We start from the raw sequence: 57671 nt of genomic DNA on the forward strand, positions 1-57671 counted from the left end.
CGTAATCGGCCAAGGCGGCCGTGTACTGCCTCGCCTGCAGGTAGGCAAAGGCCCGTTGGGGTAACACCAGTGTGTCTTTGTACGGCATGAGTTCCAGGGCTTTTGTGAAATCCGGCACCGCTGTTTCGGGGTTCAGCTTCAGTTTGGTAAGTCCCCGGTTGTAATAGGTGTCGCCCTGGGTGCTGTCCAGCCGCAGAGCCTGGTTGTACATATCGATTGCTTTCCGGGGCTCTCCTTTGAGTCCGTATACATTTCCCAAACCTTCGAACACGCGGTAGCGGTTGGTGCCGTCTGCCAGCGCAGCCGTAAAATGCAGTTCGGCCTTGTCGAGCTGGTTTTCTTTGCCGTAGTACGTTGCCAGCCGTTCGTGAATCTGGTCATCATTGGGGTAGTACCGGAGGGCATTGAGCCATAGCGTCTCCGTCGTGCGCCAGACCTGTACCTGCTGCGTAGTGCCGTAAAAACAGATCAGCGCAAACAGGCTGACGCCCACTCGCCAGGCCATGCGGTTGGTCTGGTTGGACCGGCTGCTGCGTTCAAAACCCGAAACAATCGGATACAGCAGGCCAACGTAGGCAAGATAGCTGTAGCGGTCGGCCATCAGCGCCGTACCAACGGTCATAAACTGCAGCACCAGCAGAATCGTCACCAGGAAAAACGCCAAACCGAATGCCACCACCCGGCGGTTGTGCCGGAACGCCCAGCCCATCACCCCCAGATAGCTCAGAAACGCAAGGGGGCCAAGCCAGTAGTGGGTGGGTATCTGCGTCACATCGGGCGGGTAGGGGTACAGCGCTGACAAACCGAAGGGAATCAGCAGCCTGACCAGATACATCAGAAACCCAAAAGAGCCGTATACCAGCCACCGAAAGGCAAAGGGCTCATGCCCCAGGGCTTCTTTTGGGCGACCGGCGACCGTAAGCAGCCCGTAGAAATCTCCTCCGCCCTGAATAGTCACAGCCATCCAGCCGACACAGAGAGCTACGAGCAGAAACGGCACTTTCTCCATCAGGTGTTTACGGCTCAGGGGGGGGCGGCCCTGAACATAGTCGATCAGGACCAGCACCACCGGCAGCACCACCGCCATCGCTTTCGACAGACAGGCCAGCACAAACAGGCCAAAGGTGGTGACCAGCCAGGCCGTTTTATGCGTACTCTGATACCGCAGATAGCTCAGGCAGGCCAGCAGAAAAAAAAAGGTGTACAGCACATCTTTCCGCTCCGAAACCCAGATCACCGACTCCACATGCATCGGGTGCAGTCCCCACAGCAGGGCGGTAAAAAAGCCAACCCACGGATTTTTCCGGCTGAGCCGGTATGCCAGCGCAAAGACCAGCAGCGTATTCAGCACATGGAGCAGCACATTGGTGACAATAAACGGCGTGGGACGAGCACCCGAAAGGGCTGCGTTGGCCGCCAGACTCATCATGGTTACCGGATGGTAATTCAGGGCAACGGGCATCTGCCAAAGGGCTTTCAGGCTGGCGGCTGTTGGGTGCAGCACAGACGCGTTTTCTGCCACATACTCCATATCATCCCAGTCGACAAAGCTATTGCCGAAGCCAAACGAAAAGGCAAACAAAACGCCAAGGGCCGCCAGGCCTATCAGCCCGTACCACATGGCCGGCTGTGGCTTTTTTGCCGGGAGTGCGGCCGAAACCGGCTTTGACGTCGACGGGGAAGAGATGGACAGAATGGGAACACTGGCTTTTCGGGGGGTAGGTTTGGCAGGCTTTGGTTTGGCCATATAACGGGTTTGGTTAAGGGCTGTGCTGAACAAAGCTACCCGATCTGCCTCATATTGTCAAATTGAAACAACCTGCCCCCGGTAATCTGAAAATCCGATCAGATATAGCCCTGGATGCTATAAATTATACGTTTAAGCAACTGCCGGTCAGACGCTGAAATGATGCCACTGGTAAAAATCCAGGTAGGCGTACGCGTCAATCGGGTCGAATCGCATATCTTCGGGCAACGGACACCAAAGACAAATTTTATTCACGTTGGAGCTGGCCATTGGCATTGATTTAGGCGGTACACGCATCAAAGGCGTGTTGCTCAACCGGGCAACAGGCGACATACTTCAGCAGCAATTGGTACCCACGAACGACAGCGGGCGGGGAGACTGGAAAACAGTGGTTGCCGCTATGGCAGCATACCTGAGCAACCTGGCTCCAGAGCCCGTTGGGGGTGTTGGGCTGGCGGCACCGGGGCTGCCCTCACCCGATAACCAGACTATTGCCTGTATGCCCGGCCGTTTACAGGGCCTGGAAGGTTTCGACTGGTCGGCCTGGCTTGGTCAGCCGGTTCGGGTCCTCAACGATGCTCATGCGGCATTGATGGCGGAGGTTCGCTACGGGGCGGCTAAATCGGTGCGTCACGCCCTCATGCTCACGCTGGGTACGGGCGTTGGGGGAGGACTGCTGATTGATGGTCGCCTGTATCAGGGTTTTTACCAGATGGCGGGCCATATTGGCCATATCACCGTGGATGCCGATAGCGAATGGCTCGACGTCACTCAGACGCCGGGAAGCCTGGAAGACGCTATTGGCAATGCCACCGTGAGCCGGCGCTCATACGGCCGGTATACTACTACGAGCGAACTGGTAGCCGGTTATCTGCAGAACGAGCCGCTGGCATCGCTGGTCTGGCTGACTTCCGTGCGCCGGCTGGCGGTTGCCCTGGCGTCGATGGCCAATCTGTTTTCGCCGGAAGTTATCATTCTCGGTGGTGGTATTATCCAGGCGGGGGAGAGCCTGTTTGGACCGCTTCAAACGTTTCTCGATCTGTTTGAATGGCGACCCGCCGGCAAGAAAACAGCCATTGTTCAGGCGCACTTTCAGGACTGGGCCGGGGCTATTGGAGCTGCCGCCGGTCTGACCGATAATCCTAACTAACATGGACGTAATACACGATTACCTGCAGCGCACGCAGGCAATGCTGACCACCGTTGAGCAACAGGCACCGGCCATACGGCAGGCGGCCCTGTGGTTTAGCCAGACCATTCTGGCGGGCCGGATGGTGCATCTGTTCGGCAGTGGCCACAGCCGGATTATGGTTGAAGAGATGTGGCCGCGCTACGGCTCGTTTCCCGGCTTCAACCCAATTGTTGAGTTGTCGCTTTCGTTTCACAACCTGGTGGTGGGGGCCAACGGGCAGCGGCAGGCAATGTTCCTGGAAAATGTGCCCGGCCTTGCCGACCGCATTCTGCGCAACTACGATCTGTCGGAACAGGATTCGGCCCTGGTTATCTCATCGAGCGGCTGCAATGTGGTTCCCATCGAAATGGCCGAGATCTTCCGCAAACACGGCGTCCGGGTGGTGGCCCTCATTACCAGACACCATGCGGAGCAAAGCGTCAGCAAACGGCAGGATGGTCGGAAACTGAGCGACTTTGCGGATCTGGTCCTCGACACGGGCGCTCCCGTCGGCGATGCCATGGTGACCGTACCGGGGCTGGATACGCCCGTTGCGCCCGGCTCTACGGTAGGTGGCGCGGTGGTGGTGAACTGCCTTAAAGCCGAAGTGGCCCGGCTGCTGACCCAGGCCGGACAGCCGCCCAGGGTGCTGTCGGCGGCCAATGTGGTTGGGGCTGAGCGCGCGGTAAGCCTGTTTGAGAGTGCATATGATGAGCACGCTCACCGCCTGGCTAAACTGTACCAGCAGGTGGGCATTCCTTCGGTCGTGAGCGAACCGCCGGCCCGTGTGCCGCAGCAGTCGTAACCATCGGGCAACAGAAAACCTTCCGGTGTATAGCGGTGCCGGAGGCCGGAACACACGATAGCCGGAAGGTTTTTGGGATGCGTTTTCCGCCCTGGCGGAGCCCAAGCTGAAACGGTCAGGTGCCGTTAGCTTTTGTTCTGGCCGGCGGCTTTTTCTGCCTGTGCTTTCTCGGATGCCGGTCGACGGGTGTTGCCGAAGCTGCCGCGCCAGATTTTGCCACGCTTTGATTTACGATCGCCTTTTCCCATAATAAAAGTCTGGTTTTGGAATAAGAAAGGGCGCAAAATAGCGAATAGCCCCCAACCTGTCAACCCGCTGGTTAATTCACCGCTCCGCTTTTCAGGTTCTTGTCCAGAAAATCGGTGTACTGCTGGTAAAGCAGCAGATAGCTGACGCTATTATACGCCACGCCATGGGCACCCGGCGGGTAAATGCGCAGCTCGTGGTCTTTGCCGTTGTCGATGAGGTTTTTCACGAGCTGCATCGTATTGCGCAGGTGAACGTTTTCATCCATGGCCGAGTGAGCGATAAACATTTTCCCTTTCAGGTTTTTGGCGTAGGTGGTAACGGCGCTCTGGCGGTACTTTTCGTCGTTCTCAGGCAGCAGGCCCATATAGCGCTCGGTATAGATGCTGTCGTACAGCCGCCAGTCGGTTACGGGTGCGCCCACAATGGAAACGCGGAATACATCCGGATAAGTCAGCATGGTGTAGCTGCTCATGTAACCGCCGTAGCTGTGCCCCCGGATACCTACCCGGGCACCATCGACCCACGGCTGGGTAGCCAGGTATTTGGCGGTTTCGGCAAAGTCTTTGCTTTCGTACTGCCCCAGCTTTTCGTAGACGATCTTTTCAAAAGTACGGCCGTAGCCGCTACTGCCCCGGTTGTTTACACTCACGATAACATACCCCTGCTGCGCCAGGTACTGATGCCAGGCCGACGAGGAAAAATCGTTGTAGACCGACTGCGCCCCCGGTCCGCCGTAAATATCGATCAGCACCGGATACTTCCGGGTAGTCGTAAAATCCACCGGACGGATCATGGAAATGTCAATTTTCTGACCATCCGAGGTGGTAAAACTTGTCAGTTCCTTGGGCGCATAGGCGAGGGTATTCATCAGTTCCCGGGCCCGGCTGTTGTCTTCCAGCGTGCGGATTTTCTGGCCCTTTGTATCCCACAGTTCTACCTGCGTGGGCGTCGATACGTTGGAGTAGCGATCGATATAGTACTGGCCGTTCGGCGAAAAATCAATGGTATGCCGGCCGGCTGCCTGCGTGAGTCTGCGCTTATTTTTACCGTCGAAGTCAATGACGTACAACTGTCGCTCCAGGGGCGATTGCTCCGTGGAGGAAAAGTACACCTTCTTGTTTTTAGCGTCGACGTTATGCACGTAAGTTACCTCCCAGTTGCCCTTGGTGACCTGGTTCAGCAGTTTGCCGGAATAGTCGTAGCGGTAGATATGGGCAAAGCCGTCGCGCTCCGATACCCAGAAGAAATCCTGCGAACCGGTCGGGAAATAGAAGTAATGCATGATGCCGGCGAAGAAATCATAGATATCGATCCAGGCGTCTGATTTCTCTTCCATCACCAGGCGGGTGTCGCCGGTGCGGGCGTTGGTAAAGAAAAGTTTCAGGGCGTTCTGCTTACGGTTGAGGTGAACCACCGCCAGTTGCCCTTCCTGCGAAGTCCAGTAGATACGCGGAATATAGCCGCCGGCCAGATCGACCTTCATCCACTGCTTCTGACCCGTGTTTACATCCAGCACGCCGATCCGGACAATTGGGTTGGTGTCGCCCACACGGGGGTAGGGGACCGAATCGTAATTTTCGTCGAAGCCGGAGAAATCGGTTAGACGATAGATAGGCACCTGCCGCTCGTCTGACTGCCAGAAGGCAATGTATTTGCTGTCGGGCGACCATTCCCAGGCCTGGGCCAGGCCGAATTCTTCTTCGTAGACCCAGCCGAATCGGCCGTTGTAATAGAACCGGGCGGCATCATTGGTAAGTTGGGTTTCTTTCTGGGTCGCAAAATCGTACACAAACAGATTGCCGCCCCGCTCGTAGCCGACTTTCCGGCCGTCGGGGGAGAGTTCGGCGGTTTGGGCGTCTTTGGCTACCAGCTTCAGGCTTTTGTCGGCCAGTGAATACACGTAATAGTCGGAAATACCCGACCGGCGCCAGACCGGCCGGAAGTTACTCTGGAAAACCAGGTTTCGGGCGTCTTTCGACCACTGAAACGAAGAATAACTGAACCGCTGCGTACCCGGAAGCGATAGCTTGGTGGCATCAAAAACGATTTCTTCCCGCTGGTCTTTGGGTGAATAGGATTTAATGAGAGTGGGTCCGTCGATAAACGAAAACCGGTTACCATCGTCAATCCAGTTGATGCTTCTTGGCCCCTGCGAACCGGCCAGTTGACTGCCGGTACTGAGCGCCTGCGCCAGATCGGTAAATCGCTGCTTCTGCTGCGCCTGAGTTGCAGGACCAACGAGCAGGAAAAGTATAATGAAGTGTAAATACGAAACGGACTTCTGCATACGGTATAAATACAAGGCTAAATTGTCTTCAAACATAACGAAAAACAGGCTCGGTTAGCTAACAATAAATGCAGACTGGCTGCTTCGCAGGAGCGAGAATAAAAAAATCCCGGTTGCAGACCTGTCGCTGAACCGGGACTTTTTTATAGACATCCGCTTATTTTTGGCCGCCCGAAACGGCAATTGGGCGATTGAGAAGTTCCTGAACGGCCCGCTCCAATTGCTGATCGCGGCCTTTGGCAATCTCTTCGGGATCGTTCCTGACCAGCACATCCGGCTCCAGTTGCGTATTTTCCATGTATTTGCCGTCGTTGGTAACCATGCCCACCTGCGGAATGCCAAACACCAGCGTCGGGTCAATCTGGCTTTCCCACCAGACGGCCGTTCCGGTACCCGGCACCGGCATCCCGATCAGCTTCCCGATCTTGTGGTTTTTGTAGGTGTAGGGGAACATGTGGGCGTCGGAGTAGTTGCTTTCGCTCATCAGCACCGCCGAGGGTTTGATCCATTTGCGCATCGGTTCGTGACCGCCTTTCTGACCCCGGGGAACCATCTCAATGTATTTCTCCCCTTTCAGGAACGTGGACAGATCGTCGTGCAACCAGCCCCCTCCGTTGAAGCGGGTATCAACGATTACGGCATCCTTGCCGGCGCATTTACCCAACACTTCTTCGTATACAGTGCGGTAGCTGGGGTCATTCATGCCTCGTACGTGAACATAACCAACTTTCCCGTCCGATAACCGGTCGACTTCCTTCCGTCGGGTTTCCACCCACCGGCGGTAGCGCAGTTCGTTTTCTTCCCCTTGCGTCACCGGCTTCAGCGACTCTTCCCAGCGGGTATTGCTGGTGGGGTTGTACAGCGACAGCAGGGTGTTTTTGCCGGCCTTGCGGTTGAGCAACTGGTTGTAATCCATGTCTGCCGTGATGGCTACGCCGTCGATCTGCTCGATAATGACGCCTGGTTTTACTTTGGACGTAGCGTTGTCGAGCGGACTCCGGGCAATTACCTCCGTTACTTTCAGCCCGTTGCCGGTGTGCGTCTGGTCGTAAAAGAGACCCAGGGAGGCTGTGGCATCCATATGTTGCTGCGGGTGGGCGTAGCGGCCACCGGTGTGCGAGGCATTCAGCTCGCCCAGCATTTCGCTCAGCAGCTCGGCAAAATCGCGGTTGTTGGTGATGTAGGGCAGAAACTTTTTATACTCGTTGTAGTAAAAGGTCCAGTCTACCCCGTGCAGGTCTTTAACATAAAACTTCTTCTGCACCTGCCGCCAGGCATGGTCGAAAATGTAAGCTTTTTCGGCCAGGTAGTCGAGGTTCATCTCGCCGTTGATGCTGACCGCTTCTCTCTTGCCCGACTCGGCATCGAACCTGGCAATCCCCTTCTCCGACAGCACAAACAGGGATTTGCCGTCTTTGCTCAACTCCATCTGCGTGCCGGCGTCTTTCGCCAGAATTTTAGTCTCGCGGGTCCGGAGATCGGTTACCCACAGGTCAGAGGTTTTCTCGAAACGAGCCAGGTAAAAGAGCTTTTCGCCGTCTTTCGACAGCACGGCATCCGACAACCGGGACGAGTGAATCGTCAGCCGGGCTTTCCGGTCTTCGATGCCGTCCAGTTCTATCGTCAGCGGGCTTACGTCGCTGTCTTTTTTATCCGTTGTCGCAACCGGTCTGCTTTTGTCCTTTTTTGCATCTTTGGCCGGTTCGCTTTTCTTTTCTTTGTCGGCGTCGTCCTTTTCCTTTTTCTCTTTTTCTTCTTTCTCCTGCAGCAGGGCAAAATCTTCTTTGCTCAGCTTAAAGCGGTCGAAAGCTTCTTTGGTGAAAAACATGGCATAGATGTCGCCTTCGCCACCCCAGCTCGCGTGGTTTTTCATGCCGTCGCGGTCGGTATTCATCAGTAGGGCTTTGCCCCCCATTACCCACTTCGCTTCGCCTTCGTTATAACCGCTTTGGGTGAGGTTCACGACCGCCCCTTTGCCGTCAGCCGCCACCAGACCTACTTCGCTGGTGAAGATCTGGTACGGCGCAAAATTGACCAGAAACCACTTGCCGTCCGGTGACCATTGGTAATACTGATCTCCGTCGGAATACGAGTAGTTTTTGTCGGCGGGCAGAATGGTGCGCGTTGCCTTTGTCGCCAGATTAATTACTTTCAGCACCACGCGTTCCTCCAGGTAAGCTACTTCTTTCCCATCGGGCGAGAAATGGGGCTGGAATTCTTCTGCCTCGGTAGCGATAACCGGCTCTTCCTTCAGCACCGTAGCAGCATAGAAATAAGGCTCTTCTTTGCGGATAATGCTGGTTTTATACACATCCCAGTTGTTTTTTCGCTCGGCGGCATACACCAGCGTGCGGCCGTCGGGACTAAAGCTGACCGAACGCTCCTGCTCCGGCGTATTGGTGATCCGCTTGGTTACACCGCCTTCTACGGAAGTGACAAACACTTCGCCCCGGACGATAAACGCGATCTCTTTACCGTTGGGCGACAGCGCCATTTCGGAAGCCCCGCTGCTGATCGGTACAATCTTCTGCGACACCATTCGGCCGTCGTTCAGAATCTGCACGTCCACTTTTTTGGGCTGTCCGTTCGGCGTCAGGGTGTATATCTCCCCGTCGAAGCCAAAGCAGAGGGTGCCGTTATCGGCAGCGGTCAGGAACCGTACCGGATGTTTGCTGAAACGGGTTAGCTGGGTGCTTTGCTGCGGTTTGTCCAGCGAAAATTTGTGAACGTTGAACGAGCCGCTTTGTTCACTCAGGTAGTAAACCTCCTGGTTGCTGGCGCTGAATACCGGGTTGCGGTCTTCGCCGGCAAAGGTAGTGAGCTGGGTATGCTTGCCCGTTTGGGTGTCGTACATCCAGACATCACGGGCAATAGAAGAGGTGTGGTGCTTGCGAAAAGCATCCTCGTAGCCTTTGAGGTCGTGGTAGAGCAGTTGCCTGCCGTTGCGACTAAACCGGGCCATCTCGGCGGGGGTGGTCAGTTCCATTTTGGTGCGGCCACCTGTGACCGGTACACTGTACAACTCGCCGAGCAGACCCAGGGGAAACTGCGCATTTTTGGCATCGTCCGTCCGTGTTGAACTAAAAATGATGCGCTGGTTATCGGCCGTAAAATCGGAGGGCAGGTCGTTGGCCGAGTGGAAGGTCAGTCGTTTGGCTTCTCCGCCGGTGGCCGGCATCACAAAGACGTCGAAGTTGCCGTAGCGGTCGGAAGCAAAGGCGATAGACTTACCATCGTGCGACCAGACCGGCATAAAGTCATGGCCTTCGTGGATGGTTAAGGGTACGGCCTGCCCACCGGTAGCCGGTACGCGGTAGAGGTCGCCCTGGTAACTGAATACAATGGTTTGGCCATCCGGAGAAAGGGCAGGATACCGCATCCAGAGCGGTTTCTGCGCATAGCTGGCGGCACACAACGCCCAGGCTACCGCTATACCCAGCAAGGTAGATCTTTTCATGAAAAACTGTACAGTAAATGGTAGAATCAACCGGTGAACAGGGTTTTGACCGGCGTACGATAAAAGTAGCCATTTTCCCGAACATACGCGACAACCCGCAAAAAAGCAGGAACTGGTCCGTGAACCAGCTCCTGTATAACCATCAGATGCGCACCCGCAGATGCGCACCCGCCGAGACCAGAAAACCCATAAACTAATGAACCAATCAACCAACTATCTCGGCCGGCCACCCGCCGGAGCGCCCTGTTGCTGCTGCGCACCGCCCGCGTTGCTGTCTTCACCCTGCTTCACATCGTCGTTGTTGACCGATTTCCGCCGGCGGAACACGGGCTGGTCGAAGCCCATCTTACCAATCCGGTAGCTGAAGTTTACGCGTACTCCCCGGTTGTAGAGCTGCGTCAGGCTATTTTGCGTGAAAGCCGGGGTGCTAAGTTCATTGCGGATTCTGAAGGCATTCATCAGGAAGTTTTCGGCCGCTAAGCCTACACTGCCCTTTTTGTTCTTGAAGTCTTTCTTGACCCCCAGGCTATAGAAGGTAAAACCACCCTGTGTACCCTGTAACTGTACCTGCGGCCCCCGCATGAACCCAAAGCCCTGAATGCCCCAACCCTGTTTCAATTGCAGACTGGTAAACAGCCGGGCGCTGGCTATAAGGCCCGAGTTGCTGGCCCGCAGCGACGGATTATTGCCGTTGTTGGTCAGGTAGGCGTAGTAGATTTCGGTGCCACCGCCAATCTGCCATTTCGAGAAGAGCGTGGCGTTACCAAACAGGTTTACCCCGTAGGCTTCCTGCCGCCCAATGTTCTGGTAAGTGGTTGTGATTACGCCATCTTCACTGGTGGTCCGGACGCTCTCAATCGAGTTGTTGGTCCGGCGACCGTAGCCGGTCAGGTTCAGGTACACCGATTTGATGTTGGTACTGTAGCTGGCTTCAACATTGTCGGTCAGCTCCGGTTCCAGGTACGGGTTACCGATGGTGACGTTCTGCGGGTTAGCGGCATTCAGGTTAGGGTTCAGGAACTGGATACCCGGTCGCTGGAGCCGGCGGTTATAGGCTGCCCGGAGCGTTTTGCCGCCCTTCAGCGATTTGGAGATGTTGATACTTGGCACAAAATTGCCGTAGTTCGGAATATCGATTGGCTGCTCCGCCCGGAAATCAGCGTTGATCATGGTATACTCGTACCGGCCGCCAACTTTGAAGGTGTACTTGTTCTTGGTCGAAAACGTGTACGACAGGTAGGTGGCCGCTACGTTCTGGTCGTAGTACAAGGCGTTGTTGGGGCGGTTCGGGTTGATCCGGAAAGCTCCGTCTGCTCCGGTGGCGATCAGGTACTGGTAGTCGCTCTGTACCTGCCGGAAAATACCTTTACCACCAAACTCAAGCTGCTGATTTTTGCCCAGCGGAGACTGGTAATCGGCTTGAATTGTAGTCTCCTGGTTGAAGCTGCTGTTATCGTTCCGCTCACGGCCGATGATGCTTTGCGAGTTATCGAGCAGTTGGGCAATGAAGTCATTGGTACGGTTGTTCCGGCTGTACTGGGTCAGAAAACTGAACTCCTGCTGGGGCTTGGCAAGCTTGCGGGTGTAGTCGACGTTCACGTCTATTGTGCCCGACAGGTCTTTAGTGTCTACGTCGCGGTACGAGGTACGGGTTGGGGTAACGCCAATCGTTGAGTTGGTGGTCAGAAACTGCGTGTTCAACCCGTTGCGGGCACCATAGCGGACACTCGCCGTAATGGTGTTGCTTTTGTCGATATCGTAATCCCAGCCCAGATTGTAGGTGCCGAATATGAACTGGTTCAGCGTCTGGGCCGACTGCCGGGTTATGGCTGTAACCACGCCGTTCTGGATGCTGGTCTGGGTATTGTCGAACGTGCCTTTGATGTTGTAATTGGCCCGGCCGAAGCCGCTGAGTGAAAAGCCCATTTTGCCAGTCCGCAGGTTGCCGCTCAGGCCCAGGTTGGAGCCCCGGTTGCCCACGCCGGCGTCGACGTTCAGGGTAGCGCCCTGCAACGTGTTCTTCTTGGTGATGATGTTGATGATCCCGGCCGATCCTTCAGCATCGTACTTAGCCGAGGGGGAGGTAATGACCTCTACCGATTTAATCATATCTGCCGGTATCTGCTTCAGCGCGTCGGCTACGCTGCTGGCGACAATGGTCGAAGGCTTGTTATTAATAAGTACCCGCACGTTCTGGCTGCCGCGCAGGGTGATATTACCGTCGAGGTCGACCGATAGCATGGGTACCCGGCGCATCACATCGGTGGCATCGCCCCCGCGGGTGGTTACGTCTTTCTCGGCATTGTACACCAGCCGGTCTACCTTCTCCTCAATCATGGCGGCCTGCCCGGTTACGGTTACCTCCTGTAAGGTCCGGACTTCCTGCGCCAGAATAATGTTGCCCAGGTTGACGGCGTCGTTGCGCCGGTCGATTTTGATGTTGGGAATGATCTGGTTGCGGTATCCGATAAACGAAATCAGCAGGCGGTACTCGCCATCGGCAACCTTCGTCAGCGAAAAACGGCCTTTATCGTCGCAAACGGTGCCGTCTACGGGCTTATTGGTAGCCGGATTTATGAGCGCCACGCTGGCGTATTCGACGGGATTGCGGGTGGTGGAGTCGATAATAACCCCGGTGATTTTACCGGTGCCCCTGGGCTGGTCGGCGTTGGCCGTACCCGGAATGGCGACCGCCGGTCGTTGTTGTCCTCCTCCGCTGGGGAAAGGCATGACCTGGGCCGTGGCAGCCATAGCGCTTACGAGCAGCAGAAGTAAAAGATTCATCATAGAGAAAGAAGTGTATAGTTCAGAAAAGCGTACTAAAGGTACTGACCTGGTCCGTGGGAATATAAACCAACGTGATAAACTGGAGGATTCAGGGGGTAAACTCAGGTAAAACCGGGACGAATGGTAGTAGCCTAGGCGAAGAGTTCTGCCCGGTTTTGCAGTTCCGGGTAATTGGCTGGGGCCAGCACCTCCGGCACGTCGGTGGGCTCGGTGCGCGATGTAATGCGCTTGCTGATACTATGGCTGTGCATCTGCCCGGCCGGAAACAGGTCGCCGGTAATGACCAGCACCTCCGCTTCGGTGAGGTCATCGTGCAGCCAGGCTTTTTCGTGTTCGGGAGTCAGCACGACCGGCATCCGCTGTTTGGTGTTATGGATGCGGGCCAGCAACGGATTGGCTTCGGTGGTGAGCAGGCTGAAGGTCTGCTGCACTTCGCCTGTTTCGGGGTCGGTCCATTCATCCCAGATACCCGCAATAGAGAAGATTTTCTGATTTTTCAGGTTAATGAAGAACGGAAACTTTTTGCTCCCGATGGTATGCCATTCGTAAAAGCCGGTGGAGGGGATGAGGCAGCGCCGGCCAGCCTGAATGGCTGAGCGGAACGAGGGCTTGTCGAATACCGTTTCTGAACGGGCATTCAGCGTCCTGGTCCGGATGTCGTCGGCATCCTGCCGGGATTTGGCCCATTTGGGAATCAGACCCCATTGCAGCATCTGGAGTTTGCCCGGTTGCTGGTGCGTAACAACCGGCCAGTCCGGAAACTGGTAGGCGTTGGCGTGGTAAACCGGCGTAAAGCCGGCCGAATCATCGAGTTTGGCTTTGTACCGCTTCTCCAGGGCTGGCTGGTCAACACTTAATGAGTTATGAAAGCACATAAACGCAGAAATTGAATTCCACCGTGTCCCGGTTGGCGGGCATAACTGAGAAACAAATTTCATACCTCTTCTGTTGACAAAAGCTCATGTATAGGCAAAAGCGGGTACCGCTCTATATCTGGTGCAGGGAATAGGAAAAACCTGCGGGGCGAGTAAGAAATTTTTTGGGAACTGCAGCAACGGGATCAGGGGGCGGTGAGGATCGGACAAAAAAAGCCGGGCACCTGTTGGATGGACGTACCCGGCAGATTCTGACTAAGTGTTGCGATTATCGGCTCATGGTACCGTTATTGCTCTTTTGGCCCAGGGTTTCGCGGGCTACCTGCAGATGCGTTTTCACCAGCGGGTGAGCCGCTTCGGCCAGATTCTTCAGGCTTTCATCACTGGCGTTTGACTCAACCTTAGCCATTATCCGATCCAGGTTTTCGTGGCCTTTTACTCCACTTTCCTGCATATACATCTGGTCGAAGGCTGCGCCCGACATTCCGTTTATCCGGCTGATCATCGACCGGATCTGCGCATCCGGCTTAGCCGGCAGGGTAGAGCCTTTCGCTCGTGCAAGTTCTTTTAACTTCGCCAACAGCCCGGCTTGTTCTTCAACTTCAGCCTGGGCCAGTTGCCGGACCGCTTCGGTGGAGGCTTTCCGGACCGCCAGGCGGCTGATTTCTAACTGCATCATGCTGCCTATGGCAACCTGCATCATCAGGTCCTGGTCGGCCTGTGAGAGCCGGGCACGGGTTGGGTTTACGCTTGCTATCTGAGCCGCCCCCCGCTCATTCAAGCGCCTGAACTCCTCCCGGCTCATAACGCCAATGGTAGTAGTGGCCGAATTACGTGAATTCCTGGTATTGATTTGCTGCGCCACCGAAACGCCTGCTGTTACTAAAAGGAGCATCAGTCCGACAACCATAGATGCTTTTTTCATTCTGATTAAGTTTGTAGAGTATATATATTAAATCAATTTGCCTCCTAACCAACTGTACCAAAGTAAAGTTTAGTAAGAAGTTGTTTATTGCCTATAGGGACTTTTTGGGGAGTGTTTTCGCATATAGCTTTTTGCTAAGGAGTTATGTCGTTTGATTATTCGCTGGATTACCGGGCCATTGATATGCGCCGGCATCCTGAGTTGTATCGGGTTGGAAAGGGTGAACAGGGCGTTCTGCTGGTAGAGCCTTATAAATCAGAAATTCTGCCCTATTGGCGGTTTAAAACGCCGGAGATTGCCCGCAACTCGTCGGAAACGATTTACCAGCTTTTTCTGGCGTATAAGGCAGCAGGCGATTTTGTGGGTATGGACATGGCCCGGAAGTTTCTGCAAATGGGTTATACCCGTGCCCGGCGATACGCTAATCACCGCTCGGGGCAGAAATATGAGGGCCCTGTACCCGCCGATCAGAAAGGACGGAGCGGAGCCCACGGTCGGGACGAATTACCTCGCACCGAAGATCCGGTAAAGGCGGAGAGTGCCCGGATTTTCTATGATAAGTACCGGATAGCGAGGGACGATGAGGACTATAAACGACTGAAAAAGGCCCATCAGGAGCGGTATGGCTGAGGAGGGGGGCAGACGGCGTTAACCCCCGTAGACCAACTGAAATCCATTATCGATCAGCAGTCGGCCTAAGCTGAATGGAGCAACATAAAATGCCTCGTTTTTGGCAATAATGCAATACAAAGCATCATCCTGCTGCCGTTTTTTGCTCAAATACAACAAAGCTTCGGCCAGCGTGGTAAACGCCTGCATGGAAGGCTCTCCCTCTGACCCGCTGGGCCTGTACTCTCCTCCCTCCTCGGAGGAACTGTAATCATTCATTGTACTGTGTATAAAAATATAGTCTACAAATATCGGTCAATCAAGTATGGTGAAAATTAATTTTAAATTATACTCCATTCAAAAAAAACACTATCCTAAGAGGCTTATAATCAGCCGGTGCCATCAGTAGGCAAAAATCAACCGATACCCCGATTGACTAATCAGGTACAGGCCTTCCAGAAATGGGACCACTTCAAACACCCCTTCCTGACGGGAGACAATGCAGAATGTATCGTCAACGTCTTCCTGTATACGCCGGATGTAGGATAGCGCTTCCGGAAAACTGGTAAACGCTCCTGGACTAGTTAACTCTCCTTCTTCAACACGTTCAATCTCCCCCATTATTAAAAAGTCATTAAGCCGACACTTAGTAATCTATTAACCGTGGCATTTTGTTCAATTAACCTTATTCAATTAACCGAATGGATAGTGACTCATAGTTATTTTTGTGTTGGCGCCCGGCGGCTAATCTTCTAAACCTTTATAAGTATCAGTGGTTATGTGGTAGTAAAGCGGGAGGTTGATATGAAGCGTTTTTTCACCATCAATGAGTCACTAATGGATTTGGCCTCTAAGGCTAAAGACGGGGAGATTATTATTATTCACCAGCGGGAGTTAGAAGAAGACGATACCGACAAAGTACACCAGTTCTTCTGGCTGCACAAAATGTGGTCGAATCGCTTAGAACCTCTCCTGACCCATTTACAGGATTATTTTCGCCAGCAGGGGGTGACCTTCCGGTATGTGGTCCGGAAGGCCGAACGGGCTGAATTTAAGACGTAGACCGGTTGCAATAGTACCCGGTACACTTACATACGAAAACCCGGTCTCCACGGCCGGGTTTTCTTGCCGGGCAACAACTCGTTAATCGGGTAATATGCACCAAATAGCGGGCGGTTTCTGGTAGCGCCTTGCCCGAAGGCGCTACGGTACCTATCTATACCTCACCTACCGGACCAGCAGATCCCGCATATGGAACTGGACCCGCTTTGGTGCCGGCTGACTGCCACCAAAGTAGGGATTGCACAATATACCCAGGTTGCCTTTATGGAAAAAGAGCTGTCGATACCGGGTCTGGTATCCTCTGGTTTCCTGGTCCCAGACACTGTATTCATACATCCGGTGTAGCCGGTCGATGCCAATTCGGTAGCGCTTTACCTCGCCGAGCGTGATGGTGTCGATCACCCCGTACTCGCGGGTACCGTTGACATACGTATAGCGGCCAATTTCGATCCGGTTATTGAGCCAGCGCCAGACGAGCCGGGCCGAATTTTCATGAACATTTCCAAAGCTGAGCCCGGTAATTTTGTTCCAGTTAGGCTGATACGCCATCGGCAACTGATAAATACTCTCGGCGTCGAACTGGAGCGATACCTCAATTTTTACTGGTTTTGGATAAAGCTGGGGCACCTGTAGACCAATTGGCCGATGCTGCCCGGCGGGAAAGATAACCGGCTTCATCGGATCGGGATCAAGATCGCTGAAGCAACTGATTACCAGGGCTATCAATGGGATAAGCAGGATAACTCGTTTCATCAGTATTGTTGTTGGTTTACAAACTAGTAACTGCTCCTGTGAGCTCTTGTTTAGTCCGTTTTACGGTTACAAGCTGAGAGCCGATGCTGATTTGCCTATGAGCTGAACTTGGGAAAATGAATTTTCTGCCCTAAGTTCAAGCGCCAAAACCCCGGGTAAGACAAAACCCCGGCGGGGCCGGGGCTGGTTGTTACCTATACTCGTTCTGCACCGGAAGCGCGTAATCCGCCGTCAGTTAACAGAGATTGCCAGTGTCAGTATCCACGGTTTGTAATCCGGCTTTAAATGGTTTGGTACGCAATACTGATGCACGGATACCGCGATAAAGCCGTTGAACGGGTGAGCCGCATAGCGCCACACCGTCCCCCATTTCCATTTTTTCATCATTTTGTTGTTTACTGGTTATTCCGGCAAATTCTGCAGTCTGCCAGACTGCTCATTTTTACCCGCCCGGTTGTCATTAGCTTAGTAACCCATAACTGGCTAAACTGTTAACAGAATGCCGGCTGCCTACCCCGGCAGCCGCTGGCGAAGACGCCGGAAACGCACAGCAACCCAAAAACCTTTATCTTAGCCGCTCCGTTTGGACAAAGTCATCGGGCCTTTGGCCCAGACCGTTCCCAACTGGTACCTCTTCGGCTGGAGTGCTTTTGGGAAGGAGTCATCACTCATTATTTAAACTTAGATATGCAGCTATTAGACGGTAAGTACCTTTCTCAGCAAATCAAGCAGGAAATAGCGGTTCAGGTGGCCGACATCCGGAGCCAGGGTGGCAAGATTCCGCACCTGGTGGCTATTCTGGTCGGCAACAACGGCGCCAGCGAAACCTACGTGGCCAGTAAAATGAAAAACTGCGAGGAGGTGGGCATGCAATCGTCGCTGTTCCGCTTCAATACCTCGGTGTCGGAAGCCGAACTGCTGGATAAAGTACGCGCCATCAACGAAGATCCCGGCATTGATGGCCTGATTGTTCAGCTACCCTTGCCCGACCATATTTCGGCTGATAAAGTCATGGAAACCATTCACCCGGCGAAGGATGTGGATGGCTTTCATCCCATCAACATCGGCCGCATGGCCAAAGGCTTACCCGCTTATATCTCTGCCACCCCGCAGGGCGTGCTGGAAATGCTGAGCCGGTACCAGATCGAAACGGCCGGCAGGCATTGTGTGGTAGTGGGCCGGAGCCAGATCGTTGGCTTGCCCATGAGTATTCTGATGCAGCGCAACACGTATCCGGGTAACTGCACCGTAACGCTCACCCACAGCCGTACCCAAAACCTGGCCGCCATTTGCCGCTCGGCCGATATTCTGGTGGCTGCCCTGGGCCGGCCGGAGTTTATTACCGGCGATATGGTGAAGGACGGTGCCGTGGTGATCGATGTTGGGTTGGAGCGCGTACCGGATGCCAGTAAAAAGAGTGGTTTTGCGCTGAAAGGTGACGTGAAATTCGATGAGGTGGCACCCAAAGCTGCGTTTATTACCCCGGTGCCCGGCGGGGTTGGCCTGATGACAATCTGTTCGCTGATGCAGAATACCCTCAAAGCCGCCCGCCAGGAAATTTACCCCAAACCGTAAGCAGGGTTTTGCTGGTGCTAAAACTACAAAGGTCAGCCTGATGATGAGGCTGACCTTTAGTTGTTTATTTAACCCAAACCCTAACGTATATAATATGCGTGTTGTCGTGTCCAGAAATTGTTCCGCCGTATACGTATGCCGCCATCTGTCGGTTAGGATCGATGGCGGCATACTGTACTATTGGTACCGGCCAGAGAACGTTGTGTGTGGATAGTTGTTTACTGTTTTGTTGAGTCAAAATTGCACCTGAATGTATCGTTTCTCAATACCCATTCAGGCGAAACGGCAATTTTAGGCGGTAAACCGTAAATAAGGCTGGTTAATCTGTTAGAAGCCAATATCGATGATCAGCGGCTGAAACAGCCACTCACCCGTGTTCAGGTTATAAATACTCCGGACACCTGCCTGCAACGGGGTACGGAGCCGTAGTGGGTTAAAAATAAACGTCAGGTCCAGCCCGGCAGTGCTGTATTGCCGCGTAATCGTTTGCTGTCTGCCCTGTTGGGTAACCTTGCTTACCCCTTCGGCAGCGTCAAAGAAACCGGCTGCCGTTACCCGCTGGATATAAACCCAGCGGCCTACCGCCCAGTGGGGATTGAGCAGCGGTAACCGGTATTCCGCACTGCCAATACGCAACTGGTCGAAGCTGACGTACGACTGCCCGCGTGGGAAGAACACTGCCGGACTAAACCGGTAGGTTCCCTGCATCTGCTGCTGATACCCCGCCCGCAGCCGTATAGAATGGTGTTTGAGCAGGCCGGGCAGAAACACGCTACCCTGTACCGCCCATAGTTCGCCGTTCAGCGTGCCGCCAAACGGAGTGGTGCGCCAGACCGCCGATAGGGTTTGCCCCCAGCGCGGAGCTACGTCGCGCTTGCTCTGGCGGAGGGTTCGGGAGTAAGCAAGACCGTAATTGACCGTGTTGAGCGACCGGCCGAACCCTACTTCGGTCAGGTACCGAACCGGCAAATCGTAGCCGTTCACCTGCTGGTAAGCATAATTGGCCGAGAGCGTCAGGTTTTGCAGGTATTTGGAGCGGGTCAGGATCAGCGGCAGCCGGAGACCGGCGGTCAGCTGATTATACTGCCAGCGATCGGTCCGGAGGCTATCCAGGGGCTCACGGCGGTCAATATAAATCGAGGTGTTCCGGCTACCGCTCTGAAAGCCAAGGTCGATAATGGGAAACAGTCCCTGGTAGCTGAGGTTGGCGTAAAAATTGCCCACCTGCTCGGGCTGGTTGTAGGCATACCCGGCTGCGAGTTGTGTAGTACTGAGCAGATCCTGCGACAGCACACCTACGGTGAGCGCCTGCCCGCTGGAAGCTACAATGGGTCCCCAACTATAGATGTTAATGGCATTGGTCAGCCGGTTATAGCGGCTGCTCGGGTAGGGCGAGCCGGCCGGCAGCGAATCGCTCAATACGGATACGGCCCGCTGCCCGTTCGGCTGCTGCGCCACCAGCGGTCCGAAGTAGCGCACCGGCCGGTCACGCACTGTTTCGGCCGCCACCCATTGCGCCGGATCGAGCGGCATTTCGGCAATTCGGTGGCCGTCGGCGGTAAAGTCGTGAAACGCTACCCGGCGGCCATCGGGCGATACCGCTGCGTGGTAAGCCCCCGCCGGGCGTGAGGTCACCTGAAAGGTTTGCCCGCTGCGGGTATCTACCGCGTAAATATTGTCGATACCCGACTGTGGGGAGTTATAAAACACATACGGCCCCCAGGGCTGCGGGTTGCTGATGTTTTCAATCTGCACCGGCAGCAGCGCCAGTCGGGTGTTTTCCCGGGTGTTGAGGACTTCGATGGTTTTGCCCCCGTTTTTCAGCGTTACAACCACTATTGTTTGGTTGTCCTGCCAGCGCGGGTGCTGGTAGAACATACTGTCCGGATTGTCGATGACCTGTAGTTCGCGGCCTGTTTCGGCATCCAGCACGACCAGCCGGGTGGTGTATGCCTCCTCATTGCGCACTGCCACTATTTTCCGGCCGTCGGGCGACAGGGCAGCGGCCGTATAGCGGCCCCGGTGGGTCAGGTGCCGCAGGCGGCCCGTGGCCAGATCGAGCACCCGAATTTCGGAATACACCCGCTGCCGCCAGCGCGGATCATACTGGTACTCGATCCAGGCTGCTTTGCCGCCGGACGCCGAAAAGAACTCCGGGTCATTGACCAGGCCCTGGACAACGATTTTCCGTTCACGACCGTTCCGGCTGAGCATTACGATTTGAAAAATATCGCCCAGGCCGCTTTTAATGGCCAGAAGAGTGCTATCCGTCAGGTATTGCGGATACTGGTAGTTGGTGAATACCCGGCGGGTTGTATGGACCGGGTAATAGGTGGCCGGAGTGATCCGAAGCCCTTCCTGCTGCTGCCGCCAGGTTTCGTTCAGGTCGGTCAGGGTGCGCCGATACAGTTCTTCCACCCGCAGGCCGGTTATCTTTTTCAGGCTGTTGGAGAACGAAAAGGGGTACAGCGGGAACCGATAGTACCGGTTCAGCACCTCGCTCCAGACATTGACTCCGTGGGTTCGTTTGAGGTAGGTAGTCAGAAAATAGCCCAATACGTAGTGATTAGGCACATTATCGCGGTACGACCCACCCACGGCTTTGGGGTAGGTGAACCGACGACCAGTCAGCAGATTGGTACGGAAACCGAGGTCGAAATGCGGTATCCGCCCTCGGCCGCTGCGGGTCAGCACGGTTTCGGTGCCAACGGCATCGCCCTCAAAAAACCAGTCAGGGACACCCTGCGTCAGCGCACTCAGGGCGGCATTACCCATCACCGAATAAACCGCTTTGGAGAAGCCGGTCAGGGCTTTTTCGTTTTGCACCACATGCCGGAACTCATGCACCGCCAGTTGATCCAGCCAATCGAGGGTGCCCAGCAGAAAAGGGTCCTGCGGTGGCGTTGTAAAAAACTCCGACCGGCGCGGGGTGAGGGTTACAAAGCCATTGCTGATGGTACTCTGATTTTGGAGGATAACACTGATAGGCCGGGGCCACCGGTTGAGCGAGGCACTGACGGGTTCATACACTTGCTCCAGCCGCCAGGCGGTGCGTTGGGCCGTTTTGTCGAAACCTTCGGGATAAAGTACCCGAAAATGAGGAGTTTTGATTTTGTACCACCGCAAACCGGTGGGGTTCTGGTTGAGAACGGGTAAGGTCTGGGCAAAAGCCGGGAAGGCGGCCAGGCAGCCCATCCAGAGAAGTTTTCGCATCATCATAGTCGTCTGACACGAAATAACAAAAATACCCGGCCGGCAAATACCGGGCCGGGTATTTTTATTAAAAAATTGCCTTAAAAATACTTCATCAGGGTGTTTATCAGCTTCCGGACTCTGGGGGTGTACGGCGGGTACACGAATTTTAGGGTGCCAAAATCACGCCGGACCACCCCGCGCTGGTTTGAAAACTCCTGAAAGCCGAAGTAACCGTTAGACTTACCAATACCGCTGTTGTTAACCCCGCCGAACGGAATCTCCGGATGACTGTACTGGAGCATCATGTCGTTGATGACCGTATCACCGGCGGAGGTGTGCGCCAGAAAATAATCGATATTCTGTTGGTTGCGGCTGTGAATGTAGAGCGCCAGGGGTTTTTCGCCGGCGTTGACCTGCTGCACTACTTCTTCCCGGTTTCGGTACGTCAGAATCGGCAGCACCGGTCCGAAAATTTCTTCCTGCATCACCTGCATATCGCTGGTTACCCCATCCAGCACCGTGGGTTCAATAAAATTCGTCGACTCGTTCACTTGGCCACCAAGGCTTATGCTGGCCCCTTTTTCGACTGCATCATCGATCAGCCGGCGTACCCGCTGGAAATGTCGCTGGTTTACAATCCGGGCGTAGCTGTCGGATGCTTCAACCCCGCGTCCATCGGCATTATACATGCGCTGAACGGCGGTGCGAAAAGCCTCCAGGAAGGGAGCTTTTACCGACTCATGGACCAGCAGGTAATCGGGCGCAATGCAGGTCTGGCCGTTATTTATGCACTTACCCCAGGCAATCTGCCCGGCGGCTTCGGCTAGTGGGGCGGTTTCGTCGACAATAGCCGGCGACTTGCCACCCAGTTCCAGCGTAACCGAGGCCAGGTGTTTGGCAGCTGCCGCCATTACCAGGCGACCCACGGCCGGGCTGCCTGTAAAAAAAATATGGTTAAACGGCTGGTCCAGCAGGGCCTGCGCCACGGCGGCATCGCCTTCTACCAGGGCCACTTCTTCCGGGGGGAACAGCGCCTGAACCATGCGGTTGAGCAGGGCGGCTGTATGGGGCGTCAGCTCCGATGGTTTCAGCATCACCACGTTACCGGCGGCCAGGGCAGCCAGCAGTGGTTTAATCATCAGCGAGAACGGATAATTCCAGGGCGAAATAATCAGCACATTGCCTTTCGGCTCGTGCCGGATGTAGCCTGTCGTACCAACCATGTTAAGTGGGGTCGGCACCCGCTGGGGCTTCATCCAGCGCTTCAGATGCCGGATGATAAACTTCAGTTCCGAGTTGACGGCGTAAATCTCGGCCAGGCTCACTTCCGGGGCGGGTTTCCGGAAATCGGCATACAAGGCCTGCTGAATAGCTTCTTCGTTGGTCAGCATCCAGTGTTGCAGGCGTTTCAGGCGGTCGATGCGCTCGGCGGCTGTGGTTAGCGCCTGTACCGGAGCGTGCAGGCGCTGCCGGTCAAACATTGTTTGTAGTGTGGTTGTCAGATCAATGGGGGCAGTTGTGGCGCTCATAGGGATAGTGTAAAGTCAATAGATACCAAAAGGTATACGTAAAACACAAAAAACTTCCCATTAACTCCCATTTATTTTTCACGGATTAATCGTTTACTTTAGCTAAAAATTTTGTCAAAACCGGCCTGATGAGCATTGTCAGCAACAACATAAAATATCTGCGCCGACTCAACGGATTAACTCAGGAGCAGTTTGCCCGCCGGATCGGCATCAAACGGTCACTTTTGGGTGCTTACGAAGAGGCCCGCGCCAACCCGAACCTTGATAACCTGATGGCGATTGCCAAAGCGTTTAACACCACGGTTGATCAGTTGCTTAAGCAGGACCTGCGAAAAATCCGGGAAACCCCCGACCTCAGCATCCCACTCTCACTGGACCGGTCTGCGAGCGACCGCATCGTAGCCGAACGGGCAACAGTAACAGCCCCACCGCCGATTTTCAGGGAGCCGGCGGTTGAGGCTCCCCAGCCGCTGGCAAAGGTACTGGAAAAATATTACCGGGGTCCCGACCCCATCCGGGCGGTGGCGCAGCGGGTAGTGCCCCGGCCGGTGTCATTGAAAAACGGCCTGTCTATGCCGAACGGGTATGCGCAGCGCGTACCCGAGTCTCCGCTGACCTTCAATAATGTTTACGAAAAAGCACCTGTCTACGACAAAGGCTTGTCGGCCGCCCGCCCGGAAGCCCACAGTGCAGGACGCGAGGACGGTAGTTTGCAGCCTGGTATCCCGTATGTACAGCAGTTTCAGTTTGGCGAGTACCAGCAGCGCTACCAGCAGACCGATTACCTGAGCCGCCTGCCGACTCTGCGTATACCATTGCTGCCGGCGGGACATTATCGGGCATTTGAGGCCGGAGCCGATTTTTCGTTTCCGGGGGCACTGCTCATCGGGCAGTTTGTTCGTAACTGGTTTGATATTACCGATGGACGCCTATACGTTCTCATGGTCCGCCACCAGGGACTGATGTGTCGGCGGGTATTCAACCAGGTTAAACGGACAGGAACCCTGCTGCTTGCCGATCAGAAGCCGCCTACGCCCAGTCAGGAGGTGCCTTTATCGGATGTGCTGGAAGTATGGGAAGTCAGCGCTTTTTTCAGCCGGCAGCTACCGGAACCCGGCCCCAACCTCGACCGCGTGCGGCAACTCGCCGACGAACTGCGGTTTGAAATTGACCGGCTGGCGCAGTAAGTCTGGCAGGCAAAGAAAAAGCCCTTCAGCGAAGGGCTATTTGCTTGAACTAAACCTATGATGAAAAACTACTTTCTTAGTTCTGTATATTCACTGCGTGAAAGCGGAATGGGAGCAAAGAAGTGGCTCTTTTCTATAAAAAGAGTTGCGTGGCGGTTTCTACTATTCCAGACCGAAAATTTTTGCCACGGATCAGCATCGTCATGGACCAAAACCAGTATATATCTTATTCGGAATCGTGCCGCTGGTATTTGCCGGCCGGTTTATGTTCCTGATGGCGATCGAGCCAACTCATGACCGGTGTAGCCAAAATACCATGCAGGAAAATAGAAACGAGAACGCAAAAACCCGTAATAGCCCAGAGCGTTTCAGCTTCGGCAAAGCCGGCTTTTTCAATCCCAAAGGCAAGGTAAAAAAAGGAGCCGACACCCCGAATGCCAAATCCGGCAATTACCCACCGTTCACGCCGGGTTGTTTCGGTACCCATCAGGGTTAGCCAGCCCGTCAGGGGTCTGATTATCAGCAGCAGCAATAAACCAACGGCCACGCCTTCCCAGGTTAGCGCCTGTAACAGGCCCAGGGCGATGGAGCCGCCAAACAGGATAAGCACAACTACTGTAAGCAGTCGTTCAACCTGATCGGCGAAGGAATGCATAATTTGGTGGTATTCGTGGGTTCGTTCTGTGTTCCGGACTGCTACAGCGGCAACAAATACCGCCAGAAAGCCATAGCCTTCCAGCAACTCGGTAATCCCGTAGGCGCAGAAGGTGATGGCAATGACAACAAAGCCGTACGATTCGGGTTCAATCCGGACCGTTTTGGGCAGGCCAAAAATCAGGTAACCCAGCAACCGCCCGGAGAGATAACCTGCCCCCATCCCAACGCACAGCCGATACAGTATATCTTTAAAGAACCAGTACGTCAGTTGGTCGCCCAGGCTGTTGAACGGCGGAAAGATTGCCAGGGCCAGGTAAACAAACGGAAACGCCAATCCATCGTTGAGTCCGCCTTCGCCGGTGAGGGCGAATCGAACATTGTCTTCGGCCCCTTTGCCCGGCCCGGCTACCTGCACATCACCCGCCAGCACCGGGTCGGTGGGGGCCAGCGCGGCTGCCAGCAATACGGCAGCCGCCGGAGACAGACCGGTCCAGTACCAGGCGGCAATTGCCAGCAACCCGATTGACGCGATCATCATTACTGTGGCCAGCCGGATAGGAATGCGCCAGCCCCGGAAGCTGTAGGGCTTATCAATTTTCAGGCCGGTTCCGGTGAGCGCCACAATCACGCAAAGTTCGGTGAGGTGCGTTGTCAGCGATTGATGAACCATTGGGTCAGGGGTTGGCAGGTTCAGAGGCAGACTGTAGACGAGCATACCAAACAACACAAACAGGATCGGATACGAAAGCGGATAACGCTGTATGGAGTATGGCAGCCAGGCTACCGCTACAATCGCAATCCCCAGAACGATAAGCAGAATATTGTATGTCATAGCTTCTGCTATGAAACAGGATAAGCAGGCTATTGTTCGGAGCAAAAAAAACGCCGGGTATTACCCGGCGACTTTCCTACATTATCCACACCATTTTAATTTCTCTATGGGACGAAACCACTTTCTTCGTTCTCACAGTACAATTTTCGGGACTGGAGGTTTAAATCGTATTAAAACGAATTGAAAAGTTGATTAAAAATATGAAGATTTGCGAAATGATAAATGGTTAATGCGTCTAACCATTCAAAATTATTCTTGTTAGACATCAAAACGACAGACCTTATTGTTCAATCAACCTCATGTTACTATGAAGCTAGAACGGTTTATTACTGTACAACTAATTTGGGCGGTATTGCTTACGGGGCAGGTAACCGGATTAACCGGTTGCAAGAATGAAAAAGCAGAGCTTATTAATGAGGCAGCGAAAATAGGGGTTCCGGTAGCCGTGTATGATGCGTTTGTGCAGCGTAACCAACTTAGTGTGGCCCGGCAGGCAGCTTTCTCCAGAATTGGCAAAAATATATGGGAGGGTCGTTTTTCCCAGAACGGTGCTGCTGTTTCGGAGTTGTTTACAGAGTCCGGGACGTTTATCACCGAATCGGGCCGGCTCGTGAGCGGAACCGCTTTTCCGGAAGTCAGCCAGGCTTACCTGCGGACCAATTACCCGGTTTATAACGTAAAACAGGTTTATGTTGGTGATACCCCGCAATCGACCAGCGGCTTTCGGGCACTGGTTGTTGCCTGGGATAACTCGTCGGTCCGGATGGTGCGGTTCGACAATACCGGCCGGTTTATTCGCGAAGACATTATTGCCTGAGCGAGCGCTGCCCGGTGAACGATTCAGTCCTGCCCTGGCAGGACTTTTTTGTTGATGCTGCATTAAAAAGACACAACCGCCGAAAGCTCAGCGGTTGTGTACTACAATCTAAACATTCTCAACTACTTTATCTTTGAGCACATGATGGGTTATGAGCCTGTCTTTTGTGCCGGAAGAAAACGCAAAAAAGGTTTGCTGATGGTGGATGTCTGCCCGATAGTAAGGGCTGAGGGTTGTGCAACGGTTCGCCTGGTATCGCCAGGCCGGCCATTGCTAAGGCCTTGCTTAGTTACCAGTTGCCGGGACCGGGCTTCTGCCTGGTGCAGTGTACTGAATTAACCGTTTGAGCATCAGCAATATAATCAGCACGAAGGTATGCGAAGTGAACAGAAAAGTAGGTAATAGGGTATTACAACCCAGCCACGCCGTTCGCCAGACATAGTGGTGACTTGTGTCAGGGAAAGAGGAAAAGAATGCCTGCCCCAGACTGAATGTGGTGCAAACGTCAGGAGCCAGTCAATATCGTCGTTAAGGTTATCCTGTTCTTCCTCGGCCAGCCAGATAAATGTTATCCGGTCTGTTGCTGTTTTCTCCTGAGGCACTCCTGAAGAAAATACAGAAATCGGCGTGTCTGAATATACAAGGGCCAACCCAATATCACTTTCTGCCGGGGTACACACCCGGCCTGCTGCCAAAAACAGCAGGCAAATGATGACGAAAAGGTTCCTGATTGCCGGCATATGCTTATCAGATCATAGTGCAAAATAAACAAGGATATCTGCCCGATCCATAAGTAACTAATTAAATGTTCATTAAAAGCCCTTATGGAAATAGTTAATCTACCCCCGAAAACCGGGGATTAACTACTGAATTGTTAATGGAGCCAAAGGTGAAACTTAGCCCGATTGACGAGTAGTAATTGAAATTTGTCGGTAGTTGGCGTCCGTTCAGTAAGGCATCTTCGGTATTAATGGTCGATCGGGCCAGTGAAATCTGATTGTTGATCAGACTGGCACTGCCGTTGATGCGAAAAAAGAGTCCCTCCATTACGCGCCAGGCCAGGTCCATCTCCACCGTCAATCGGTTTTTGGTCAAGTCATGCAGATACTGATAGCCGGACAATTCGGCACGGAGTGTACCCCAGGGTTCGGTTATTCCAAAGATACCGGTAATCTGATGATAGGGTAGCGTCTCCTGTGATTTGTCGTATATGGTTGGTTCCAGGTACAGAAGTTTCCGGAGGCCGGCCTGGTAAATCCACCGGAGCTGTCGCCGGGTAACCTGCGAGAGTGGAAACACGCTGTATTCGAGCGCCGGTGCTACACTTTGTGAGAAGTTTATGTTTTGAAAAACAGAATGGTAGCCCCGCATGAAACCGCCTGCCGACCAATGTTCGGAGAAACCTTTTACAAACAGGGAGGAGAAGCCGTAGCCAATATTTCTGACCAGTATGTCTTCGCCATTGAGCATATAGCGGCTGCGATTCTGGTTATAGTAGGTATACAGGTTGAACTTGGATGAAGCAGTTACCCGGCTGATTTGCACATGATTGCTTATGTTCAGGTAATTACGGTTGCTTTCACCGTTGGCCGAGCCGTTACTGCCTATATTGAATACCCAAAAATTCCAGCGGTCTGGCTGGAGCGCCGTCGGGTTATGCTGGGGCCTGCGCTTTGGATAACTGATCTGAACCTGACTGATAAGGTCACCGGCCATTACATACCGTAACAACCCACGTTGCATGTGCAGCACCAGTTGCTGGCGAATCATATCGTCGGTGTCGGTCTGGCGGCTGCTGAAGGTTAAGGTGTCTTTTAGGTTCTGAAACCGTTTCTGCCCGAAAAACGTCAGCGTGTACTGCCGCCCACCCGCCCCCGTTGGCTGGTTGACTACCAATATTTCTACATCGCTGACGTAGCGGTCCCGCACAAAGTTGAAAAAAGACAACTCCGTGCGAACATAATCGTCGTAGCAGCGGGTATGGACACAGTTCAGGAAAATATTTAACGATGAAGCTGACGGAGCAGATCCGGTTGAGTCGGTTGTCGTTCCGTCAGCAATATCCGGCTGAGCATAGGCTTTTCCAGCCGCCAGGCACAGTAAAAGCAGGAGTAAAATAGGTTGTTTCATCGCCACAGGCATTCACACATCATCTACTAAACTGCCGGACGCCCAAAAACGCCCGAACAAATTAGCATACGCGCTTATCTGGGCGAAAAAATTAAAACAAATCGACTTTTAGTATAATGTAGGGTGTTTCTGGTGGAAGGTAGTGGCATCCTGATAGACCTTGGCCACGGCCAGCAGCTTATCTTCGCCGAACAGTTGCCCCATAAAAGTGATGCTGGTTGGCAAACCTCTGGCGTTGAAGCCATTGGGCAGCACCACACAGGGGTGGCCGGTCAGGTTTGTCAGGGCGAGGTTACCTCCCCGGTAGGTTGGGGTAATGTACACATCCACCGTTTTCAGCCGCTGGGCCATATCGTTTATGAGTTTCGTCCGGATGCGATTGGCCTGGATGTACTCAACGGCCGGAATAAACCGGGCGGCCCGGAAGGCATTTGGCCAGGCATTTTTGCCCTGCCGCACCAACTGATCGTCTTTTCCCGATCGGGTCAGTTCGTCGAAGGCGGCTGCTGCTTCGGCACTCAGCAGGAATGTGAGCCGGTTGGCCGGAATATCGGGCAACTCCATCGGAATCAACTCAGCTCCCAGCCTGGTCAGCATCGCCAGGGTGGCGGCATCATTTTCTTTGGTTGGATACTCTTCGTCGAACGCTTTTTTCAGATAGCCGATCCGAATGCCCTTCAGCGACGGCAAGGGCGAATACCGGAATGGCGCGGCAATAACGGTGGGGTCGTTGCCGTCGGGGCCGTAGATTGCGTTGAACACCAGGGCACAGTCTTCTACCGAACGGGTCATAGGGCCAATTTTATCCATCGACCAGCTCAGCGCCATAGCGCCGTGCCGGCTTACCCGCCCAAAGGTTGGCCGCAGGCCGGTTACGCCATTGACGGTAGACGGCGATACAATAGATCCCAGCGTTTCGGTACCGATGGCAAACGGCAGCAGCCCGGAGGCTACAGTGGACCCCGAACCGGCCGATGAGCCGCTGGAGCCGGTCTCCCGATTCCAGGGATTGCGGGTCATACCCCCAAACCATACATCGCCCATGGCCAGTTCGCCCAGGGTGAGTTTAGCGCAGAGAACAGCTCCCGCGTTTTCCAGTCGCTGAACCACGGTGGCGTCATAATCCAGCACCTGGTCTTTATACGGAACAGAGCCCCAGGTCGTTTTATAGCCTTTTTTGGCCAGCAGGTCTTTGGCTCCGTACGGAATGCCGTGGAGCGGGCCCCGGTATTTGCCGGCTTTGAGCTCAGCATCAGCCCGTTTGGCCTGCTGCAGGGCCAGCTCTTCGGTTAGTGTAACCACCGCCAGCAGGTTCGGATTGTAGGTTTTCAGCCGGTTCAGGAAGAATCTGGTCAGTTCTTCCGAGGTAATCTGCCGGGTACGGATCAGTTCACCCAACTGCCCAACGGTATAGAACGCAAGCTCATCCCGGTTGGCCGGCAGCGTTACTTTACCCGCCGGACTGGCTTTGAAGGAACTAGGCCCCTGAGGTAGTTTGAAGCCGGCCGGCAGGGGATTGAAATACAGGGCCGGTGCTACTTCATTGGGCAGGTCAATTTTGCGAATAGCGTCGAAATCGTTGCGGGTATCGTTGAGCTCATCCAGCATAGAGTCTCGCTCGGCGGGGGTAAACTCCAAGCCAAACACCCGCGAAGCCACGTCGACCATATCGGTGGTTAATGGCTTTTTTGGGTCATCGTGGGCCGTCAGGAAGGCTCCGGCAATAAAACTTACCGCACAGGCAGTTACCGGTAGTAGAATCTTTCGCATCGGTTAGGCAGGTACAGTTTGAGAAAATGCGTGGTGAAGTTGCAGAATTTGCGGCATCAGCAACTGACGTTCGTCATTAAAAAGGACATAATCGGCAATTTTTAACCGCTCGTCGTCGCTAATCTGGCTGTTGATGATATTTCGGATGTCTGCTTCGGTCCGGTGCGGGTCCCGGCGGAGAATGCGCTGAATCCGAACATCGACAGGTGCATGAACCACAATGACAGAATCCAGCGTGTTTCCATTACCGGCCTCCCGCATCAGGGCAGCTTCCTTAATGACGTAGGGCTTATCCCGGTAGTTATCGACCCAATGCTGAGTGTCGGCCAACACGCGGGGGTGAATCAACATATTTAACCGCATGAGCAGGTCAGGGCTGCTAAATACCTGTGCGGCAACCCAGCGCCGGTTATAGTGACCGGCCTCATCGTACGCTTGCGGACCGAGCAGCCGTATGATGTCGGCCTTAAGAATTGGATCGTGATTGGTCAGCCAGATAGCCTGTTTGTCGGCCTCGTAAACGGGAGCGCCCAGGGCTTCGAATACCCGGCAGACCGTACTTTTTCCGGATCCGATGCCGCCGGTTACGCCAATCTGTAAGGGTCGTTGCTGGTTCATCGGTCTCGGTTAGGGCGGTTTCGGGCTCGGTTCGTCCGTATGGCTGAGCGGCCGGTTTCCTGACGGGTAGGGGCCGGAGCCGCTACGCGTTGGATCTGATCGGAAACAGGCGGCTGGGGCGACAATAATTCGGCTACTTCAAAGCTTACAAACACCCGGTTAGTGCTGGCATTCAGGCGGGGGTGCTGAAACGCGGATACCGGCAACTCTTCGTCGTAATTATCCGCTATCCGCTTTCTCGGAATCATAAGCCGCAGCGTATCCGGCAGACCACTCACCAGTCGCTCTGGCCCATCGACCTGAATATGCGACGGGGTCACGTTGATGATGCTCGTAATAACAAAGCGCGGAGCCATATCAATACGGGCGCTGTCCACCATAATACGGATCGGTTTTGACAGCCGCCGGTCAAAATTCAGGTCCAGCGTATCGGCCAGCACATAGTTGACCCGAACATCTTTGATCTGCTCCGCTAAGGCGGCTGTCAGCGACGAGGTATTAATGGCCGATGCTCTGAGGGGATTCCGTACGTAATAATCGACGGGTTTGGCCTGTAAGGGCAACAAGGAGTGTCCCAGCAGTTCCCAGCCAACGCCGGAGACGTTCACCGTAATGGTTTGGGGCAGCGGAGAAACCGGAACATACAGCGAGTCATTGTACAAAAACCGAATTGGGTACTCAATATTAAGGGAGTGGTAATCGCGGTTCAGGGAGTTCATTATCCAGAACAGGGCAGCCGCCAGCAGACTAACCAGTATTTTGGTCAGCCGAATGGGGCGAGAGGTAGGTATTGCTTTGGCCAATGGCGTCTCCGTAACAGTACCGACACAAATTAAGGCTGAGCGGGCTTGGCAGAAGCCTCGCGGGAGATGGCCGTTTTCTCAAACGTCAGCTTAACACCCCGGTCTACCTCCAGCGTAACGGTAGTACCCTCAATGGCGGCAATTCGGCCGTGCATACCGCCAATAGTGACAACGCTATCGCCTTTTTTCAGATTTTCGACAAACGACTTTTGTTCTTTCTGTTTCTTCTGCTGGGGCCGGATCATAAAAAAGTAAAAAACGCCTATGATACCTGCCCACAACAGGACATTGTAGATCATGGAGGTAGTTTGGTCGGGCTGGGTGGCTTGGGCCTGTAGGAGAATCAGTTGCATAGGTACAGTGAGAGTTAAAACAGGAACGTAGTGCCGGCAAAACACCGGCACTACAGGATATGGTCAGGAAACCGGCTTTTGGGTCGAGTCAGCTACCGTATATTTCGGCTTCACCATAACCCGGAATTGCAGGTCGGTAATGGCCGGATCGGTATTGGCAAAAATGCTGACGGTCTTGTGCTGTTCACCTTGCTTGCCCCGGCTGTTGAAGCGCACCCGGATAAATGACTTGGCACCGGGTGCAATTGGCTCACGGGGCCATTCGGGCGTGGTACAGCCGCACGAAGCCGTGATGTTATTGATGATAAGCGGAATTGAGCCGTTATTGACGAACGTAAACGAGTGCTCCACGGTATCACCCTCAGTAATGGTCCCGAAATTATACACCCCTTTTTCAGCAAAGGTGATTTTCGGCACGTTGCCGGAGGTTGTTTCCTCCGAATGGTCGGTCTGTTGCTGACGATTGTCACAACTATACTGGCTAATGCTCACACTCACAATAGCCAGAAGGCAAAGCCATTTTTTACAAACTACGTACATGGCTGCTGAAACTACTGAATACGTCGGACAATTGGATGACTAACACAGATTATGAGTTCTGCCGCTTGATCTGGGCCATTAGCCGGTCGACATCCTCCAGGAGCCGCTCGGCTTTTTCACGGGCGTCGTTTACGACCCGCTGCCCTTCGGTTTTGGCAAAGCTTTCGGGCAGGTCGCTGGTTTCCAGCAGGTCGGCCAGGAGCTGTTGCAACTGTTCCCGGTATTTCGACAGGCGGTACGACAGTTTATCGCGGGTGACGGCTCCTTTTTCGGGAGCGTACAGAAGACCAAACAGAGCGCCGGCAGCGGCTCCGGTCAGAAAAAATGCCAAATCTCGGCTGTTTCTGCTCATAGCGTGTATGCAAATGAATGAGTTGTAATAGTAACGAAAAACTCAAACGGTCGGGCATTAGCGGTTGTCAATTAAACCGCGACCGCTCTTCCGGAGCTTGCCCTGAGCCGTCAGTTTTTCGGACAAGTTATCCAAAATTCCGTTGACAAACTTACCGCTTTTCGGTGTGCTATAGGCTTTGGCCAGCTCAATATATTCATTAATCGTAACTTTGACCGGAATGTTTGGAAAGTTAAGCAACTCGCAAACAGCCAGTTTTAGAATAATTTTATCGAGCATAGCAACGCGCTGCACATCCCAGTTTTTTAGCTGATCGGCCAGCAGTTTTTCGTATTCGTCGTCGTTTTCCAGTGCTTTCAGGTACAGCGTCGTCAGAAAAAGCTGATCTTCCTCCCAGTCGTCGGTGAGAGGCTCCAGTTGCACCCCCCCGGCGCTCTGCACGGATTTGAGCGTCCGGATGGCAAGGCCGCGGATCACTTCGCTGTTTTCGACCCAGCTCAAGTCGATTTCGGACAGGAAATTGTGAAATACCTCGTGCTTGAAGATAATCTGCCGAAGCACATACTGGGCCAGTTGCTGATCCTCGTCGGGGGTGTGGGTCCGCTGTTCGCAGTAAGCGCGGTACGTGTCATCGGCTTTCAGTACCTCGCGGTACGCTTTGCGGATAAAGTTAACTTCCTCCGACCAACTGATGTTCCGGCGGATCGCTTCGGTCTCCAGCGCTTTATGCGCGGCCAGCGCTTGTACTACGCGGTTTTTATCCAGCCCGGACTCTTGCGGAAAAGACTTTTCGTCGGGGTCCGGGTATTGGCGCTCCCGGTCAATGCGGGCAGCCTGACCGAGTTCGGGCAGCAGCAGCAGCACCCGCAGGTAGCCGTTGTAAATGCCTTTGGTTTCTTCGATCAAGGCCTGGGAAAGGTGCTGACGGTCTTTTCGGGAGCGGATCTGGTAAAACGTGAGGGCGTCATTGGCCGCTTTCAGCACACTGCTTGGTGCGTCATCATCGTCGGCGGCTTTATGCTCTTTCACAGCCTCCTGAAACAACAGGGAGGCCAACTGCCGGAAACCATCCAACTGCCGGCGGTCCTGGGGTTCCATGGAGTTGAGATCCGGCTGAAACAAATCATTGATGCCGTCCAGCGCCAGTTGCTGGTTCGACAATTCGGCCTGCCGTAAGGCATATAGGGCCTGCATAACTTTTATTCGGAGTAACCGTCTGCTCAACATCCCGCCAAAACACTATTTAGTCTGCTAATTCTACCGATAAGAAAAAGAACTTTCCGGAAAATCGTTGCAAAATTACGGCCTTTTCGGTAGTTTTCCCAACCGAAACTAAATCGCTTACCCTTATCGTATCACTTGTACTATGTTTAGTAACCGTTGGGCGGCCTGCGTCCGGAGTGTGGTTGTGTGTCTCTCCGTTGCGGGTCTGATGTCGGCTTGTAGTCCGTCTAACTATCCGTTTTTTCAGCCCCAAAGCGGCTTTCGTCACCAGGCTTCGGCCATTACTCATCCTTCGGTAGCCCCAGCCGATACACTTCCTAATACGGCACCGGCTATTCCGTCGGCGCTTCCGGTAAGCCCCCAAACACGGGCTGAAACCGAAACACCGGTTGGGCGTTTAACGGAGGTCCCGGCCTCTGTCGGCTCACCAAAGCCCCGTATCAGTCCGGTGCTGAGCCGAAATCCGGATGTGCCACAACGGCCGCGCAGCCCTGTTTTCTCCTGGGGCGAGACCGAATCGGTTCAGTATGTAGCCAAAAAGCTGACGCCGGCCGAGCGCAAAGCGTACAACAAAACCCGCCGGGTACCCACGCTGAACTGGCTTGCCCTGGCCGGGAGTCTGGTGCCATACGGTATTCTGATTCTCTCGCTCACGTCGGGTTTTGCCTGGGTAGCGGGCATGGTTTTTTCGCTGGGTTCGGTATTGGCCGGTATAGCAGGCCTCACTAAAATCAGCCGTAACCCCGAGAAATACAGGGGCAAAGGCTGGGCGATAAGCGCCATCCTGCTGGCTACCGGTTTTATGGGCGTCGCCCTCCTCGCCCTGGCGGCTTTATCAACCTCACGGGTAATCTGGGAATAGGAGTGAAGAATTAAGAGTTGCTGGCGCACGCCTTTTTAATTATTAACTCTTAACTCTCCCTGCAACCTTTCCGGCCGCGAAACTGTTGAGTTCGGAAAAGCCTTTGTCTGTTTATTGTGAAAGCACTATCCCACCTCAATAAATACCTTCTGAAGTACAAATGGTACCTGATCTGGGGTACTGTTTTCACCGTTATCTCTAACCTATTCGGCATTTTTCCGGCGCAGTTGGTGCGCTATTCACTCGACCTGGTTCGGGAGACGCTGGATATTTACTACCTCTATGATAAGGCGGAACTGCAGTCGGCGCTATACAAAATATTTGCGTTCAGTATTCTGCTGTATGGTATTCTGATTCTGGTGATGGCGCTGCTGAAAGGCTTTTTTCTGTTTCTGGTGCGCCAGACGCTCATCGTGATGTCGCGGCATATCGAGTATGATCTGAAGAACGAAATCTACGATCATTATCAGACGTTACCGCTTTCGTTTTACCGGCGGCATAATACGGGTGACCTGATGGCCCGTATCTCCGAAGACGTTAGTAAAGTGCGGATGTACGTTGGCCCCTCTATCATGTATGGGCTAAACCTGATTACGCTCTTTATTCTGGTGATTTCGTACATGGTATCGATTAATGCCCGACTATCGCTGTATGTGCTGCTGCCGCTGCCGATCTTGTCGGTAGCCATCTATATTGTCAATAATGTAGTGATCCGGCGGTCGGAGGAGATTCAGCGGAGTTTGTCGCGGCTGTCGACCACCGTACAGGAGGCCTTTTCGGGCATTCGGGTGCTAAAGGCATTTGTGAAAGAAGATACTTCGGCCGAAAATTTTGCCCGCGAAAGCGATCTTTACCGGCAGAAGTCATTGCAACTGACCAAGGTAGACTCGCTGTTTTTCCCCCTGGTGGTGCTGTTGGTTGGGCTGAGCAACGTGCTGGTGGTATTCGTTGGCGGTCAGGAGGTGATGGCCGGGCGGCTGACTCCCGGTAATATTACCGAGTTTATCCTGTACGTGTATATGCTGACGTGGCCGGTAATGGCACTGGGCTGGACCACCAGTCAGACACAGCGGGCGGCAGCCTCGCAGCAGCGAATCAACGAGTTTTTGGGGTATAAAACCGAGATTGTTTCCGAAAAGAAGCTAAAGCGGGAGATCGAAGGGGCACTCGAATTCAAGCACGTGCGGTTCGTGTATCCCGACTCCGGTATTGTGGCCCTGAAAGACTTTTCAATGCAGGTGAAAGCCGGTGAGTCTATTGCCATTCTGGGCACTACAGGTTCAGGAAAGAGTACCATTGCCAACCTGCTCACCCGCATGTACGACGCGAGTGCCGGCGAGATCAGGGTAGATAACATTCCGATCCGGGATTATAACCTGACCTCCCTCCGGGAGCAGATGGGTTATGTGCCGCAGGATGTTTTTCTGTTTTCCGAAACCATCAGCAACAATGTGCGGTTCGGTAAGCCCGATATGCCGCAGGAGCGTATTGAGCAGGCCGTTAGGGATGCCGACCTGTACCAGAACATCATTGATTTTCCGGAAGGCTTCGAAACGCGTATCGGCGAGCGGGGAATTACCTTGTCTGGTGGTCAGAAACAGCGCTTGTCTATCGCCCGCGCCATTGCCCGCGACCCGAAGATTCTGATTCTGGACGATTGCCTGTCGGCGGTAGACACTAACACCGAAAACATCATTTTGAATAACCTGAAGCGGATTATGGCCAACCGGACCTCGGTCATTATCTCCCACCGCGTTTCCTCTGCCAAGCTCGCCGACAAAATCATTGTACTCGACGACGGTGAAGTTGTCGAACAAGGTTCCCACGAAGAATTGCTGGCGCACAATGGCGCGTATCGGGAGCTGTACGAAAAACAGTTGCAGGCGGAAGAAGCCTAAGAGGTACTTAAGTTTTCACGCAAAGCGGTACCCCGCTTTGCGTGAAAATCTTACAACTGCGCCAATAGATACAGCACGGCCATCCGCACCGCCACGCCGTTTTCGACCTGATCCAAGATGATGGAGTGGTGCGAGTCGGCGGCATCGGAGGTCAGTTCGACGCCCCGGTTGATAGGGCCGGGGTGCATCAGCACAATCGGCCGGTCCAGTTCGTCCAGCATTTTCTTGTTGATGCCGTAGTAAAGCGAATATTCGCGTAGCGAGGGGAAGTATTTAATCTGCTGTCTTTCCAGCTGAATTCTCAGTACGTTAGCCACATCACACCAGGCCAGAGCTTCGCGTACGTTGTGGGAGACTTTTACCCCCAACGAGCCAATGTATTTCGGGATGAGGGTGGTGGGGCCGCAAACCATTACCTCGGCACCCTGGCGTTGCAGGCAGAAGATGTTTGACAGAGCCACCCGCGAGTGCAGAATATCACCGATGATGGCGACGCGTTTACCGGCAACATCGCCCAGTTTTTCGCGGATGGAAAATGAGTCGAGCAGGGCCTGGGTGGGGTGTTCGTGGGTACCGTCACCGGCATTGACCACGTTGGCGTTGATGCGGCTGGAGAGATAATGCGGGGCACCGGGGCTGGCGTGGCGCATGACAATCATATCGACTTTCATGGCCAGGATGTTGTTTACGGTGTCGAGCAGGGTTTCGCCTTTCTTCACCGAGCTGCCGGAGGCCGAAAAGTTGATGACGTCGGCGGAGAGCCGTTTCTCGGCTAGTTCAAACGAAAGGCGGGTGCGGGTTGAATTCTCGAAAAAGACATTGGCAATGGTAATATCCCGGAGAGAAGGTACTTTTTTGATGGGGCGGTTGATCACATCCTTAAACTCGCGGGCAGTATCCAGAATAAGCTGAATGTCGTTTTCGGTCAGGTTCTTGATGCCCAGCAGGTGTCGGACGCTGAGTTGTTGCATGAGGATTGTGAAGCAAAGTTTGGCAAAGATAGCGCCCTACCTGTATGAAGTCAAAGCACCCCCTCGCCTAAGCGCGTTCCGGCGCCAGGAGCGGGATGGCCAGGGGTGAGGTAGCCGCCAGGTAATCAGTTGGTTATGCCGATTACGAACTGAATTTGGCCAATAATAATTCCTTGATTACCTTGTTGATGGTACTCATAACCCAATACCCGCCTGGCCATGTTTAAGCGCGCTGATTCGATTCTGGGCCGTATCCTGTCCATCTTTTCAACACTGGCGATGCTCCTCATCGTTGCGGTGGCTACGTACCTCATGTGGTTTTACTACAAGGACCGGCAGCAACTGCAGCGGTTCGAGAACGAGGGCAGGGTGGTTCAGGTAAAAGTCGACGAGGTGGAGTGGGGGCGGGAAGAGTCCTGGCTCGATAAACTGGGCAACAGCGTATACATCCACTTCCGATATCAGGGTAAGCCGTACACCAGCCGGTGGGTGTTCGACACCAACTGGGTAGCCGGCGGTGATCGCATCCCGATGATGTATCACGCCGGTTTCGATGACTTCCGGCAGCCGGTATATGACGCATCGGCTCATTCAAACTATGTCCGGTCCCGATTGATCCGTTGGAGCGGCATCCCCTTCTACCAGAAAGACAATGTCGCCCTCGGCGGACTGGGTATTCTGGTAGCCGCGTTTATTCTGCTGACCTGTAGCTTATTCTTTCAACTAACCGGCTGGGCGTTGTGGCAGTGGATCGGACGGTTTGTTGCACTTGGCCTGTTGATTGTCGGATGCGTTTATTTCGCCTACGATAGCTGGCAGTATTATCAATACTATCAGCACATCAAACAAAACGGCCGCGAAACTTCCGTCGTTGTCGATGAGGTTGACCGGACGAGGCTTGGACGGCGTGGCCGAAGACGATCCAGCGCTTTTCGCAGCAGTGCGTATCATTACCGGGCGGTGGTGGAGGATGGCGGCAAAAAGCGGGTAATCCCCATTGAGGAGGCTGATTACGAAACACTGAAGCCCGGCGATAAGCTGGCGGTCTTGTACGATGCGGGCACCGATGATATGATGCCCAAAACCTACGGCCCTGATTACTGGCAGTTTGCCATACCAGTCTTCTTTTTGGTTATATCTATAGGGTTTGTATATATAATGCTCCGTCCGGACCGCAAGCGGTTATTGACGCGTTACAGGGTGTAGGTATTCAGGGCTGCCTGTAAATAACCCACAATGGTGTCCCGCAGGGCTTCGGGTTCGAGTACCGTCACATCCGGCCCAAACTCCAGAATTTTGGCTTCCAGTTCTTTATTGAGTTCTACGAGAAGCTGCACCCGGTAACTGCCGTCGGGTAAGCGCTTCTCGGTTTGCGTGGGGTGAATCTTTTTGGTAATGACGTACAGCGCCCGCTGCGGGCTGAAGCGCAACACCACCCACTGCGGATCACTGCCGGTTTTGGTTACGCCGATCACGTGCTGAAAATAACCGGTGAGGTCAACCGGCTTGGGCAAGGGGAAAACATCAAGCGTGGCGGTTTCGACGGGTGGTTGGGTGATCCGGTCGAGGGCGAATGGCCAGATGCGCCGGGTATCGTCAGATAGTTTATCCCAGGCAATCAGATACCAGCGGTTGTTGAACTCCTTCAGCATCAGCGGCCATACCGTACGCCAGGCCGGTTCGGTAGCCGCATAAGGCTGGTAGCAGATCCGGACGAATACGCCCCGGTGCAGGAACCGGTGTAGCGGGATCAGGTACAGTCGTCCTTTCAGATCTGGATTTTCAAATTCGATACGCGGGTTCGGCTCCGCCCGAATTACGCTCACCTGTTGCTCCAGACTTAGGAGCGCTTCTTCCAGACCGGCTAGCGCCCGGCTGTTGGTTTCTGCCAGTTGCCGCACCAGCGCCAGCACTTCGTTGAGGGTGCCCAGCGGCTCATCTTCCAGACCTTCCAGCAGCGAATACGCACGGGCATAGCGGTAGCCGTAATAGCGACTGGATTCCACCGGGGCATTCAGCATCCGACGCATAAAGTAAATGTCGCTGCGGATAGTGCGCAGGCTAACGGCCTCATCTAAGGCACGGCAACTATCGGCCAGTTTGTCGCCGGAGCAGGCGCCCTGCCGCAATTGCTTATGGATAGCTAATAATCGCTTGAGCCGTTTGTCGGCCGATTGCTTATCGGTCATACGTGTTATTTTCTTCAGCGGAAGCAAAGATGTAACTGAGGTTTTTCCGACGCAAGTGGCTGCGCTACTTTCGTGTCGTCAACCAAACCAGTACACGATGACAATCGCCACGCAAACCATCTTCGACCATCTGCCCTTTACGGCCACCCGCGAACAGGCCAACGCGCTGTACCAGTTGGAGGAGTTTACCGCTCCCGACTATACCGACGACGTGTTTGTCCTCTGTGGGGCCGCCGGTACCGGCAAGACGTCGCTGGTGAAAGCCGTGGTGGACCACCTCGAAGCGCAGCAGATCCGGTATTACCTGACGGCCCCCACCGGCAGGGCGGCCAAGGTGCTCAGCCGCAAGACCAATGCGCTGGCGCATACGGCGCATCATGTGCTGTACACCCCGCAGACGCTCGCCGACGGCCGGGTGCTGCTGACCCGTAAACCCGTTACGGCCGAACCGTACAGCGTCTATGTGGTAGATGAGGCTTCCATGATCAGCGACCGGAATCGGACCGACGGCAGCTTTGTAGCCGCCAAATCGCTGCTGTTCGACCTGCTGGACCATATCAAGCAGAGCAATCCGCGCAATAAGGTTATTCTGATCGGCGACCGCTACCAGTTAGCCCCGGTGGGCGAGGAGTTTTCCCCGGCGCTGGAACCCGGTTATCTGGAACGTACGTACCGCATGAGCGTCAGGTCGGCTCATTTGACGGAGGTAAAACGGCAGGACAACGGCTCGCCCATCCTGACTATGGCAACCGACATCCGCCGGCGGAGCGATGCGGGTCTGGCGCTGAACCGGCTCGATGTTCCCCGGTTATCGTCGTATAGCGCCGGCGTTACGCGCTACCTGAACTTGTACCGCCCCGGGAACCCGGATTACGTCATTATGATCGGGTCGAGCAACAACGTGGTTAACAATTTCAACGAGATTATCCGGAAACGGCTGGGCTTTGCTGGATCGGTATTAGCAATTGGCGATCAGGTGGTGATAAACGAAAACTGGTCTGATGGCACGCGCCTGCTGATGAAAGGCGATACCGGTCGGGTGGTAGAATTGGACCCAACCACCGAAAAACGGGCGGCCCTGACGTTTCAGCGGGCGGTGCTGGCCTTTACGGAACCCTCCGGCGAGCCGTTTACCGTGACGACCTGCGTGTTATTGGACACCCTGACCAGCGAGCGGGGCGACATTGACCCGGAGGACATGAAGAATCTGAAAGCCGAGCGGATGGCCAAAAACGCCACCTACCGTCAAACTGAACGGGCCTACGCCGACCCTTACATGGGTGCCATGCGCCTGCGCTACGGCCACGCCCTCACCTGCCACAAAGCACAGGGTGGCGAGTGGATTCACGTCATGCTGCACCCCTACCAGCGCCCCAACGACTACCGGTACGCCTACACCGCCGTAACACGGGCCCGGGAGACGGTGGTGAGCTGGGAGCCGGGCTGGTCAAACTGAAAGATCAGCATCTGAAATTGCCTGTTAAAATTTGTTTATCTTGCAAAAACCAAGGTCTGTTAAGTTATGGAAGTCTATTCTGTTGAAATTATCGATCCTAAAGCAAAGGAGTTGCTGCAGGATATGGCGGATAAAGAATTGATTGTACTGAAGCCAACCAGCATACCGGTAAAGTCAAAGCCGTTAAGCGAGGAGGAGCTAGCTCAAGCTCGTGCCCGAATAATGCGTGGCAGCCCCTCGCTGGATGTAGATGAAATGGTTGCGCATATTCGAGAGACTCGCGACCGTAGACTTCCTTTCCGTGACGACGAATGAAATTATACGACTCAAATCTGGTGATTTACGCTGCCAGCGGGCTTTGTTGCATGGCTAGGTTGGAGGCTTTTTGACAGCCATCGGCAACCCTAATCTAGAAAACCGATTCAGGCAATCTGCCTTTAGGCGTACCTCTACCTGTTGACGACTCAAGGTTCGGCTCCGTAAGCGTTCCCCGAATATTACTTTCAACCGATACATACCCGTCTCGGCCTTGCTCCGGCGGTGGTAGCCTACCGCTCGTTTCCAGTCCGCTAAGCCCAAGGTTTTTATCTTCAACACAGCCTGGTTGCGATCATGCACCAGGGGCTGCCTGTCTTGATCCAACCACAAAATCGCATTGGCTCGCGGGGGAATGATAGCCTGAATCTGCTGTTGCTGGAGGTAGTCATACACTTTCTTTTGATCGTAAGCGCCGTCGGCCACTACTTTATTAACCGGCAGGGTAATCGCTTCCAGCAAGGGCTCCAGCATAGCTGCACCATCTATGTCACTGCTAGTCAGAGTAATAGCTAACACCTGATTGGTAGCTTCATTATAGGCCATATGCACTTTACGCCAGCTCCGGCGCTTACTGAATCCATGTTGCCTCACCTTCCACCGCGCGGGCGGCCCCGTCTCCCTCCCCATATACCTTAACGCCCGTACTATCGACCACCACATAAACCGCTGCTTCCTCACTGGAAGCGTCTTGGCTGGGCGCTAGTTGTTGGCTGAGTTGAGCTTGCCGACGGCACAACTGGGTATAACTGGGTACTTGCAGGTCGAGCTTGAGCGTCTGAAGTAAACTGCTTAGAAAGCCTTGGGTCTGGCGGAAAGCCAGCCCCAGCACATATTTGAGGTGTAGGGCGCATTCGATACAGGCATCCGAGTAGCGAAAGGCCCCACCGGGCTTTTGAGGGCCGGTGTAATACCAGTTTTCCAGCACTTGTTCATCAAACCAGAGTTGGAGGTTGCCGCGTTGAATGAGGGCCTGATTGTAAGCGGGCCAATTGGTCAGCCGGTAAGCGGCTTTGGGCTGCTGAGGGGCTACTGATTTGGTTTTTTTGGGGAGTTTAGCGCCTTTTTCGGCTTGTTTGGGCGTAAAAAAGCGGATCTTTCGGTGAGCACTGGTACCCATAGGGGAAACTTTGATGGTTTGGCGATCTCAAAGTTACCAGTGCTTTTTTTATGTTTGGCCATCAACGGCTCTGCCATGCAACAAAGCCGAGCTGGCGCAGAAAAACCCCTATTTCAAGTCTTTGCTCAAGACAAACCGCGTCAAGCCAAATCCGGATTCGTTCAGCGAGTTAACCAACAAAGAAACAGAATACTTCCAGAATGTGCCCGCTCCGGCCACCCTGTTTCTGCTGACCAAGCCGGATGCCGACTGTCAAACACTGGAACGTAAATACGGCTACGTCGTTTTGGGCGGAAACAACCTGGCTAAAGCCCGCTTCCTGTTCAGCTTCGCCCTGAGAACGTTTACTAAGAAGAATTCAGCCTACACCGACTGGTCATTCATCGAACCGTTTCGGCACCCGTTCAATGCAATGGTGATTGCAGATAATTATATCCTGAAGGATTCAGACCTGATAAAGCAGAACTTATTACCTTTTCTGAAGAACTTTCTGCCCGAGCGCCTGGACCACAATGCCTTTCAGCTAACCATACTCACTATGGAAGTACCCAACCTGAAGCAGCGGTACCAGGACCTCTCCCAGCAGTTGAAGCAGACATTTCCTTACCCGGTTCACATATGTATTGTAAAATGTAACAAGGATGAGCTGCACGACCGCAATATTCTGACCAACTACTTCTGGCTGAGTTCCGGTTATGGCTTTGCCTTATTTAACAAGAATGGCAACGTTGCGAAGGATACCCATGTTTCACTATTTTCCCGCTTTTACCCAAACCAATCAACCGTTGTTTACGACGGACCTAAAGCGGTTCCGCTCGTTGGGCAACAGGCTGTTTCGACGATGTGTAACACCTTAGGGGGTATATTCAAAGGCATCAGTTCAGGAAAACCAAAAAATATTGGGTACGAGACGTATGTGTGTGGCGAGCGAACTAACCGGCTTCTAAGCTAAAGGCTATTTGGTATTTATCCCCGTAGGGAGCGTCTGTCAATAGTGAAGTAGGTGAGCAGGCAATCGGGCGTGCCGTAGGTACGCTACAGGTTCGGCTACAAGGAGCGTACCTACGGCACGCCTGAAAATACCATTTTTGTTGCTATTAACCGACCGTACCTACGTCACGTTACTACAGCAGAGAAATGTACCGTATTTTAATAATCAGGTTTAAACATATGCAATATGCTTCACCCACCCAACATCCACTCAGTTATTGCAGCCTTCTTCGTGATAAGCCATCCGGTAAGCTTACCCGTTTTGCTCAGCGGCCAGAAAATGGAAGCTACGGACGCCAGTGATGTTAATATTTTGGTAGAGCTGGCTGCAACCGCCAAAGCCGGCGTTGGGGCACCAGTCGGATAGTTACCGCTCGCTAAATATGAAAATAAAATGTTTGGTAGAAATTAGGCCTTTTCGGAATTTATTGACAACTTTACCCGTAATTCAAATTAATTCTAATGCAAACAGGTAAAGTAAAATTCTTCAATGAATCCAAAGGATACGGATTCATTGTGCCAGACGGTACTGGCGAGGACATCTTCGTACACGTATCGGGCCTTATTGACCAGGTTCGTGAAAATGACCAGGTTAAATTCGAGGTTGAGAAAGGCAAAAAAGGCCTAAACGCCGTAAACGTAGAACTTATCTAATCGAAAGATTCTGAATAAATCTTGGTTTACGTACGAAGCGCTGGCAATTCCCAGCGCTTTTTGCTTGTATAGCGTGTTTAATTCTTCGTGTACACCCGTACCCAATCTATCTCCATAATGCCCTCGTTCGCAATGGACGAAGCAGGCGGGTTCCCAAAATAATCACCGCCAACCGCCAGGTTCAGCGTCACTTTCTCTTCTTTGCCAAACAGGTCCGCCACATATCCGCCCGTCTTTTTGTCGACCTGTTGCCCATCCAGGTAAAACGTCAGCGCGTCTTTCGTCCAAACCAGTTCGTAGATATGCCAACAACTCTGTAGGCTGGCCGACGTGTAAATATGCGCTTCGGCGTTTCTGACCAGATTCACGTTCACCTGTCGGCCGTAAAAGTAGTTGGTGTGGTACACCTTGTCTTCGTTGCCCCTGGCTTCCAGAATATCGATTTCCCCTTTGGTCGGCCAGGGATCGCCGTACGACCAGAACGCCGGCCACATGCCATATCCACTGGGCAACTTAATGCGAGCCATCATCCGGATCTGGCCCTGCGTCGCGTTTGGGGCGAAAAGGGTTTTCGTTTCGATCCGACCCGAGGTGAAGTTGAATGACTTCGACGCAGTGTTGGAGGGATTTGTTTTTCCAGTTACTGGCGTGGCCTCCTTTACGGCACGGATGTACAGGATGCCCCCGGCGACCGACAAATTCTTTGGCGCTGTGGTGTATAACTGAAGCTCGTTATTGTAGGCCCCGCTGCTCCAGGCACCCCATTGACTGCTCGCATCCGCCGGGTTTTGCGTAAATTCATCCTCGAACGCCAGCGTCCAGCCCGTAGTCGCCGTCTGGCTGAGGGTCGCATTGCACGGCACTGTGTACGTAGTGGCCGCTGGAGCCGACGGCCGGGCCGTGGTGTCGGAACTGACCTGAACTACTTCCGGGGCCGACCGGCAGCTACACAGTAAAAGTATAGATAGTAGACCAACGCCCACTATTTGGCCTGATAATTGTCTTATCATAGTATGATAGAGTTTTTGAAAGTGCAATAAACGTTTTGTTCTGGAATATAAAAGTTAACGTCGAAAAAAATGCCTCCACGTAACAGTAAATTTGGATTAATGATCGGTGCCATGCTGATGGTGGCATCGGTAGGGTGCCAGTCGAATAGCTATAAGGGGAACGGAGATACCGGTCTTTCGTCTTTGCTGGAGAGACTAAAGGTGTTTAAGCGTGATAAACCGGAGGCTCAGATGGCTCTGCAGCGGCTGAATAAATACGCTGATTCTCTGGGGATTGATACAACAAAATACTCTGTTGCGTTCAACCCGACGGACCCGATGGCGAACGAAGACAAAGCCTCGGAAAAATTGTCGAAACTGCTGATGGAACTGCGTTACGGCGATAAAATTCCGGGCCTGGCCTTTCACGGCCTGCGCAAAGAAGAGAAAGTAGATACGGCCTGGGTAAACGCACAGGTGACGGCGGAGTCAATATCAGGTGATGCGCTGATCAGTCAGGTGAAGCAATCGACCCAGTTTGAACCGTATGCACAATTAGTGGGGCATTATCAACAACTTCGGGGAAATACATCGACGGACACCTTAGAGGCCATTAAGCGGACACTGAACTATTACCGATGGCTGAATCGCTTCGATTACGACCGGTTTGTGGTGATCAACATTCCGGCCGCCGAACTGACCATATACGATAAGTCGGGTAAGCGTCTGTTGCCGATGGAGGTGATTGTAGGTAAACAGGATACGCAGACGCCGGTCTTTACGTCACACCTGAAAGATATTATCACCTATCCGTATTGGAACGTGCCCGAAAGCATCGCTACGAAAGAGATCCTGCCGAAAATGCGACGCAATGCCGCTTTCCTCGACAGTCAGAATATGCAGGTGGTAACCCAGGCAGGGAAAGAGGTTGACCCGTATTCGATAGACTGGGCCGGTATTTCGGCCGACGAGTTTGTAAAGAAGTACCGTTTCCGGCAATCGACGGGCTGTGATAATGCGCTGGGGGTAATGAAGTTTAATCTGGACAGCCCATTTGCTATTTACCTGCACGACACCAACAGCCGTGAACTATTTTCGACCACTAATGATCGCTGGCGTAGCCACGGCTGTATGCGGGTGCAGAAGCCGGTCGAGCTGGCTAATTTTCTGATGGGATCAGAAAAATTCGATCCGGGTTTTCTGGACCGGTGTATGATCGATCAGAAACCGCGGACCTTTCCGCTCCCGAAACCGTTTCCGGTTTTTATCGCCTACAATCTGGTGGATGTAGACGACCAGGGTAAACTGGCCTTTCACAAAGACGTTTACAAGGTCGCTAAATAAGTCGACTTTTTAAGGTAGTCCTGATTGGGGTAATACACAAACAGACAGGAGCCACCTTTTACCGCTGTGATAATTTGTTTGGACATGGCATTTGGTACCGCCGGACAGCCCTGGCTGCGACCCAGCCGGCCTGTTCGGCGGACAAAATCTTCACAAACGTAATCGGCCCCATGCAATACAATAGCGCGGTCGTATGCATTATCGTTAAAGCCTTTCTCTAACCCTTTCAATTTCAGCGACAGGCCATGCTTACCCATATACGTATCCAGCGTTTTATAAAAACCCAGACTGGACTTGTTCGATGAATTTACGTTGGAAAAACTGCTCGCCATTAGCTCACCGGTATTGCGGCCGTGCGACACATAGGTATGAAACAATAATTTTTTGTTGGCCAGATCAATAACGTACAGCCGCTTTTTGGTAGACGGCTGGCTCATATCAACAATGGATATAATAGGCTTGGCGTCTATTTTCTGTAATCCGCGTAGCGCGTACTCAAAAACCTCCCGCTTCAGACCCGCAGCACCCAGGTGTAAATCATCATACGCCCGGAACCAGGCTGATAGCGATTCACCGGGAACAACAGGGCGCTCGGCACGTACATAATGGGCAAACGTAGCAGGAGAGAGGGTCAGCAGGCTAAAAGACAGACAAACAGATACCAGGGCTTTTTTCATAAGTCCAGAATACGATTAAGGTTGATTAGTCAGGGATATTCTAGTAACGCCTAAATTGTGGAATTAATTCTACAGGCTAACTATTTTATGTGTTTTAGCGCTATTTTAAGCTAAGTTTAATGATTATCCGGCAATAAATGCCGGTATGCCTCACAAAAATATTTTTCGGTTATCCATACTACCTGATACCCATCCCCGGGCTTCCTGCAACGGCTCTCCAGCATTCGTGTCTTTTTACCCAAATTCGGTCCGGGTCGGTAACTGCACCAAAAAAAATTCACCTATTTTTAGGCGTTGTAACTTTTGTTAACTTTTGTGTAGTCCTATGATAAGTAACTACTCTTTTCTTAATCGAAATCAGCTCCGGCGGGCCTGGTTGCTGGTTTTTACGCTCTTGCTGACGGGAAGTGCCTGGGCGCAAACCCAACGCTATACGCTGACAGGCCGGGTTACCGACGCCAATGGACAACCTCTGCCCGGCGTGACGGTGCAGGTGGCAGGCACTACCATCGGCACCGCCACCGATGCAGACGGGAACTACTCCTTTGTGGCCAACGTCCGGCCGGGCACCTATACGCTCAACGTTAGTGCCGTAGGGTATGGACCAACCACCACTACCGTGTCGCTGGGCAACCAGGAAACAATAACGACCAATAGCACCCTCCGGGAAGATATTCTGAACCTGGACGAGGTGGTGGTGACGGGATCGACCATCCGCACCACCCGGCGTGAACTTGGCAACGCCATCAATACCATCCGGACCGAGAGCCTGACGCAGACGGGTTCCGGTGGCTTGCTAAATAGCTTACAGGGCAAAATTCCGGGGGCGCAGATCGTGCAGAACTCCGGCGATCCGGCCGGTGCCCTGTCGGTGCGGTTGCGGGGGGTAAAATCGCTGTCGGGTTCGTCGGACCCCTTGTACGTCATTGATGGCGTAATTGTCAGCAACGCCAGCCAGAATGTATCGCAGCTTGCCCTGTCGGACCAGATAGGCACGGCGCAGCCGGGTGTAAACCGCCTGGCCGATATTAATCCGACAGACATTGCCAGCATCAACGTCATTAACGGAGCCGCTGCGGCTGCCCAATACGGCTCCCGGGCGGCCAATGGGGTGGTGCTCATTACAACCAAGCGCGGTCAATCGGGGGCACCCCGCCTGTCGTTTACCACCAGTTTCAACGTCAACGAACTGCGCAAAGGCGTTCCCATCACTACCTATCCGAAGCAGTTTGGTTTTGCCGGGCTGCGGCTGCACACCATCGGCGGGATCTCGGCGGCTCAGATTGCGGCCAACCCTGGTGTCACTACGGTGGGCATTGTTCGCGATGGGGTGACAACTCAACTCGCCACAAACCTGGTGGATGTTCAGCGGTATAATTATTTCGACCAGATTTTCCGGACCGGCTACGGCACCGATAACACGCTGTCGCTGTCGGGTGGCCGTGACAATACCCAATACTACGTTTCATTTGGGTACCTGCTGAACCAGGGAATCATTAAAGGAACTGATTTTTCCCGATACAATCTGCGGGCACGGCTCGATCAGCGGCTGACCAACTGGGCCAAACTGTCGGCGGGTCTGAGTTACATCAACAGCCTGTCGAACGAGAAGGCCAACGGAAATGTCTTTTATAGCCCAATCAACTCGGTGACCATCACCAACAACCTCTGGGATATTACCCAGCGCGATGCTGCCGGAAACCTCCAGGCCGTAGAGCCGACCCGCGTAAACCCGCTTTCGACCATTGAGGATATGACGTTTACGCAGGCCGTGAACCGGACCATCAGCGATGTGCAACTGAACCTGACCCCGCTGAAAGGCCTGAGCGTCGACTGGATTGTCGGTGTTGATACCTACTCGCAACTTGGCCGGAATTACATTCGGCCGTATCCCTACCAGTCGGTAGCTCAACTGCCGCTTGAGCGATATCCCTTCGGCTACGCGGCTACGGTCAACAACCAGGTGTTGCTGTTCAACTCCGATGTAAACGTTGGCTATGAGCGGAATTTGAGCGACGCTTTCAAACTAAACGTCATCGCGGGTTTCAACTATCAGTTCAGCCAGCAGGACTACAGCCAGGCCAACGGACAGAATCTGGCTCCCTTTATCGAGACCGTAAGCGGAGCTGCCAGTACCACCCTGCGGGCCGGTTATGGCCTGGACCGTTTCAACCTGAGCGGCTATTTCGGTCAGGCTACGGTAGGCTTCCGGAATCTGGCCTTCCTGACGGCGGCTGTTCGTCGCGACCGTTCGTCAAAGTTTTCGCCTTCGGAGACCAATCAGGTGTATCCAAAACTGAGTGGTTCGTTGGTGGTGTCTGACCTTGATTTCTGGAAGAACGGCAGTTTTGCCACCGCCTTCAATGCGCTTAAACTGCGGGCGTCGTACGGTGAAGCCGGTAACCTGTCGGGTATTGGAAGCTACAGCCGTTTCTGGCAGTTCCAGCCGGTGGGTTTTCTGGGCCGTAACACCATCATCCCAAGCTCAATTCTGGCTAACCCGCGGGTGCGGCCGGAGCGGATGGAAGAAATTGAAGGTGGGGCCGACCTGTCGTTCCTGAACAACCGGCTGAACCTGACGTTTACGGCCTACCGCCAGCGGATCAAAGACCTGGTGGTGAACCGGGTACTGGCTCCGTCGACGGGTGGTTCCAGCATTGTAAATAACGTCGGCGAAATGGAGAACAAAGGTTTTGAAATTTCTCTCGACCTGGTGCCGGTGCGGACCAAAGACCTGAGCTGGAATATAACCCTGCTGTACAATCAGAACCGTAACAAGGTGCTTTCGCTGGGCAGCCCCACTATCGCCATCAACAACGTGGCGGGCGCACCAGTATTCCTGATCGAGGGCCAGCCTGCCAGCGTGTTCTACGGCTTTCCCTTTGCCCGGAACGCCGACGGCTCGCTACTGCTCACCCCGCAGGGCCTGCCACAGCGGGAGCGGGGTGCCCAAACCAGTGTGACGGAGTATACCCCCCAGCGAACCACCGAAGGACAACCAACCGGGGCCTACGTGCTGAAGGTGATCGGTAACCCCAACCCGAAATGGACCGGCTCATTCAACAGCGACCTGACGTATAAGCGGGCAACATTGCATATTCTGCTTGATGCCGTACAGGGACTTGAGGTGTTTAACGCCGATAAGCGGACTCGTGAGAACGTGGGTATCGGCGAACTGGCCGAGAAAGAAATGAAGGGCGAATTGCCTCGGGGCTATATTTTTTCCATCGGAACGATCGAAGAGTTCCGGATCGATAATGGTTCCTTCGTTAAACTGCGGGAGGTAGGTCTGAGCTACCAATTGCCGAATTTTGTGCGGATTTTGAGTAACCTGAACGTGTCTTTGATCGGCCGGAACCTGATTTCGTGGGATAAATACAACGGCTTCGACCCCGAAACCAACGCGGGTGGTACGTCGGACCTCCTGCGGGGTGTCGACTTCGGTAACGTACCCATTCCGCGTACGTACCGCCTTCAACTCTCGGCCACGTTCTAAATCAGTCTAACACCCAGTATTTAACATCCGGAATCCAATGAGAAAATATATTATAGCAACCGGTTTTGTGGGTTTACTACTTACCCAGAATGCCTGCCGGGAGGAATACCTGAATCCGAGTGCTGCCAGCGAGCAGCAGGTGGTGAACTCCACCAGTGGGCTGATTACGCTGGCGAACGGCATGCAATTTCGGTATACGGTGGGGCGGGAGGGAGCCCTCTACAATGCCGTGGCCGCCAGTGGCCTGACCACCCGCGAACTGCGCGTGCTGAACGCCGGTAATACCGATGAACTGTTGCTGGAGCAGGGGTATAATAGCGTACAGGGTAACAATGCCGTAATCCGGAACCTGTGGACCAGCAGCCAACTGACCCGCAACATTGCCGATATTATTCTGCAGAATGTCGATCGGGTGGTGCAGGACCCCGGTACCCGGAGTGGCCTGGTGGCGTATGCGTCTATTTTTAAGGCGTTGTCGCTGGGAACGCTGGCCCGGTTTTTTCAGCAGGCACCAATTGTTACGGGGACCAATGCCCAGTTTGTTAACCGCGAACAAATGCTGCGGGAGGCCATCCGCCAACTGGAAGCAGCCGCCACGCTGGTGAGTGCCACCCCGGTAGGAGCCGGTTTTACCAGTCAGGTTGTGCCGGGTTTTGACATTCCGAACACACTTCAGGCGCTGATTGCCCGGTATAGCCTGTTTGTAGGCGATTACGATAAAGCCATTGCAGCCGCCGGACGGGTAAACCTGACAGTGCGGTCGTTCTTCTCGTTCGACGAAAACAGCCGTAATCCGGTGTTTGAAGTAGCCTTCAGCAACCGGAACGTCTTTGAACCCACCAACGCGAATCTGGGTCTGAGCGGGGTGCTGGCCCCCGACCCCGCCGACCGGCGCATTGCGTTTTATACCCAGACGGCGAACACAGCCCGCAACCTGGGTACGGGTTTCTACACGGCCAATAACGCGCCGGTTCCGGTGTATCTGCCTGGTGAGATGCTGCTGATCCGGGCGGAGGCATATGCCCGCAAAGGTGATCTGGACAACGCCATTACGGAGCTGAACCGGGTACTGACCAAGACAACCGATGCCTGGGGTATTGGTGCCGGATTGCCCGCATATTCGGGCCCACGCACGCAGGAGGCCGTTTTGGCGGAGATTTACCGAAACCGGCTGATTGAACTGGCGTATATGGGATTCCGGCTGGAAGACAGCCGCCGGTTCAGCCGGTCGGGGCCGGGCTCTACCGTACCGCAGGCCAGTCAGGAGCGGAATCGTAACTTTTTGCCCTATCCGCAGACCGAACGGTTCAATAACAGCAGTACGCCGGAAGACCCGACGAGTTGATTTTCTCCCCAACCCCCTTCAGGGGGTTGGGGAGAAATACCCCCACATGAATTATGTTCAATTACGAGGAAACTGTCCGCAGCGAACTCTACACCTGGCAGCAGAAGATGTTGAAACCACCCTCTTCGCTTAACCGGCTGTCCAGGGGGGTTCAGCGCCGGATGAACAACCTGATTCCGGATAAGATTCACCAGGCCATTACAACGGCTATCAGGCAAATGACCCGCGCTGTGCTTTTCGGTGCCGGATACACTACCCGGCAGCCGCTCGCCCATGTATCCTTTGAACTGCGCGAGGCTGCCGTACGTGATCGTATTGCGATCTACAAAAAGGCCGGAGCCGCCGAGGGTGGAGTGACCGGTGCCGGCGGTATCCTGCTGGGCCTGGCCGATTTTCCGCTGCTGCTGAGTCTGAAGATGAAAATGCTGTTCGATATTGCCGCGTTATACGGGTATTCGGTAACCGATTACCGGGAGCGGCTGTATATCATGTATATCTTTCAACTGGCGTTTTCGAGTCAGGAGCGACGTCGGGAGGTATACCTTCAAATGGAGAACTGGGCAGAACACTGCCGGGAACTGCCCGAGGATATTAACCAGTTCGACTGGCTCACCTTTCAGCAGGAATACCGCGATTATATTGACCTGGCCAAAATGGCACAACTCATACCCGGCATCGGCGCGGCCGTCGGGCTGGTCGTCAACTGGCGGCTGGTCGGTCAACTCGGCACTACCGCCATGAACGCCTACCGGATGCGGTGGCGTGAAACAGATTTTAAGGCACTTAACAATCAGTAAGGCTGGAGGAACACTCACCTACTCGCCAACTACCGCCCGGCCAGCCCTGCGAGCCATCGCCTGGGCAATCACGCTGGCGGCAATCAGTTGCAGGGCGTGGTACAGCATAATGGGCAGCAGCACAATACCCACAACGGTGGCGTCGGGAAATAATACTTTCGACATGACACTGCCCTGCACGAGCGACTTCTTGGAGCCGCAGAACAGGGCTGTAATCCGGTCTTCCCGGTTAAAGCCCATCCAGTTACCAGCCACATACGTGATGCCGTATACCAGAAAAAACAGCGCAAGCATCAGGCCGCTCAGCCCGATGATGTCCCCGGCGCTATAGCCCGCAAACATGTTCCGGGCAAAGGATTCGCAGAAGGAGGTGTATACGATCAGCAGAATTACCGATTGATCGAAATACCGGATGTATTTACGATTTCGGTCGGCAAAGCCACCGATGCGTTTGTTCAGCACCAACCCGAGTACCACCGGCAGCAATACCTGTAGGGTAAGTTTGCCTATGACCGGCCAGAGGTCAAACTCCAGCGAACTGGTGCTCAAAAACAAGCCCATCCAGAGGGGTGTAATAAATACTCCGATCAGGCTGGAGATGCTGGCGTTAAAAATCGCAGCCGGCAGGTTTCCTCCCGCAATGGAGACCATCACCACCGAAGAAGATACCGTTGATGGCAGCGCAGCCACATAAAAGGCTCCCAGCCACAGCAATGGCTGGTTCCCCGCAGCAAATACCTCCCGGACGGCCAGTACCAGCAGCGGAAACACCAGAAATGTCGTGACATGAACCAGCATATGTAGCCGCCAGTTGCTTAGCCCGGCCCGCAGTTTCTCCAGGTTCAGCCGCAGGCCATATAAGAAGAAGATGAGCGTAACGCCGTAATTGGCAATGCGGGACAACGAAAACGGGCCTTCCTGAATACCAGGGGCCGGCCACAGGTACGCCAGCAGAATCATGCCGATCAGGGCCAGCAGGAAGCCGTCGAGGCCGGCCCGCCGGGCTAAGGCGCCCATCTGAGATAAGCGGGAAACAGAAGCTGAGTTGGCGGGTACTCCGTCGGGGGTCTTCAATAGGGCAGCAAAGCCTTAGTTATCGCACTTTTTAAGAGAGGTCCCGAACAGGAACCGGATACCTTTTTCTACCAGGGACTGCGGCTGTGGCGAATCGGATGAACTGTTCTGGCGCGAACGCTTTGGGATAAAACCACGGTCGCCAAACCAGGTGAGGGACTGACTGGCCTCGGTCTTCCCTCTTTCCCGATCGTCGCCGGTGTTCTCATCGCAGACGGCCGCTTTCGTAATAGCCGCCGTTCCTACAAACAAAAGCGCACAAAGTAGGACCTTTTTCATAAAGGGATGGATCAGGTTTGCCTTCCAAAGATAAAAAGGATCGCCAAATCTAAAAACAGGCTACCAGTTGAAGGATCATAATTCCGGGATGAACCCGTCGAATTTAGTGGTGAACACCGTAAAAAGCAGGATAAACGGTAAGCCGGTCTGGCCTGCATCAGCCCCTGCCGGCGTTTACATAGCCGGAATATCGTCCTTAAGTTTTCCCTGCATGGCTTTCCGGAACTTCGCTACTTTCGGCATAGAGACCCGTTGGATGTAGGGATTTTCGGGGTGCTGCCGGTAATACCCCTGATGGTACACCTCGGCAGGATAGAAAATTCTGAACGGGACTATCTCAGTAACAACCGGGTCGCTGAAATGCCCGGAAGCGTTTACCGCCCGGATGGCCACTTCAATACTGGCTTTTTCCTCAAGGGTACGGTAAAAGGCTACCGATCGGTATTGTTCGCCTATATCCGGACCCTGCCGGTTCAAGGTAGTAGGGTCGTGGCCGGAAAAGAATGCCTTCACCAGCGTATCGTACGAAATCACCGCCGGGTTATAATACACCTGTACCGCTTCGGCATGGCCGGTGGTATCAGTGCCTACTTGCTCGTACGTCGGATTTTCGGTCCGGCCACCCGCATAGCCGGAAATAACTTCCCGAACCCCCTTCAGTTCTTCAAATTCTTCTTCAAGGCACCAAAAACACCCACCGGCAAACGTGGCTACGGCCTCTCCGGGCTGGAGGGTCGGCAACCTGGCGGGGGCCTGGTCGCCGGTAGTCTTTCGGGTACTCGATTGTTGTTGCGCGCAGCCGGTCAGCAGCAGCAGACTAAGCAAGGTTGACAGAAGCCGATTCATAACAGGGTACGTTTGGCGAAGAAATCATATATCTGTCTTTAAACAGCAAACGGCGTAAATCAAATCCGTATTGATAAGATTTACGAAAACATATGGTGGCTATGCCGGAAAAATTAGAAAAAATCTAATCTGTGTTGGATACATTCCTCTATTCTGTGGTAGAAAGACCTCAACTTCTAACCTCTACCAGTAAATGGGTTTGGCACGGATAAGTACTTTGAAATTTTTATAACTTCCTTATTTTTAATGACTTGTGTTTTATAGGATAATCAGATCAATCGCGTTTAATCTGGTTCAAACGTCTTGATATAGAAAGAATTAAAGCTGAAGCGACCGGTTAGGTAGTTTCTAAACAATTTAATTGACAGCACTTATCAGAACGTAATTTATATGCCAGATTACGAAAAAGGTGTTTGCTGGAGGGATTTATGGCATGACTTTTTAACCTATAAAGCATGACTAGTAAGTGAACAACAAAAAACAGGAGGTTATTATGAAACTATTAACATTATTTACAGCTGTACTAATTTCGGTTAGTATGGCCGGTTGCGCGAACCGCGGCCAGAACGTCATCGTCAATGCAGACCAGCGATTAAATCATGACTTCAGCAATTATAAATCGTTTACCTGGGCTTCTCAGGTAGATAATCAGCTTGATCCGGGCTTTTATTTCCTGAATGACCTGGTTCTGAAGGAGCGCATTCGTAATGCAGTTGCTTTTTCGCTGGAAGGACGAGGTTATAACAAGGTTCAGCAGAATGCCGACCTGATCGTGAATTTTCGGGTATTTGACAAGCCGACTACCATTCAGGGCTTTACCGGATATGGCTCCGGTTATTGGGGCGATTTACAAGTCCGAAATCCGGAGAATTCCAAAGAATTCCAGGTTGAGGCTGGTACGCTGATAATTAATCTGCTTGATAAAAATACCGGTGAAGTTGTATGGCAGGGCTTTGCCTCCGGTCTGATGGACGGAAATGTCTTTGATAAACGGGAAGATAAAATAAAGCAAGCTGTAAACCTGATTTTTGAGAAATACCCGTACCGTGGTGATAAACTCGGTAGCTAAGTAGAGGTGATTCTAAGAACATAAGGCGGACCTGCCCACTGAGGGCAGGTCTTTATTGTTTTACGGGAAGCAGAATGGTAAATCGGGTACCTTGCCCCGGCGTTGAGTCGGCGTAGATTGAGCCGGCATGGTTTTCAACAATCTTTTTGCATAGCGACAGGCCAAAGCCCAGACCAGATGTTGTTGGATTAAGCTTTTTCTGGATCAGAAAAACATAGTCGCGGTAGCTGTTATCAAAACCGATGCCATTGTCGGTAAAGGTGATCTTGGCAAAATCGATGTATTTATACTTTCCTTTAAATGCGCGGTAGCTATTATGCTGAATGATGCTACAGTTCAAATCGATGCTGGTTATGGCATCTATGTCTGGCCGGTGAAATTTAATAGCGTTATCGATCAGGTTGTAGAATAACAGTTCAAGTTGTTTCGGGTTTCCTTCAATTACCGGCAGTGGCTCTATATGCAGCGATAGCCGGTCGTAACCGGTATGAAGCCTGGCCTTATGAAGGGCACTGTCTACAATTTCGTTTAAATCGACTACGGTTGGTTTTAGTGAAGCGATATCCACGGAGACAAACTCACGCAGGTTGGTAATCATCTGCCGGATCTGGCGGCTGGCCAGAATGGCCCGGTCAATGGCCTCATTGCCTTTTTGGGTTAGAGCTGCCCGGTTTTCCAGCTGCAGCAGATCTAGAAAAGTTGTGATCTTGCGCACCGGCTCCAGCAAGTCGTGCGATATGATCTTGTTGAACTGGGTCAGCTCCTGATTGCGCTGTTCTAACTGGCTGATTCGCCGGTCAAGTTCTTCCTTATACTGCTCCAGCTCCTGCTGGGTTCTACTTAATTCTTCGTTTTTTAACAGGGCTTCTTCGGCTGTTTTGCGTGCTTTAATTATCTCCTGCTCGTACTTTTGCCGCTGATAGACCGGGAGGCAGGCGCAGATGTTCAGGAAGCGGCCATTCTCCAGTAGGCGCGTGGCATTGACCAATAC

General features: G+C 53.5%; 50 protein-coding genes (2 of these 50 cut by a window edge). 19 read left to right on the top strand and 31 right to left on the bottom strand.

What is annotated here, in order from left to right:
- Positions 1-1747 carry the 5' portion of a tetratricopeptide repeat protein gene (locus tag ABD931_RS04170; RefSeq protein ID WP_345264249.1) on the bottom strand. The gene continues 176 nt to the left of window position 1, outside the view, so 1747 of the gene's 1923 nt are visible here — the first part of the coding sequence; its start codon is at positions 1745-1747; its stop codon lies off the left edge, out of view.
- A 256-nt stretch (positions 1748-2003) separates the two neighbouring features.
- Between ABD931_RS04170 and ABD931_RS04175 the strand changes: the two genes are divergently transcribed.
- Both ABD931_RS04175 and ABD931_RS04180 read left to right on the top strand, forming a co-directional pair.
- Positions 2004-2897, top strand: coding sequence for an ROK family protein (locus ABD931_RS04175; protein ID WP_345264251.1), 894 nt, complete (start codon positions 2004-2006; stop codon positions 2895-2897).
- 1 nt (position 2898) lies between these two features.
- Positions 2899-3723, top strand: coding sequence for a sugar isomerase domain-containing protein (locus ABD931_RS04180; RefSeq protein WP_345264253.1), 825 nt, complete (start codon positions 2899-2901; stop codon positions 3721-3723).
- A gap of 125 nt (positions 3724-3848) precedes the next feature.
- Here the strand turns inward: ABD931_RS04180 and ABD931_RS04185 are convergent, their stop codons facing one another.
- The 6 genes from ABD931_RS04185 to ABD931_RS04210 form a co-directional block, all read right to left on the bottom strand.
- Positions 3849-3971 (bottom strand): 30S ribosomal protein THX, encoded by a 123-nt coding sequence (locus ABD931_RS04185; protein ID WP_345264255.1) that lies wholly within the window; start codon positions 3969-3971, stop codon positions 3849-3851.
- Between the two features lie 71 nt (positions 3972-4042).
- A complete protein-coding gene (locus ABD931_RS04190; RefSeq protein WP_345264256.1) occupies positions 4043-6259 on the bottom strand; it encodes a S9 family peptidase in 2217 nt (738 codons plus the stop codon).
- Positions 6260-6416: 157 nt separating this feature from the next.
- Complete coding sequence (locus ABD931_RS04195; RefSeq protein ID WP_345264257.1) at positions 6417-9716, bottom strand: S41 family peptidase; 3300 nt, start codon at positions 9714-9716, stop codon at positions 6417-6419.
- A 213-nt stretch (positions 9717-9929) separates the two neighbouring features.
- Positions 9930-12503 (bottom strand): TonB-dependent receptor, encoded by a 2574-nt coding sequence (locus ABD931_RS04200; RefSeq protein ID WP_345264258.1) that lies wholly within the window; start codon positions 12501-12503, stop codon positions 9930-9932.
- 131 nt (positions 12504-12634) lie between these two features.
- Entirely contained in the window at positions 12635-13378 is a 744-nt protein-coding gene (locus tag ABD931_RS04205; protein WP_345264259.1) for an SOS response-associated peptidase, read from the bottom strand.
- Between the two features lie 268 nt (positions 13379-13646).
- Positions 13647-14303: a DUF4142 domain-containing protein gene (locus ABD931_RS04210; RefSeq protein ID WP_345264260.1), complete on the bottom strand. Its 657-nt coding sequence runs from the start codon at positions 14301-14303 to the stop codon at positions 13647-13649.
- Positions 14304-14447: 144 nt separating this feature from the next.
- Here ABD931_RS04210 and ABD931_RS04215 point away from each other — a divergent pair, with 144 nt between their 5' ends.
- Positions 14448-14933, top strand: coding sequence for a DUF4385 domain-containing protein (locus ABD931_RS04215; protein WP_345264261.1), 486 nt, complete (start codon positions 14448-14450; stop codon positions 14931-14933).
- 18 nt (positions 14934-14951) lie between these two features.
- Here ABD931_RS04215 and ABD931_RS04220 read toward each other — a convergent pair whose 3' ends face one another.
- Both ABD931_RS04220 and ABD931_RS04225 read right to left on the bottom strand, forming a co-directional pair.
- Positions 14952-15191: a hypothetical protein gene (locus tag ABD931_RS04220; protein ID WP_345264262.1), complete on the bottom strand. Its 240-nt coding sequence runs from the start codon at positions 15189-15191 to the stop codon at positions 14952-14954.
- A 123-nt stretch (positions 15192-15314) separates the two neighbouring features.
- Positions 15315-15533 carry a hypothetical protein gene (locus tag ABD931_RS04225; protein ID WP_345264263.1) on the bottom strand — a complete coding sequence of 73 codons (219 nt, stop codon included), beginning with the start codon at positions 15531-15533 and terminating at the stop codon, positions 15315-15317.
- A 183-nt stretch (positions 15534-15716) separates the two neighbouring features.
- On the opposite strand from ABD931_RS04225, the gene ABD931_RS04230 reads away from it, so the two are divergent.
- A complete protein-coding gene (locus tag ABD931_RS04230; RefSeq protein ID WP_345264264.1) occupies positions 15717-15974 on the top strand; it encodes a hypothetical protein in 258 nt (85 codons plus the stop codon).
- A gap of 165 nt (positions 15975-16139) precedes the next feature.
- On the opposite strand, the gene ABD931_RS04235 is transcribed toward ABD931_RS04230, so the two are convergent.
- The gene (locus ABD931_RS04235; protein WP_345264265.1) at positions 16140-16727 is read right to left on the bottom strand and encodes a hypothetical protein; all 588 of its coding nucleotides are present in this window, start codon (positions 16725-16727) and stop codon (positions 16140-16142) included.
- A gap of 687 nt (positions 16728-17414) precedes the next feature.
- Here ABD931_RS04235 and ABD931_RS04240 point away from each other — a divergent pair.
- A complete protein-coding gene (locus ABD931_RS04240; protein WP_345264267.1) occupies positions 17415-18302 on the top strand; it encodes a bifunctional 5,10-methylenetetrahydrofolate dehydrogenase/5,10-methenyltetrahydrofolate cyclohydrolase in 888 nt (295 codons plus the stop codon).
- Positions 18303-18629: 327 nt separating this feature from the next.
- On the opposite strand, the gene ABD931_RS04245 is transcribed toward ABD931_RS04240, so the two are convergent.
- Positions 18630-21521, bottom strand: a complete 2892-nt coding sequence (locus ABD931_RS04245) for a hypothetical protein (RefSeq protein WP_345264269.1) — start codon at positions 21519-21521, stop codon at positions 18630-18632.
- 74 nt (positions 21522-21595) lie between these two features.
- The gene (locus tag ABD931_RS04250) at positions 21596-23026 is read right to left on the bottom strand and encodes an aldehyde dehydrogenase family protein (RefSeq protein ID WP_345264271.1); all 1431 of its coding nucleotides are present in this window, start codon (positions 23024-23026) and stop codon (positions 21596-21598) included.
- 128 nt (positions 23027-23154) lie between these two features.
- Between ABD931_RS04250 and ABD931_RS04255 the strand changes: the two genes are divergently transcribed.
- A complete protein-coding gene (locus tag ABD931_RS04255; protein WP_345264273.1) occupies positions 23155-24213 on the top strand; it encodes a helix-turn-helix transcriptional regulator in 1059 nt (352 codons plus the stop codon).
- Positions 24214-24439: 226 nt separating this feature from the next.
- Here the strand turns inward: ABD931_RS04255 and ABD931_RS04260 are convergent, their stop codons facing one another.
- A complete protein-coding gene (locus ABD931_RS04260) occupies positions 24440-25702 on the bottom strand; it encodes a cation:proton antiporter (RefSeq protein ID WP_345264275.1) in 1263 nt (420 codons plus the stop codon).
- Between the two features lie 307 nt (positions 25703-26009).
- On the opposite strand from ABD931_RS04260, the gene ABD931_RS04265 reads away from it, so the two are divergent.
- On the top strand, positions 26010-26519 hold the full coding sequence (locus ABD931_RS04265; protein ID WP_345264277.1) for a hypothetical protein: 510 nt from the start codon (positions 26010-26012) through the stop codon (positions 26517-26519).
- A gap of 834 nt (positions 26520-27353) precedes the next feature.
- On the opposite strand, the gene ABD931_RS04270 is transcribed toward ABD931_RS04265, so the two are convergent.
- From ABD931_RS04270 to nusB, 8 genes are all read right to left on the bottom strand, one after another.
- The gene (locus tag ABD931_RS04270; RefSeq protein ID WP_345264279.1) at positions 27354-28649 is read right to left on the bottom strand and encodes a hypothetical protein; all 1296 of its coding nucleotides are present in this window, start codon (positions 28647-28649) and stop codon (positions 27354-27356) included.
- 108 nt (positions 28650-28757) lie between these two features.
- Positions 28758-30419 (bottom strand): amidase, encoded by a 1662-nt coding sequence (locus tag ABD931_RS04275; RefSeq protein ID WP_345264281.1) that lies wholly within the window; start codon positions 30417-30419, stop codon positions 28758-28760.
- Between the two features lie 3 nt (positions 30420-30422).
- A complete protein-coding gene (gene coaE, locus ABD931_RS04280; RefSeq protein WP_345264283.1) occupies positions 30423-31037 on the bottom strand; it encodes a dephospho-CoA kinase in 615 nt (204 codons plus the stop codon).
- Positions 31034-31840 (bottom strand): YbbR-like domain-containing protein, encoded by an 807-nt coding sequence (locus ABD931_RS04285; protein ID WP_345264285.1) that lies wholly within the window; start codon positions 31838-31840, stop codon positions 31034-31036. Before ABD931_RS04285 ends, coaE begins: the two co-directional genes overlap by 4 nt.
- A 29-nt stretch (positions 31841-31869) precedes the next feature.
- Positions 31870-32193 (bottom strand): preprotein translocase subunit YajC, encoded by a 324-nt coding sequence (gene yajC, locus ABD931_RS04290; RefSeq protein WP_345264287.1) that lies wholly within the window; start codon positions 32191-32193, stop codon positions 31870-31872.
- 63 nt (positions 32194-32256) lie between these two features.
- A complete protein-coding gene (locus ABD931_RS04295) occupies positions 32257-32733 on the bottom strand; it encodes a DUF1573 domain-containing protein (RefSeq protein ID WP_345264289.1) in 477 nt (158 codons plus the stop codon).
- Between the two features lie 49 nt (positions 32734-32782).
- Positions 32783-33085 carry a YtxH domain-containing protein gene (locus ABD931_RS04300; protein WP_345264291.1) on the bottom strand — a complete coding sequence of 101 codons (303 nt, stop codon included), beginning with the start codon at positions 33083-33085 and terminating at the stop codon, positions 32783-32785.
- A gap of 57 nt (positions 33086-33142) precedes the next feature.
- Positions 33143-34279 (bottom strand): transcription antitermination factor NusB, encoded by a 1137-nt coding sequence (gene nusB, locus ABD931_RS04305; protein ID WP_345264293.1) that lies wholly within the window; start codon positions 34277-34279, stop codon positions 33143-33145.
- Between the two features lie 172 nt (positions 34280-34451).
- Between nusB and ABD931_RS04310 the strand changes: the two genes are divergently transcribed.
- Both ABD931_RS04310 and ABD931_RS04315 read left to right on the top strand, forming a co-directional pair.
- Positions 34452-35171 (top strand): hypothetical protein, encoded by a 720-nt coding sequence (locus ABD931_RS04310; RefSeq protein WP_345264295.1) that lies wholly within the window; start codon positions 34452-34454, stop codon positions 35169-35171.
- 116 nt (positions 35172-35287) lie between these two features.
- Entirely contained in the window at positions 35288-37069 is a 1782-nt protein-coding gene (locus ABD931_RS04315) for an ABC transporter ATP-binding protein (RefSeq protein ID WP_345264297.1), read from the top strand.
- 50 nt (positions 37070-37119) lie between these two features.
- On the opposite strand, the gene ABD931_RS04320 is transcribed toward ABD931_RS04315, so the two are convergent.
- Positions 37120-38040, bottom strand: coding sequence for an aspartate carbamoyltransferase catalytic subunit (locus ABD931_RS04320; protein WP_345264299.1), 921 nt, complete (start codon positions 38038-38040; stop codon positions 37120-37122).
- A gap of 219 nt (positions 38041-38259) precedes the next feature.
- On the opposite strand from ABD931_RS04320, the gene ABD931_RS04325 reads away from it, so the two are divergent.
- Positions 38260-39246: a hypothetical protein gene (locus ABD931_RS04325; RefSeq protein ID WP_345264300.1), complete on the top strand. Its 987-nt coding sequence runs from the start codon at positions 38260-38262 to the stop codon at positions 39244-39246.
- On the opposite strand, the gene ABD931_RS04330 is transcribed toward ABD931_RS04325, so the two are convergent.
- Positions 39234-40229 (bottom strand): helix-turn-helix transcriptional regulator, encoded by a 996-nt coding sequence (locus tag ABD931_RS04330; protein ID WP_345264301.1) that lies wholly within the window; start codon positions 40227-40229, stop codon positions 39234-39236. The genes ABD931_RS04325 and ABD931_RS04330 overlap by 13 nt on opposite strands.
- Before the next feature lie 97 nt (positions 40230-40326).
- Between ABD931_RS04330 and ABD931_RS04335 the strand changes: the two genes are divergently transcribed.
- Both ABD931_RS04335 and ABD931_RS04340 read left to right on the top strand, forming a co-directional pair.
- Entirely contained in the window at positions 40327-41685 is a 1359-nt protein-coding gene (locus ABD931_RS04335; RefSeq protein WP_345264302.1) for an ATP-dependent DNA helicase, read from the top strand.
- Between the two features lie 66 nt (positions 41686-41751).
- Complete coding sequence (locus ABD931_RS04340; RefSeq protein WP_345264303.1) at positions 41752-42000, top strand: hypothetical protein; 249 nt, start codon at positions 41752-41754, stop codon at positions 41998-42000.
- Positions 42001-42054: 54 nt separating this feature from the next.
- Here ABD931_RS04340 and ABD931_RS04345 read toward each other — a convergent pair whose 3' ends face one another.
- Together ABD931_RS04345 and ABD931_RS04350 are read right to left on the bottom strand one after the other, a co-directional pair.
- A complete protein-coding gene (locus ABD931_RS04345; protein ID WP_345264304.1) occupies positions 42055-42663 on the bottom strand; it encodes an IS5 family transposase in 609 nt (202 codons plus the stop codon).
- Positions 42572-43120 (bottom strand): transposase, encoded by a 549-nt coding sequence (locus ABD931_RS04350; RefSeq protein WP_345264306.1) that lies wholly within the window; start codon positions 43118-43120, stop codon positions 42572-42574. The genes ABD931_RS04345 and ABD931_RS04350 overlap by 92 nt, the downstream gene beginning before the upstream one ends.
- Positions 43121-43241: 121 nt before the next feature.
- Here ABD931_RS04350 and ABD931_RS04355 point away from each other — a divergent pair, with 121 nt between their 5' ends.
- A complete protein-coding gene (locus ABD931_RS04355) occupies positions 43242-44072 on the top strand; it encodes a hypothetical protein (RefSeq protein ID WP_345264308.1) in 831 nt (276 codons plus the stop codon).
- A gap of 500 nt (positions 44073-44572) precedes the next feature.
- Complete coding sequence (locus tag ABD931_RS04360) at positions 44573-44764, top strand: cold-shock protein (RefSeq protein WP_345250190.1); 192 nt, start codon at positions 44573-44575, stop codon at positions 44762-44764.
- Positions 44765-44841: 77 nt separating this feature from the next.
- Here the strand turns inward: ABD931_RS04360 and ABD931_RS04365 are convergent, their stop codons facing one another.
- Positions 44842-45774 carry a glycoside hydrolase family 16 protein gene (locus tag ABD931_RS04365; RefSeq protein WP_345264310.1) on the bottom strand — a complete coding sequence of 311 codons (933 nt, stop codon included), beginning with the start codon at positions 45772-45774 and terminating at the stop codon, positions 44842-44844.
- Positions 45775-45843: 69 nt separating this feature from the next.
- Between ABD931_RS04365 and ABD931_RS04370 the strand changes: the two genes are divergently transcribed.
- A complete protein-coding gene (locus ABD931_RS04370; RefSeq protein WP_345264312.1) occupies positions 45844-47097 on the top strand; it encodes a L,D-transpeptidase family protein in 1254 nt (417 codons plus the stop codon).
- Here the strand turns inward: ABD931_RS04370 and ABD931_RS04375 are convergent.
- Complete coding sequence (locus ABD931_RS04375) at positions 47079-47774, bottom strand: murein L,D-transpeptidase catalytic domain family protein (RefSeq protein WP_345264314.1); 696 nt, start codon at positions 47772-47774, stop codon at positions 47079-47081. The genes ABD931_RS04370 and ABD931_RS04375 overlap by 19 nt on opposite strands.
- Before the next feature lie 325 nt (positions 47775-48099).
- Here ABD931_RS04375 and ABD931_RS04380 point away from each other — a divergent pair, with 325 nt between their 5' ends.
- The 3 genes from ABD931_RS04380 to ABD931_RS04390 are packed head-to-tail and all read left to right on the top strand — an operon-like array spanning position 48100 to position 53412.
- The gene (locus ABD931_RS04380) at positions 48100-51270 is read left to right on the top strand and encodes a SusC/RagA family TonB-linked outer membrane protein (protein WP_345264317.1); all 3171 of its coding nucleotides are present in this window, start codon (positions 48100-48102) and stop codon (positions 51268-51270) included.
- 37 nt (positions 51271-51307) lie between these two features.
- A complete protein-coding gene (locus ABD931_RS04385; protein WP_345264319.1) occupies positions 51308-52615 on the top strand; it encodes a RagB/SusD family nutrient uptake outer membrane protein in 1308 nt (435 codons plus the stop codon).
- Between the two features lie 53 nt (positions 52616-52668).
- Entirely contained in the window at positions 52669-53412 is a 744-nt protein-coding gene (locus tag ABD931_RS04390) for an EcsC family protein (RefSeq protein WP_345264321.1), read from the top strand.
- A gap of 18 nt (positions 53413-53430) precedes the next feature.
- Here ABD931_RS04390 and ABD931_RS04395 read toward each other — a convergent pair whose 3' ends face one another.
- From ABD931_RS04395 to msrA, 3 genes are all read right to left on the bottom strand, one after another.
- Positions 53431-54429: a bile acid:sodium symporter family protein gene (locus ABD931_RS04395; protein WP_345264472.1), complete on the bottom strand. Its 999-nt coding sequence runs from the start codon at positions 54427-54429 to the stop codon at positions 53431-53433.
- Between the two features lie 72 nt (positions 54430-54501).
- Positions 54502-54765: a hypothetical protein gene (locus tag ABD931_RS04400; RefSeq protein WP_345264323.1), complete on the bottom strand. Its 264-nt coding sequence runs from the start codon at positions 54763-54765 to the stop codon at positions 54502-54504.
- Between the two features lie 174 nt (positions 54766-54939).
- Positions 54940-55611: a peptide-methionine (S)-S-oxide reductase MsrA gene (msrA, locus tag ABD931_RS04405; protein WP_345264325.1), complete on the bottom strand. Its 672-nt coding sequence runs from the start codon at positions 55609-55611 to the stop codon at positions 54940-54942.
- 493 nt (positions 55612-56104) lie between these two features.
- On the opposite strand from msrA, the gene ABD931_RS04410 reads away from it, so the two are divergent.
- A complete protein-coding gene (locus ABD931_RS04410; protein ID WP_345264328.1) occupies positions 56105-56680 on the top strand; it encodes a DUF4136 domain-containing protein in 576 nt (191 codons plus the stop codon).
- A 52-nt stretch (positions 56681-56732) separates the two neighbouring features.
- On the opposite strand, the gene ABD931_RS04415 is transcribed toward ABD931_RS04410, so the two are convergent.
- A protein-coding gene (locus ABD931_RS04415; protein WP_345264330.1) for an ATP-binding protein crosses the window boundary here: on the bottom strand, positions 56733-57671 show its 3' portion. Its footprint extends 273 nt past the window's final position; 939 of the gene's 1212 nt are visible here — the last part of the coding sequence; its start codon lies beyond the right edge, outside the window; it ends in the stop codon at positions 56733-56735.

Origin of the sequence: Nibrella viscosa (genome assembly GCF_039541875.1) — a bacterium.
GTDB lineage: Bacteria > Bacteroidota > Bacteroidia > Cytophagales > Spirosomataceae > Nibrella > Nibrella viscosa.

Coding starts and splice junctions, on each gene's coding strand:
- ABD931_RS04180 (WP_345264253.1), top strand. CDS start 2,899: ATGGACGTAATACACGATTACCTGCAGCGCACGCAGGCAATGCTGACC.
- ABD931_RS04185 (WP_345264255.1), bottom strand. CDS start 3,971: ATGGGAAAAGGCGATCGTAAATCAAAGCGTGGCAAAATCTGGCGCGGC.
- ABD931_RS04190 (WP_345264256.1), bottom strand. CDS start 6,259: ATGCAGAAGTCCGTTTCGTATTTACACTTCATTATACTTTTCCTGCTC.
- ABD931_RS04195 (WP_345264257.1), bottom strand. CDS start 9,716: ATGAAAAGATCTACCTTGCTGGGTATAGCGGTAGCCTGGGCGTTGTGT.
- ABD931_RS04200 (WP_345264258.1), bottom strand. CDS start 12,503: ATGATGAATCTTTTACTTCTGCTGCTCGTAAGCGCTATGGCTGCCACG.
- ABD931_RS04205 (WP_345264259.1), bottom strand. CDS start 13,378: ATGTGCTTTCATAACTCATTAAGTGTTGACCAGCCAGCCCTGGAGAAG.
- ABD931_RS04210 (WP_345264260.1), bottom strand. CDS start 14,303: ATGAAAAAAGCATCTATGGTTGTCGGACTGATGCTCCTTTTAGTAACA.
- ABD931_RS04215 (WP_345264261.1), top strand. CDS start 14,448: ATGTCGTTTGATTATTCGCTGGATTACCGGGCCATTGATATGCGCCGG.
- ABD931_RS04220 (WP_345264262.1), bottom strand. CDS start 15,191: ATGAATGATTACAGTTCCTCCGAGGAGGGAGGAGAGTACAGGCCCAGC.
- ABD931_RS04225 (WP_345264263.1), bottom strand. CDS start 15,533: ATGGGGGAGATTGAACGTGTTGAAGAAGGAGAGTTAACTAGTCCAGGA.
- ABD931_RS04230 (WP_345264264.1), top strand. CDS start 15,717: ATGAAGCGTTTTTTCACCATCAATGAGTCACTAATGGATTTGGCCTCT.
- ABD931_RS04235 (WP_345264265.1), bottom strand. CDS start 16,727: ATGAAACGAGTTATCCTGCTTATCCCATTGATAGCCCTGGTAATCAGT.
- ABD931_RS04240 (WP_345264267.1), top strand. CDS start 17,415: ATGCAGCTATTAGACGGTAAGTACCTTTCTCAGCAAATCAAGCAGGAA.
- ABD931_RS04245 (WP_345264269.1), bottom strand. CDS start 21,521: ATGATGATGCGAAAACTTCTCTGGATGGGCTGCCTGGCCGCCTTCCCG.
- ABD931_RS04250 (WP_345264271.1), bottom strand. CDS start 23,026: ATGAGCGCCACAACTGCCCCCATTGATCTGACAACCACACTACAAACA.
- ABD931_RS04255 (WP_345264273.1), top strand. CDS start 23,155: ATGAGCATTGTCAGCAACAACATAAAATATCTGCGCCGACTCAACGGA.
- ABD931_RS04260 (WP_345264275.1), bottom strand. CDS start 25,702: ATGACATACAATATTCTGCTTATCGTTCTGGGGATTGCGATTGTAGCG.
- ABD931_RS04265 (WP_345264277.1), top strand. CDS start 26,010: ATGAAGCTAGAACGGTTTATTACTGTACAACTAATTTGGGCGGTATTG.
- ABD931_RS04270 (WP_345264279.1), bottom strand. CDS start 28,649: ATGAAACAACCTATTTTACTCCTGCTTTTACTGTGCCTGGCGGCTGGA.
- ABD931_RS04275 (WP_345264281.1), bottom strand. CDS start 30,419: ATGCGAAAGATTCTACTACCGGTAACTGCCTGTGCGGTAAGTTTTATT.
- coaE (WP_345264283.1), bottom strand. CDS start 31,037: ATGAACCAGCAACGACCCTTACAGATTGGCGTAACCGGCGGCATCGGA.
- yajC (WP_345264287.1), bottom strand. CDS start 32,193: ATGCAACTGATTCTCCTACAGGCCCAAGCCACCCAGCCCGACCAAACT.
- ABD931_RS04295 (WP_345264289.1), bottom strand. CDS start 32,733: ATGTACGTAGTTTGTAAAAAATGGCTTTGCCTTCTGGCTATTGTGAGT.
- ABD931_RS04300 (WP_345264291.1), bottom strand. CDS start 33,085: ATGAGCAGAAACAGCCGAGATTTGGCATTTTTTCTGACCGGAGCCGCT.
- nusB (WP_345264293.1), bottom strand. CDS start 34,279: ATGCAGGCCCTATATGCCTTACGGCAGGCCGAATTGTCGAACCAGCAA.
- ABD931_RS04310 (WP_345264295.1), top strand. CDS start 34,452: ATGTTTAGTAACCGTTGGGCGGCCTGCGTCCGGAGTGTGGTTGTGTGT.
- ABD931_RS04320 (WP_345264299.1), bottom strand. CDS start 38,040: ATGCAACAACTCAGCGTCCGACACCTGCTGGGCATCAAGAACCTGACC.
- ABD931_RS04325 (WP_345264300.1), top strand. CDS start 38,260: ATGTTTAAGCGCGCTGATTCGATTCTGGGCCGTATCCTGTCCATCTTT.
- ABD931_RS04330 (WP_345264301.1), bottom strand. CDS start 40,229: ATGACCGATAAGCAATCGGCCGACAAACGGCTCAAGCGATTATTAGCT.
- ABD931_RS04335 (WP_345264302.1), top strand. CDS start 40,327: ATGACAATCGCCACGCAAACCATCTTCGACCATCTGCCCTTTACGGCC.
- ABD931_RS04340 (WP_345264303.1), top strand. CDS start 41,752: ATGGAAGTCTATTCTGTTGAAATTATCGATCCTAAAGCAAAGGAGTTG.
- ABD931_RS04345 (WP_345264304.1), bottom strand. CDS start 42,663: ATGTGGTGGTCGATAGTACGGGCGTTAAGGTATATGGGGAGGGAGACG.
- ABD931_RS04350 (WP_345264306.1), bottom strand. CDS start 43,120: ATGGGTACCAGTGCTCACCGAAAGATCCGCTTTTTTACGCCCAAACAA.
- ABD931_RS04360 (WP_345250190.1), top strand. CDS start 44,573: ATGCAAACAGGTAAAGTAAAATTCTTCAATGAATCCAAAGGATACGGA.
- ABD931_RS04365 (WP_345264310.1), bottom strand. CDS start 45,774: ATGATAAGACAATTATCAGGCCAAATAGTGGGCGTTGGTCTACTATCT.
- ABD931_RS04370 (WP_345264312.1), top strand. CDS start 45,844: ATGCCTCCACGTAACAGTAAATTTGGATTAATGATCGGTGCCATGCTG.
- ABD931_RS04375 (WP_345264314.1), bottom strand. CDS start 47,774: ATGAAAAAAGCCCTGGTATCTGTTTGTCTGTCTTTTAGCCTGCTGACC.
- ABD931_RS04380 (WP_345264317.1), top strand. CDS start 48,100: ATGATAAGTAACTACTCTTTTCTTAATCGAAATCAGCTCCGGCGGGCC.
- ABD931_RS04385 (WP_345264319.1), top strand. CDS start 51,308: ATGAGAAAATATATTATAGCAACCGGTTTTGTGGGTTTACTACTTACC.
- ABD931_RS04390 (WP_345264321.1), top strand. CDS start 52,669: ATGTTCAATTACGAGGAAACTGTCCGCAGCGAACTCTACACCTGGCAG.
- ABD931_RS04395 (WP_345264472.1), bottom strand. CDS start 54,429: ATGGGCGCCTTAGCCCGGCGGGCCGGCCTCGACGGCTTCCTGCTGGCC.
- ABD931_RS04400 (WP_345264323.1), bottom strand. CDS start 54,765: ATGAAAAAGGTCCTACTTTGTGCGCTTTTGTTTGTAGGAACGGCGGCT.
- msrA (WP_345264325.1), bottom strand. CDS start 55,611: ATGAATCGGCTTCTGTCAACCTTGCTTAGTCTGCTGCTGCTGACCGGC.
- ABD931_RS04410 (WP_345264328.1), top strand. CDS start 56,105: ATGAAACTATTAACATTATTTACAGCTGTACTAATTTCGGTTAGTATG.